We start from the raw sequence: 55,778 nt of genomic DNA, 5'->3' as shown, positions 1-55,778 counted from the left end.
CTGATCACCCGGGGCACGGTGGGGGCCGACACCCTGGTGTGGACTGAGGGCATGGCTGGCTGGCAGAAGGCCGGGGAGATTCCGGGCCTCGTCCCGAGCGCCGGCGCGCCGCCGGCATTTCCGCAGGCCGGCGGACCGCCGCCGGTGGTGGCGTCCGGAAGCTATAGCGGCGGCACGCTGTCCGCCGACTTCCCGATCTGGGGCCTGTTCGGCCGCAGCCTCTTGATGTTCATCGGCCAGATTCTCGTCATCCCGGCGCCGTGGACCGCGACCGGCCTCTACCGCTTTGCGATCCCCTATATCCGCGTGCCGGGCCGGCCGCATTTCGCCTTCACCGGACAGCCGCTCGACATCTGGTGGGTCTTCATCGTGCTCGGCCTTCTGACCTATGCCGGCGCGGCCAACAGCAACATCGTGACGCTGCTCTCGCTGCTGTTGCAGGGCTTCCTGAGCTGGATGATCGTGCGCTGGATCATCGGCCATCTCAGCTCGAGCGGCCAGGACCTGCCGATCTCGTTCAAGGGCAGCCCGGTCGCCTATGTCGGCTGGTACGTGGCGATGGTGGTCTCGGCCATCACCATCATCGGCTGGGCCTGGGTGCTGACCGCCTGGATGCGCTGGATCTGCCGCAACATCGACGGCACGCGCCGCGAGGTCAGCTTCAATGCGTCCGGCATCGAGGTGCTGTGGCGAACCATCGTGTTCACGATCGCCTGCGGCTTCCTGATCCCGATTCCATGGGTGCTGCGCTGGTACGGCAACTGGTTCGTCTCGCAATTCGCGCTGACCGAGCGCGGTGCCTACGCCGGCCAGTAAACGCGATCTCATCGTGCCGCCCGGCTCTGTTCGAGCGTGAGCTCTACGCCTTTCGCTCGCGCACCGATCCTTCTTGTGCGACGGACGCCACCAGCGTGCCGTCGGGCTTGAAGATCAGGCCGCGTGTCAGGCCGCGGCCCGACTGCGCGCTCGGCGAATCCTGCGCGTAGAGCAGCCATTCGTCGGCGCGGAACGGGCGGTGAAACCACATCGCGTGATCGAGGCTCGCAGGCATCATGCGCTTGTCGAACAGCGTGCGGCCGTAGCGCGCCATCACGGCATCGAGCAGCGAGAAATCCGACGCATAGGCGAGCGCGCACAGATGCAGCGCGGGATCGTCGGGCAGCTTGGCCGCGGTGCGGATCCAGACATGGATGCGGCCGTCGTCGATCTTCTGGCCGAAATAACGGCCGAGCTCGACCGGGCGCAGCTCGATCGGCCGGTCGCTCTCGTAATAGCGGCGGATGAACTCCGGCATCTCCTTGAACATCGGCTGCTTCGACACTTCCTCCGCGGTCAGCTTCTCCGGCGGCGGCACGTCGGGCATCTTCTCCTGATGATTGAAGTTGCTCTCTTCCTCGGCATGGAACGAGACCATGATGGAGAAGATTGCGTTGCCGTGCTGGATCGCGGTGACGCGGCGGGTGGTGTAGCTCTTGCCGTCGCGCAGCCGCTCGACCTGGTAGATGATCGGGATCTGAGGATCGCCAGGCAGAATGAAGTAGCAATGGATCGAGTGCGGCAGGCGGCCCTCGACGGTGCGGCAGGCCGCCACCATCGCCTGGCCGATCACCTGGCCGCCGAACACGCGCTGCCAGCTCGTCTTCGGGCTGTTGCCGCGGAACAAATTCACCTCGAGCTGCTCGAGATCGAGGATGGACAGCAGGTCGATCAGGCTCTTGGACATGGATAGGCCCCGGAATGACGATTGGGGCTGTTAGCCGCCCTTGTTTCTAAACTCTGTTTCGCCCAGCTAATATCAGGTAGCAAGTCTCCTTTGATGGCGTAATCGAGTAAGGATCGCATGCCGGCACAGCGAAGTATTGTCATCTGCGGGGGCGCATTTGCAGGGTTGGCGCTGGCGGTGGCGCTGCGCCAGGGGCTTGGGCCCGACATCCCGGTCATCGTGGCCGATCCGGCGCTGAGCCAGCGCCCGAGCCGCGATCCGCGCGCGACCGCGATCGTGGCGGCCTGCCGGCGGCTGTTCGAGACTCTCGGCGTCTGGGGCCAGGTGGCGCCGACGGCGCAGCCGATCACGGATATGGTCGTGACCGACTCCAGGCTGGAGGACGCGACGCGCCCGGTGTTCCTGACCTTCGCCGGCAATGTCGCGCCCGGCGAGCCGTTCGCCCATATGGTCGAGAACCGCTATTTGATCGATGCGCTCGCGAGCCGTGCCGAGGCGGAGGGCGTCGAGCTGCACGCCGCCGCGGTGTCGAGCTTCGCGTCGCGGCCCGACGGCGTCAGCGTTACGCTGGCCGACGGCACCGTGATCGATGCGAGCCTGCTGGTTGCCGCCGACGGCGCCCGCTCGAAGCTGCGCGAGCGCGCCGGGATTGCGACCCATGGCTGGGACTATAACCAGTCCGGCATCGTGGTCACGGTCGGGCACGAGCGCGAACATCACGGCCGCGCCGAGGAGCATTTCCTGCCCGCCGGGCCGTTCGCGATCCTGCCGCTGACCGGCAATCGCTCGTCGCTGGTGTGGACCGAGACTCGCAACGATGCCGCGCGCATTGTCGCCTTGAACGAAGAGCAATTCCACGCCGAGCTAGAGCAGCGCTTCGGCCTGCATCTCGGCGCGATCAAGCCGCTCGACAGGCCGCGCGCCTTCCCGCTCGGCTATTTCGTCGCGCGCTCGTTCATCGCCGAACGGCTGGCGCTGATCGGCGACGCCGCCCATGTGATCCATCCGATCGCGGGGCAGGGACTCAATATGGGCCTGAAGGATGTCGCGGCGCTCGCCGAGGTCGTGGTCGATGCGGCGCGGCTCGGCATGGACCTCGGCCAGGCCGACGTGCTCGAGCGCTACCAGCGCTGGCGCCGCTTCGATACGATGGCGATGGGTGTCGCCACCAACTCGCTGAACTTTCTGTTCTCCAACGAATCGACGCTGCTGCGCACCGTGCGCGACATTGGCCTCGGTCTCGTCGATCGCGCGCCGCCGTTGAAGGAGATGTTCATCCGGCAGGCGGCGGGACTATCAGGCGAGGTGCCGCGGCTGCTGAAGGGCGAGGCGCTTTAGCCCTCGTAGCCCGGATGAAGCGAAGCGAAATCCGGGGCCGGCCTTTCAGCGGTGCGACTTCCCCGGATTTCGCTGCGCTCGATCCGGGCTACGCGCTGACATCAATCGATCTTCCTCGCCTCTTCCGGCAGCATGATCGGAATGCCGTCGCGGATCGGGTAGGCGAGCTTGGCCGAGCGCGAGATCAGCTCCTGCCGCGCGGCGTCGAATTCCAGCGGCCCCTTGGTGATCGGGCACACCAGGATTTCCAGCAGCTTTGGGTCGGCCGTGCTCTCGAGGTGGTCGGTCGTGGAATTCATTGCGGGTCTCCGACTGGAGCGTTTTCGAGCGAAGTGGGCACCGGTTCGCGTGAAGAAAACGCGTCAGAATAAACTGGCCGTGATGTAGCACATCCAAATGTCAGCTGTCAGCGCTTCACCATCCGCAGCAGCTCATCGATCGCGGCCTGCTGACGCGGCTTCGGCAGCGCCTGCTCGGACAGCGCGTAGCCGATGAACGCCCAGTAGAAGATCTGCGCGCGGCCGCGCGCCACGTCGTCCGGGAATCCGGCCTGCCGCAGCAGGGTTTCGATATAGCCGATCCGGCGCTGGTCGACCTCGAGCACGGCGGCGCGCGCCGCGGCATCGGCGGTGGCCCAGCTGCGCACCGCGCGTTCCAGCGCCAGCCGCGCCGAGAAGGCACGGCGCAGCAACAGCGCCAGCGCGTCGCCGCCTTCCGGAATGGTCTCGAGCTCGGCGATCACCTGCTCGGCCGCGACCTCGCGCCAATGGGTGAGGATCGCCGCGCGGTAGGCGCCGATGTCGGCGAAATGCCAGTAGAAGCTGCCGCGCGAGACGCCCATGGCCTTGGCCAGCGGCTCGGCCTTGAGCGCCGTGAAGCCGCGCCGCGCCAGCGTCTTCAGGCCCTGATCGAGCCAGTCCTTGACCGAGAGCTGTTCCGTCATGGTTCCCCGTCCCGCCGCCACCATACACAAGTGTATTGACAGGCGCCAGCGGCCGGTATCATATCCATACAGTAGTGTATGGAGGCATCGCGATGCGTGATCTTCTGCTGCAGGGCGCCGGCGTCATCGCCATTCTGGTCAGCCTGATCCATGGCGTGCTCGGCGAGACCAGGATATTCGCGCGCGCCACCGTCGAGCCGCCGCGGCTGCGGCTCTTGCTTCGCCTGGTCTATCAGGCCGGTACCGTCGCCTGGATCGGCGGCGGCGTGCTGCTGATCGCCGCGCCCGCGATGGCCTCCGATGCCGCGCGGCACTGGATCGTGGCGACGCTCGGCGTCGTGTTCGGCATCGCGGCGCTCGCCAACGCGGTGGCGACCCGCTTCCGCCACTTCGGCTGGATGGCGATGAGCGCCGTGGTGGCGCTCGCCGCCGCCGGCTACTAGCGAGGGCGATCATGACGACTGATCGCATCAGCCTCAGCATCGCCGATGGCGTCGCGGACGTCAGGCTCAACCGCCCGGACAAGCTCAATGCGCTCGATCCGGCGATGTTCGCCGCGATCGCCGAGATCGGTGCGCAGCTTGCGGACAACCGCAAGCTCCGCGCTGTGGTGCTCTCGGGCGAAGGGCAGGCCTTCTGCGCAGGCCTCGACATGGAGCGGCTGGTCGCAACGACGGAGGGCGAGTCCATCCTGCCCTTTGCCGATCTCGGCCGGCGGACCCACGGCATTGCCAACTTTGCGCAGCATCTGGTGTGGCTCTGGCGCGAGCTGCCGGTGCCGGTGATCGCCGCCGTTCATGGCGTTGCGTTCGGCGGCGGCTTTCAGCTGATGCTCGGTGCCGACATCAGATATCTCGCACCCGGCACGCGCCTTGCGATCATCGAGGCCAAATGGGGGTTGGTGCCCGACATGGCCGGCACGCAGCTGATGCGCCATCTCGCGCGCGAGGATGTGGTCCGTGAACTCACCTACACCGCGCGCGTCTTTTCCGCGGACGATGCGTTTGGTCATGGCTTCGCCACCCGGATCGTCGAACAGCCGCGCGAGGCCGCGCTGGAGACGGCGCGCGTGATCGCGGACCGCAGCCCGGATGCGATCCGCGCCGCCAAGCGGCTGCTCAATCGTGCAGCCGATCGCGATGCGGCGACCGGACTCGCGGCCGAAACGGCCGAACAGGCGCTTCTGCTCGGCTCGCCCAATCACATCGAGGCCGTCAGGGCGAATCTCGAACGGCGGCCCCCGCAATGGAGCTTTACATGACGATTGGCCCGGGCTTCGATCTCGAACGTCTCGTTGCGACCAATGCGTCGGCGGCCTTCAATCGGCTTGCCGGCTTTGAGATCGTCTCCACCGGCACCGGCACGGTGGAACTGCGGATGCCCTGGCGCGACGATCTCACCCAATATGCGGGTCACCTCCATGCCGGCGTGATCGCGGCGCTGCTCGACACCGCCTGCGGCTTTGCCGCGGCGTCGATCGCAGGTTCCGTCACCGCATCGCATTTCTCGATGAATTGCCTGAAGCCCGCGCTGGGCCGCTGCTTCATCGCCAGAGGAACCACATTGCGTGCCGGACGCAGGCAGGTCTTCGCGCGCGCGGAACTTTTTGCGGAGAACGAGCAAGGTGAGACCTCGCTGGTTGCAACCGGTGAAACCGTGCTCGTTCCGCTGGCAGGCTGAGCCGCGCGGATCGCGCATCGTTGTGAAATTTATGGAGCCATCAATTTCGGTGCGGAATCGGCTTACGCGCGGATAACCATGCCACTGAAAGTTGCAGAATATTATCGAGAAGACAATTCAATCAGCCTAGCCTATGCGCACGGACAACCATGGACCGACGCATGTTTCGTGTTCTTACATGCCTTTCAGGTGAGCATGACTGGCGGCTCGTTCTGCTCGCCGGACTGGTCTGCTTCGTTGCTAGTATTGTGGCGGTCAATATTTTTCATCGTGCAATTGCATCGCAGGCGAGGACCCGGCTGATCTGGATTGCGATCGCGGGAGCCGCGATCGGCTACGGCATCTGGGCAACGCATTTCATCGCCATGCTGGCCTACGAGCCGGGAATCCCGACCGGTTACGGTATCGTCCTCACCGCGCTGTCGCTCGCCGCGGCGATGATGCTGACATCCGGCGGCCTCGGACTTGCCGCCAGCGACTCCAGCCGCTGGCGCGCGCCGGTCGGCGGCGCCGTGATCGGAGCCGGCATCGCCAGCATGCATTATCTCGGGATGTGGGCGCTGGAGGTGCCGGGCCACGTGGTCTGGTCGCTCGATCTCGTGGCGGCCTCCGTCGTGCTCGGCATGCTGTTCGGCTACGCCGCGCTGGCGATCGCGGTCCGCCGTCAGGACCGCTGGATGTCGCTCGTCGCGGCGCTGCTGCTGACGCTTGCGATCGTGTCGCATCATTTCACCGCGATGGGCGCGGTCGAGATCGTTCCGGATCCGTTGCAGGCTCCGGCGGCCCTGTCGCTCTCGCCTGCCTTCCTCGCCATCGTGATCGCCGGCGTGGCGCTGTCGGTGCTCGGGATGAGTCTGGTCGGGGTGCTCGCGGATCGCCGGCTGGCGCTTCGCACCCGCCGCTTCGAGGAGATCATCAGCCAGCTTTCGTCGGCGCGACAGCAGGTCGAGGCGTCGCAGAAGGAGCTGGAGGAGCAGAGGTTCCGGCTGGATACGGCGATCAACCACATGGGTGAGGGCCTCTGCATGTTCGATGCGGAGAAGCGCCTCGTCGTTTGCAATGATCGCTACGCCAAGATGTACCGGCTGCCGCCGGAATTGCTGCTGCCCGGCACGGCCCATCGCGAGATCATCAGGCATCGCATCGCCAACGGCATTCTCAAGGGCGAGACCAGCGACAGCGCCGCGACGCAGGTGCTCGCGACACTGAACGCGCTCCCGGCCGGCGAGATCAACAGCCGGGTCGACGAGCTCGCCGACGGTCGCCTGATCTGCGTGACGCGGCAGCCGATGCCCGGCGGCGGCTGGGTGGCGACGCATCGCGACGTCACCGAGCAGCGGCGCTCCGAGGCCAAGATCACTTATATGGCGCAGCACGACGCGCTGACCGATCTGCCGAATCGGGTGTTGCTCAAGGAATGGATGGAGCGCGCGCTCTCCGGTGCCCGGTGCGGCGGACCGAGCCTTGCGGTGCTGATGCTCGATCTCGACCGCTTCAAGGACGTCAACGACACGCTCGGGCACCCGGCTGGCGATGCGCTGCTGAAGTCGGTGGCCGCCCGCTTGCGCAGATCCGTCAGCGATACGACGCTGGTCGCGCGGCTCGGCGGCGACGAGTTCGCGGTGATCGACCATGTCAGCGATCCGGTCACGGAAGCGGGCTTGCTCGCCGAGAAGATCAGGAAGGCGCTCAGCGAGCCGATCGATCTCGGTGATCATCGGGTGACCACCACGACCAGCATCGGCATTGCGATCGCGCCGCGCGACGGCACCGATTCGGACGAGGTGCTGCGCAGCGCCGATCTCGCGCTTTATTCGGCCAAGAGCGGCGGGCGCGGCTCATTCCGCTTCTTCGAGCCGGAGCTCGATCGGCTGCTGCAGGCCCGGCGCAGCCTCGAGCGCGACATGCGCAGTGCGCTCGCCAATGGCGAGTTCGAGCTGCACTATCAGCCGTTCATCCACGTCGCGAGCGGGGAGACCTGCGGCTTCGAGGCGCTGCTTCGCTGGCACCATCCGCACCGCGGCATGGTATCTCCGGCGCAGTTCATTCCGCTGGCGGAAGAGACCGGCCTGATCGTGCCGCTGGGGGAATGGGTGCTGCGCACCGCGTGCGCGGAGGCCGCCAAATGGCCCGACGACCTCAAGATCGCGATCAACCTGTCGCCTGTGCAATTCAGGAGTCCGGAGTTGGTCCCGGTGATCGTGCACGCGCTGGCGAGTGCTGGAATTTCGCCGGAGCGCCTCGAGCTCGAGGTCACCGAAACGGCCATCATTCAGGACAGCGAAGCGGTGTTTACCGCGCTTAGCCAACTGCACGATCTCGGGGTGCGGATCGCGCTCGACGACTTCGGCACCGGCTACTCGTCGCTGAGCTTTCTGCAGAAGTTTCCGTTCGACAAGGTCAAGATCGACCGCAGTTTCGTGTCCGAGCTCTCGGGCGCGACCGACGAGTCGCGCCGGATCGCGCGCGCGATCGTGCGCTTTGCCGTCAGCCTCGGCAAGACCACGACGGCCGAAGGCGTCGAAACCAGGGAGCAGCTCGACATCCTCCGCGCCGATGCCTGCGTGGAAGTGCAGGGCTTCCACTTCAGCCCGCCGGTGCAGAGCGAGAAGGTCGCACAGATGATCGGCGGGCGAACCCCGGCAGCGGCCGAACGGCCTGCGGTCCGTCTCGCGATGGCGGGTGCCGCGTCCTGATCGATGGGCTGCGCCGGGCGGCCCCGATTCGCATGAGGCGTAAGGCCGCAGCACGCCTTCAAAACCGAACTGCGCGTAGAGCGCAAAGCGGTTTTGGCGACCGTTAGAATTCCTCTAAAGCCAGCCGTCGCGGCGCTTCCTTGACTTGGCAATCGCCTCAGCATTCTTCACGCATGTGCCCTGCGCGAAGGCGTTGTGGGTATGATTGTCAACGGAGGGGATATGCGCGTGAGAGTGATTTCGAGTGCTGCGCTTGCAGCATGCGTCCTTGGGAGCGTTCTTGGGCTGACCGGATCGGCGGCGTTCGCCGACGGCTACAAGAATTGCACCAAGCTCGACAAGGCGTCGTGGAAGCCGGCAAGCGAAGCCGAAGCCAAGGCCAAGGCGCTCGGCTACGAGGTGCGCCGGTCGAAAATCGAGGGCTCCTGCTACGAGGTGTACGGCGTCAAGGAAGGCAAGCTCTACGAGCTGTTCTACAGCCCGGAAGACCTCAGCCTGAAGCACACGATCGCGAAGTGAAGCAGGCGCGATGACGGAGGCGGCGCCGGGCGCCCGCGGCGCGACCAGCGTGCAGGTCTGGGACCTGCCGCTGCGGCTGTGGCACTGGGCGCTCGCCATCCTCGTCCTGGTCGCCTGGGTGACGCCCAGCACCCATGACCGGCTGCACCGGCTGGCGGGTTATTCGGTGATCGGGCTGCTGGCGTTCCGGCTGATCTGGGGCTTTGCCGGCACGCGCTACGCGCGTTTCGGCAGGCTCGGCGTTCGCCTGCGCGCCGCGCCGCGCTACATCTGGAATCTTCGCCGCGGCATCACCGGGCGCTATATCGGGCTCAACCCCGCGGGCACCGTGATGCTGGTGGCGCTGCTGTTCCTGCTTGCGATCTCGACAATCACGGGCGCGATGGAGGTCACCGTGACCTTCTTCGGTGTCTGGTGGGTCGAGGACACCCACGCCTATGCCTCGGATGCGGTCATCATCCTGGTCGCCCTGCACGTGCTCGGGGTCATCGTGATCGGCTTGCTGCAGCGTCAGAATCTGGTGCGCGCAATGTTCACCGGCCGCAAGCAACTGCGCAATCGCTGATGGGCGAGACGCTTTTTGGTCTGCCGCGCTTTCTTCACGCGAACCGGTAGCCGCTTCGCTCGAAAGCGCCTTACTGCACCGGCGGGTCGCCCGAGGTGCGCTTCTTTGCGAGGTCCATCTCGGTGACTGCGATCAGGATCTCGGCGCGGGTCTTCAGGTCCGGCGCCTCGAGCATCGCCTGCTTCTCGGCCGGACCATAGGGCGACATCATCGCCAGCGCATTGACCAGCGCCTCGTTGGGCGCGGACTCGATACCTTCCCAGTCGACCTTCAGATTGTTGGCTTCCAGGAAATCGGCCAGCACTTCGAGCAGCGCCTTGCGGTCGACGGCCTCCTCGCCCTTGCGCGCGGTGAAGTCGCCGACGAAGGAGAAGAAGTCGACCTTGCACTGCCGGTACGGCGTCTGCACGGTGAGCTCCTCGACCACCTTGAAGCGCGCGACGCCGGTCAGCTCCAGGATGTAGCGGCCGTCGCCGGATTCGGCGAGCTGGGTGATGCGGCCAACGCAGCCGATCCGGAACAGGGCCGGCTTCGCCTCTTTCTGCGAATGCGCCACGTCGGGCTGGATCATGCCGATCAGGCGATGGCCGTCGCGCAACGAGTCGTCGATCATCGCGAGATATCGCGGCTCGAAGATGTTGAGCGGCATCTGGCCGCGCGGCAGCAGCAACGCGCCGGGCAGCGGGAACACCGGGATCACCTCCGGGAGCTCGCCGGGTCCGCGATATTCGGCATTGATCGGCATCTGCGGTCCCGCTGCTGTGACGGGCGTGCTTTACGAGAACAGGATGGTCGACAACCGCTTGCGCCCCTCGACGGTTGCCTCATCGGTGCCGCCCCACGCCTCGAAGAACTGCACCAGCTGCTTGCGCGCGCCGTCGTCGTTCCACTTGCGGTCACGCCTGACGATGGCGAGCAATTGCTCGGTCGCTTCCGTGCGCTTGCCCATCGCATTGAGCGCGGTGGCGAGATCGAATCGGGCCTGATGATCGAGCGGGTTTGCGGCGACTTTCTGTTCCAGCTCCGCGACCGGGCCGACCGCTTCCGCCTGTTCGGCGAGATCGATCGCCGCCTGCACCGCCTTCACCGCGGCGTCGTTGCGCTTGGATTCCGGAACCATCGCCAGCGTCTGCTTGGCCTGCTCCATCGCACCCGACGTGACATAGCACTTGGCGAGGCCGGCGAGCGCCGCGATGTTGGTGGCGTCGTGCGCCAGCACCTCGGCATAGATCTGCGCGGCCTGGGCGGCGTCGCCCTCGGCAAGCACGGCGTCGGCCTCGGCCAGGATCTCGGTGAGGTTGGGCTCGCCGGCGGCCGGCACGCCCTTGGTGATCTTCTCGATGAAGGCGTTGACCTGGCTCTCCGGCACCGCGCCCATGAAGCCGTCGGCGGGCTGGCCGCCCACGAAGGCGATCACGGCCGGGATCGACTGGATGCCCATCTGGCCGGGGATCTGCGGATGCTCGTCGATGTTCATCTTGACCAGCTTGACCCGGCCCTTGGCGTTGCGAACCGCCTTTTCCAGGATCGGCGTGAGCTGGCGGCAGGGACCGCACCACGGCGCCCAGAAGTCGATCATGACCGGCTGACGGCGCGATTCCTCGATGACGTCCTTGACGAAGGTCTGGGTCGTCGTCTCCTTGATCAGATCGGGCGCTGCCTCGGGCGTGGGGCCGCCCTGCTCCATTATCGTCACGTTGTCCTCGCCTGCTTCTGAGGTCGGAAATCCGGTGGGCGTTCTAGCACGCCCGGAACGGCACGTTCAGCCGTTCTGTCAGCTAGAGCATGATCCCGGAAAAGTGGGAACCGGTTTCCGGGATCATGCTCCGTAAATGGCAGTCAGCCAGCAAAATTCAATCGCTTGGCCGCCTGTCCCGTTCCATCGGAGATCGGGTGGGTTGGTGCCGCGGAACGGCCGATGATGGCGATCCTTCATGACAGCAGGGGAGCGCCCGTGGCAAAGGCCTATTACAGCACGGTGTTCGAGCAGCCGGCCGGCGAGGTCTGGAAAATCATCCGCGATTTCAACAATTACCCGGTCTGGGTCCAGGGCGCGGGGGCGAGCGAGATCGAGGACGGCAAATCCGGCGATACCGTCGGGGCCGTGCGCAATGTGCTGTACCGGGAGCGGCGGATCCGGCAGCGGCTGCTCGCGCAGTCCGACGTCGAACGCTTCCAGACCTACGAATTCGTCGACACCCCGACCCTGCCGGTGGCGGATTTTAGCGCGACCCTGCGGGTAACCCCGGTGATCGACGGCGACCGGGCCTTTATCGAATGGTGGGCCGTGTTCGATTGCGACCCGACCCGCCGCGTCGAGCTGACGCAGACGCTGACCGGCTGGTTCGAGACCTGGCTCGAATCGCTCCGGGACGAGATGGCCCTGAGGCCGGTTCCGGCGGAAATCTAAAAAGAAATCGGCGGCACAGCCGGTTTCGGCCGATTCGGGGTCAATTTTTAGAGAAACCGTGCGATTTCGTGAGGTTCGGACCGCGCTCTTGTGTTGCATTCACAGACAGCTTTTGGCATAGGTCTGCCGTTGCCGGCGAGCGATCGCCGCCATTTCGGATGCGGGTGTAGCTCAGTGGTAGAGCACGACCTTGCCAAGGTCGGGGTCGAGGGTTCGAGCCCCTTCGCCCGCTCCAAAACTTCTCGCTGACCGAGCTGACAGTCTGATGAAGGCCCGCTGATGAGGCCAGCCCACTGGCGCGGGCTTTTTGCTGTCCGGCCCAAGGTCGCATCTCCAGGCCGCGATTGCGAGGTCAAGATGCCGCGGCCCCGCCGTGGCGGTTTCCGGCTTTTGTTAACCGGCAAACGTTGCATTCTCAAAACTGATAGAAATCTGTGGTTGTGTTGCCGTTGGAATGGCCGCCGCCGGTTTTGCCGGCGCGGCAAGCGCGTGAACGATGTCGATCAGTTGGAAGCCGGCTCCCGGATTAAATCGCCGCTCGGCTCGCGTAAACATTGCTGCGCTGGTCGTGCTCGTCGGCGTCTGGACATGTTCGGGCGCATCGGCGCAGCAATTGCCGAGCGACTCGGCGTATGCCCCGGCGCCCAGCTTCTCTCCCATGCCTGGCTTTGGGCCGGCGCCTGACTTCGAGCCGGCCGAACGGCCGCGAGCGCGCGTCTACATCACGGCGCGGTCGCTCCGGGGCGGCCAGCAAAATTTCTGCGTCAGGACCTGCGACGGCCGCTTCTTTCCGTTGCCGCGCGTCAGCGAGACGGCGGACGTCAAGGCATGCGAGGCGGCCTGTCCCGCCGCCGAGGTGAAGCTGTACTCCGGCTCCGATATCGACAGCGCCAGAACCGAAGCGGGCGAGACCTACAAGGCGCTCGCCAATGCATTCCGCTTCCAGCGCGAGATGGTGCCGCAATGCTCGTGCAGCGCCGGCGCGTCCACCGGCCTTTCGCCGATTGCGATCGAGGACGACATGACGCTTCGGACCGGCGACATCATCGCCGCCGATGACGGCTTCAAGATCGCGGCGATCACGAGCGGGCAGCGGCGCAGCGTGTTGTTCAGGCCGCTGTCGAAGGCCAAGGCGCAGGCGCTCGGTCTGGCGCGCCTGTCGTCGCGATAGAGGCGATCACGAGCGTTAGCTTCATTCGAATATCACGCTGCGGTGCAGAATGCCTTGTTATCAGGCAGGCTGCTCAGGAAAACTTCGTCTGAAATATCGTCTCAACTAGTTTTGACGCAGCGCACACCGGCGGACGCGCTTTTCAGCCTCGATGGATGTGCTACCATTTTGCCGTCTGACCTACCTCACAGACCGCCACCAGCATCTCTCAGGGCGTTCAAAATCAATAACAGGCAGGCTGCAACGGCTTGCGTAGGGGAGTGACGCGATGAAATCCGCTTTCAATCGATCAATACTTGCGTTCGCGGCGATCGCGCTGCTGGCGGGGACGACCTTCGCCAGTGCGCAGCAACAGACAGACAAGAATCGTGCGCTGAAGAAGTACGAATCGGGCACCAAGGAATTCTGGACCCATCCGCCGGATGACTGGTTCCTCGGCGACGAGACCGAAGCGCAGAAGGGCCTTGCCCCGCCGTCCGGTCCGCCGACCGGCGCGTCGGATTCCGAGCTCGCGACGATGATGAAGAAGATCAAGCTGCCGCCGGGCTTCAAGATCGAGGTCTATGCCTCGAACGTGCTCGCGGCGCGGCAGATGGCCTGGGGCGACAAGGGCACGCTGTTCGTCGGCTCGTTCGGGCTCGGCAACGTCTATGCGATCAAGGACAACAACGGCAAGAAAGAGGTCAAGACCATCCTCAAGGGCCTCAACATGCCGACCGGCCTCGCCTTCCGCGACGGCGCGCTCTACGTCATCGCGGTCGACAAGCTGATCAAGTACGACAATGCCGAAGCCAATCTCGACAATCTCGGCAGCGGCAAGGTGGTGTATGACGACATGCCGTCCTACGCGGCGCATGGCTGGAAATACATCGCCGTCGACAAGGAAGGCTGGTTCTACATTCCGTTCGGACCGCCCTTCAACATCGGCATTCCGCCGACCTCGGTGTCGCAGATCCGCCGCGTCGATCCGAAGACCGGCAACGCGGAAATCTGGGCGCTCGGCGTGCGCAACTCGGTCGGCGGCGACGTCGATCCGCGCACCGGCAAGTACTGGTTCACCGAGAATGCCCGCGACTGGATCAGCGACGATCTGCCGAGCGACAAGCTCAACATGATCTCGAAGATCGGCGAGCACTTCGGCTATCCCTACTGCCACCAGGGCAACCTGCCGGACACCAAGTTCGCGATGGGTCACAAGTGCTCGGAGTTCACCCCGCCGGTCTACAATCTCGGTGCGCACGTCGCGCCGCTCGGCATGAAGTTCTATACCGGCAGCCAATTCCCGGCCGAGTACAAGAACAGCATCCTGATCGCCGAGCACGGCTCCTGGAACCGGCATAAGTACCAGGGCGGCCGCATCGTGAAGATCACCGCGAGCCCTGACGGCAAGAACGCAAAGCAGGAGATCTTCGCCGACGGCTGGATCCAGGGTGACCAGGGGTATCTCGGCCGTCCCGCCGACATCCTGCTCGACAAGGATGGCTCGATCCTCGTCGCCGACGACTGGGCCGGTGCGATCTATCGCATCAGCTACAGCAAGAAGTAACGGTTGAAACAATGCGGGGCTGCGGTGGCCGATCAGGCACCCGCAGCCCCGTTTACGTGGTTCGGCAAGCCCAACGACGGAACAGATTCGTCATGCCCGGACTTGATCCGGGCATCCATCCAAACAAAAACCCTTCTGCAAGCCAGATGGATTGCCGGGCCAGGCCCGGCAATGACCCGTGGAGAAAACTGGCAATGCGTGTTGCGTTCTTTGCAATCCTGTTCGCGGCGGTGATCGCAGTTGCGTCGTCCGCCAACGCCGCCGATGTCGCCGCCGGCAAGGCGAAGGCCGAACTCTGCGCCGCTTGTCACGGCGACAACGGCATCTCGCAGACCGAGAACATTCCCTCGCTCGCCGGCCAGCTCGACCAGTACGTTCAATGGCAGCTGGTGTTCTTCCGCGCCGGCGCGCGCAAGAACGAGCAGATGCAGCCGATCGTCGAGCAGCTCAACAACGACGACATCCGAAATCTCGGTGCCTATTTCGCGTCGCTGACGCCGTTCAAGGGCGGCAAGGACGACAATCCGGACTTGTCCGAAAAGGGCAAGCAGGCCGCCGCCGGCCGCCGCTGCGCCTCATGCCATGGCGATACGTTTGCCGGTACCAAGGCGGTGGCCCGCATCGCCGGCCAGCGCGAGGAATATCTCGTCAAGGCGCTGCACGATTACAAGTCGGGCCAGCGCTCCGGCGGCGCCCAGGCCGCGATGGCCGATGTTGCCTATCCGCTGAGCGACGAAGAGATCACCGCGCTCGCGCATTATCTGGCGCATTTGTAGGTACGAAAAATGTGCGTAGCCCGGATGGAGCGCAGCGCAATCCGGGGCGCTCTATCTGCCGCGAGATGATTCCCGGATTTCGCTCCGCTCCATCCGGGCTACAAGATCACCCAGCCCGCTGCTTCTCATACGCCTTGAGATGCGTGTAGGCTGCGCGCAGCTTCGGCACCGGGATCTTGGCGGCGTCGGCGCGCACGATCAGGTCGCCGATCACGTGATCGGCCTCGACCGGCAGCCCCGCCTTGATGTCGCGGAACATCGATGCGGTCATCGGCGAGCCCTCGGTGGTCAGGAGCCCGCGGGTGCGCTGGAAGAACGGGCCGCCCGGGCCATGGCCGGCGTCGGCGGCGATCGCGCTGCATTCGTCGAGGATGCCGAGCAGGAAATCCTTGCCGCCGGGCGCGGCCAGGATGTTGCCGACCGAGGTCCGCATCAGGCTGGTGGAGGCGGCAAGCGAGGCCAGGAACACCCACTTCTCCCACATATCCTGCATCACATGCTCGCTGGCGTTGGCGCCGTTGATCGCCGAGAAAGTTTCAGCGATCGCGCGCACCCGGTCCGACAGGCCGCCGGCGCGCTCGCCGAAGCCGAGCGACTGCATCGGCTGCAGCTGCACCACCTCGCGCTTCTCGTTCAGCGTCGCCGCGATCGCGCACAGACCGCCGAGCACCTGCTGAGCGCCGAACGTCTTGTCGAGCGCATCGAGATGCAGCATGCCGTTGAGCAGCGGGATGATCGCGGTCTTGTTGCCGACGGCGGGCGCAAACGACTTGATCGCATCCTCGAGATCGAACGCCTTGCAGCTCAACAGCACGACGTCGAACTTGTCCGACAGCTTGTCGGCCTGCACGGTCGGCGGGTTGTTCAGCGTGACATCGCCGTTCGGGCTCTTGATCACGAGCCCGGCGGAGGCGAGCTCGGAAGCGCGGCGAGGGCGCACCAGGAAGGTGACGTCGCGGCCGGCCTGAAGCATCCGGCCACCGAAATAACCGCCGATCGCACCGGCGCCGACCACGAGAACGCGCATGGGAATTTGTCCTTCTTTGTTGTTCGCTGCCCGCGGGCGAATAGCGAATAGGGAGTGGCGAATAGATAAGGATGCTGTTCGACTATTCGCTACTCGCTATTGGCCATTCGCTCATCTCACTTTCCCGATACCATTTCCTCGACTTCGCGCAGCTGCTCCTTGCCGAAGAAGATCTCGTTGCCGACGAAAAAGGTCGGCGAGCCGAACGCGCCGCGCTCGACGGCGGATGAGGTATATTCGATCAGCTTGGCCTTCACGTCCGCGTCCTGTGCGCGGGCGAACAGTTTCGCGGCGTCAAGGCCGGAGGAGGCGATGGCTTTGCCGGCGACCTCAGGATCGTCCATCTTCTTGGGCTCGACCCACATGTGGTGGAAGGCGGCCTCGATATACTTCTCGAACACGCCCTCAAACTGGGCGGCGACCGCGGCGCGCATCAGGTTCAGCGTATTGACCGGGAAAAACGGGTTCCAGGTGTAAGGCTTGACGTTGAAGCGCTTGAGAAAGCGTTCGGTCTCGATCTTCTGAAACTCCGGCTTGTTCCTGACGCCCGCCAGTGTCTCGGCCGGCGACTTGTTGTTGGTAGCCTTGAAGATGCCGCCGAGCAGGATCGGGACGTATTCGAACTTGACGCCGGTGCGTTTTTCGATCGCCGGGATCGCCTCATGGCTGAGGAAAGCGTTGGGGCTGCCGAAATCGAACAGGAATTGCGGATTTTGGCTCACGGCGGTCTCTCCCTCGGCCTGTCTCGTTTGGGCTTGTTTAGCATGGACCTGCTGTCACAGGCGCCATCAGTAGAATATGATAGTCATCATGTGAGCCGCGGCGCGCGATGTCAAATCAGCCGCTTGATGGTCTGCTTGCGCCATACCAGGGCGTAATAGGCCATCTGCAGCACGAACATGGTTGCGAAGGTGACGGGATAGGCGATCCAGATGCCGCTGACGCCGATGGAGCGGCTGAGCAGGATCGCGGCCGGCACCTCGACCACCGCGATCGCCAGCGTCGAGAGCAACAGCGGCATCCACACCGTGCCGCCGGCGCGCATCGCGCCCGAAAACACCGTCGCCATGCCGAACAGCACCATGCTCCACAGCACGATGTACAGAAGCTGCTGCGCCAGCCCGAGCACGGCATTGTCGACGATGAAGAAGCCCATCAGCGGCCGCGCGAAGAGATAGCCGAGCACGACCAGCCCGCCGGTCAGCGCGAGATTCATCTCGATCCCGGTCCGGACGATGGCGCCGACCCGGGCGGAATCGCCGCGGCCGATCGCCTGCGCGCCGAAGATCGACACCGATATCGCGATCGAGATCGCCGGAAACTGCACATAGCCGATCACCTGGTTGACCGCGCCATAGGCCGCGGTGGCGTCCGAGCCGAAACCGTTGACGAGGCCGAGCAGCACCAGCTCGGCGAGCGAGACCACCACCATGCCGATCGCGGTCGGAATGCCGAGCCGCAGCACGATGCGCAGCAGCGCACCGTTCGGCCGCATCGCGCGCAGAAACGCGGTGTCGAAGGCCAGCGCATGGCGGTGCCGCAGCATATGGACATGCAGCCACAGCAGCGTGACCACGCCCGAGACTGCGGAGGCGATGGCAGCGCTGGCGACGCCGAGCATCGGCAGGCCGAGCCAGCCGCGGATCAGCGCCGGCGTCACCACCAGGCCGATGGCGGTCGAGACGGTCAGCGCGACCAGCGGCGTCACGGTGTCGCCGACGCCGCGCATCATCGCGGTCAGCAGCAGGAATGCGAAGGTGATGGGCATCGTGATCATCATGATTCGCGCATAAGCCACCGCGGCGTCGAGGACGTCGGATGGCGTCGCGAGCGCGATCAAGAGCGGGCGGGCGAACAGGCCGCCGAAAACCGCGATCGCCAGCGCGAGCAGCAGCGTCACGGTCATGGTGGTGCCGGCGACGGCTTTCACCCGGTCGGGCTCGCCGGCGCCCCAGGCCTGGCCGATCATGACCGAGGCGCCGGCGCTGAGGCCGATCACGAAGGAAATGAAGAAGAACATCACCGGAAAGAACACCGAGACGGCGGCGAGCGCGTCGACGCCGATCATCTGGCCGAGATAGACGCCGTTGATGGTGCCGAACAGCGACTGCAGCACGTTGCTGAGCAGCATCGGCGCGAGGAAGGCGAGGAAGGCTTTGCGCAGGGAGGGAGGGTTGGACACGTTCAACTTCCAAAAATTGACCAGGCACCTGGCTGGTACGTCCTAGATCAGGCGGCACACTCGCTGCACCTCTCCCGCTTGCGGGGGAGGTCGGATCGCATCGACAGATGCGATCCGGGTGGGGGCTCTCTCCACCGGAAAGAATCTCTGCGTGGCAAAACCCCCACCCCAGCCCTCCCCCGCAAGCGGGAGAGGGGGCGCAGCTCGCTCGCGGTTGCCCGTCGACATTAGTTCATCGGGCGTCAATCCGCTTGATCGCTATAGGCGAGCCGGATCGCGTGATCGCGGATATCGGCCGGCCAGTCCGCGATCAGCGTCGCAAAGCGACGCCGGTCGTGGGCGAACAGCGCGCGGATCGCATCTTCATAGTTCGACCGGTTGCCGGCCATCACAGTCATGAAGCGATAGGCGGCATCCTGCGCGCTGCGCGTGCGATCCTTGTCGCCGCTTGAGCGCCGCGCCTCGTCGACCAGCCTGCGGATCGCAACCGACGCGCCGCCCTTCTGCTGCGCGAGCCAGTCCCAATGCCGTGGCAACAGCGTGATCTCGCGCGCGACGACGCCAAGCTTCGGACGTCCCGGGCCGCGCGGCGCGGTCGGCGCCGGCTCCTCGTCGCGCGCAGGCGCGGGCTGCGGCAGCCGCGCCAGCACGTCGTCGACCGAGCCGCGGAAATCGATATCGACCAGCGCCGAGGTGCGGCCGTTGAACACCAGGATCGCGGCGTCCTTGCGTTGGTCGAGGTGTTGCTTGGCAGCGCGCGCAACCTCCGGGAGGTCGCCGGCCCCGATGCGGTGCTCGCCTTCGAAGGCGACATAGGCAGGATTCATGGTAGACCTCTCAGATTGCGCGACATACTGCCCGGATAATTCTTGGCAATCGCGGCGCGTGGATCTCGACTTTCTCGGTTCCCGCTGGCACCAAACGCCGCCCGATTGCGCTGATCTTTCAGAGGACGCCCATGCTGACGGTTCATCACCTCAACAATTCCCGCTCGCAGCGCGTGCTGTGGCTGCTCGAGGAATTGGGTGTGCCCTACAAGATCGTGCGCTACCAGCGGCAGCCCGACATGCGGGCGCCGAAGGAACTGCGCGCGATCCATCCGCTCGGCAAGTCGCCCGTCGTCACCGACAACGGTCACACGATCGCGGAATCCGGCGCGATCCTCGAATACATCATCGCGACCTACGGCAATGGCCGCCTGATCCCGCAGGCCGATACGCCGGAGCGGCTGCGCTACACCTATTGGCTGCACTACGCCGAGGGTTCGGCGATGACGCCGCTGCTGCTGAAGCTGCTGTTCACGCTGATGCCGAAGCGCGCGCCGGCGCTGCTGCGGCCCTTGGTGCGCAAGGTGTCCAACACGGCGCTGTCCACGCTGGTCAATCCGCAGCTCAAGCAGCACATGGCCTATTGGGAAGGCGAGCTCGGCAAGAGCGAATGGTTCGCCGGCAGCGAGTTTTCCGGCGCCGACATCCAGATGAGCTTTCCGCTCGAGGCCGCCGCGGCGCGTGGCGGGCTCGAGGACGGCCATCCCAAGTGCGTCGCGTTCCTCGAGCGCATCCACGCCCGCCCGGCCTATGCGCGGGCGCTGGAGAAGGGCGGGCCGTACCAGGTCGGCCGGTAAATTCGCGCTCATCGCGGCAGCTCGACCAGCGGCAGCAGCCGCGAATCCGCCAGCGCCGCGGTGCGATGTCCGATGCCTGCGAGGTAGGCCTCCGCCACCGCGAAGGCGAGAAACGCGCCACGGCTCTTCTGCCGGATCAGCATCGCGCGGTCCCAGCGCTCGCCCTCCGGCCCGATCAGGAACGGGCCCCCTTCACCCATGAACAGGATGTCGCCGCCGCTCTTCCGCAGATGCGGCAGCGTGTGCGCGACGTAGCGGTCGTAGGCCTCCGCCCCCGCGATCGGCTGTGGCGGGGCGAGCTCCGGGCTTTGCGAATAGTCGGCGATCGCGCGGAAGCGCAGCAAATTGAGCATCACCAGCTCGCCCGCGATCTCGCGCTGGGCAAAGTCGCGGCCGGCGTTCCAAGTCGGCTCGAGATAGCAGGCGGCGGTGTCCATGTCGGTGTCCCATCGAAGGTTGATAGCACTTTTTACCCGGGCATAATTGCTTTGTCAATAATACCCGGATATAAATAACCCGACGGAACGACAGGAGTCACCATGAAGACCGAGGACCGGAAGCAAGCCATCGCCGACTACAAGAAACGCGCTGCTGTCGCCGGCGTGTTCGCGATCCGCTGCCGCGCGACCGGCGAGGTCTGGGTCGGGCAGGCGCTCGACCTCGACAAGATCGAGAACCGCATCTGGTTCACGCTGCGGATGGGCAGCCATCGCAACGCGGAGCTGCAGCGCGCCTGGACGGCCCACGGCGCGGACAATCTCTCACTCGAAACGCTGGAGCGGATCGAGGACGAGGAGCTCGCCTATGTGCGCGATACGCTGCTGAAGGAGCGCGTGCAGCATTGGCGCGCGGCGCTGAATGCGTTCGCGGTGTAGCCTAGTGTGACGGCAGCGGCTGCACGGTGACGCCGGGCGGCGGCACGTCGTCGTCGGGCACGAAGAAGTCCGACATCAGCGGCACCGAGGGATCGACGCGGTAGCGCTCGAAGTCGCGGACGCCATTGGCATAGAGCACCTTGTCGTCGATGCAGAAATGCCCGGTGAATTCGCGCGACGGCCGGGTGATGATCGCGTAGGCCGCATCGCCCATGATCTCGGGCGTGCGGCTCGCGCGCATCATGTCGTCGCCGCCGAGCAGGTTGCCGACCGCGGCGGTCGCGATCGTGGTGCGCGGCCACAGCGCGTTGACGGCAATGCCGGCCGATTTCAATTCGCCCGCGAGCCCGAGCACGCACATGCTCATGCCGAATTTCGCCATCGTATAGGCGGTCGAGTGCTCGAACCATTTCGTCTTCATGTCGAGCGGCGGCGACAGCATCAGGATGTGCGGGTTCTCCGCCTTCTTCAGGTGCGGGATGCAGTATTTCGACACCATGAAGGTGCCGCGGGTGTTAATTCCCATCATCAGGTCGAACCGCTTCATGTCGGTCGCCTGCGAATTGGTCAGGCTGATGGCGCTGGCATTGTTGACGCAGACGTCGATGCCGCCGAATTCGGCGACGGTCTGCTCGATCGCCGCCAGCACCTGGGCCTCGTCCCTGATGTCGCAGAGCACCGGCAGCGCCTTGCCGCCGGCGGCGCGGACCTCGTCGGCGGCGGTGTAGATCGTGCCCTTCAGCTTCGGGTGCGGCTCGGCGGTCTTCGCCGCGATCGCGACATTGGCGCCGTCACGCGCGGCGCGCAGCGCGATCGCCAGCCCGATGCCGCGGCTCGCGCCCGAGATGAACAGCGTCTTGGCTTTGAGCGACGTCATGGCAGGGACCTCCAGTTAGGGACGCACCATGTCAGGCTCCCTCTCCCCCTGTGGGAGAGGGTTGGGGGTGAGGGGTATCTCTCCGCACGGCATACTGCATGGAAAGACCGCAACCCCCCACCCGGATCGCATCTTCGATGCAATCCGGCCTCTCCCACAAGGGGAGAATACGTAGGTGTGCATGGACCCGCATGGCGTCCAGCAGACCGTCTAACCGATTGTATTTGCTAATAAACATGCCACTCAACTAAACTGCTCTTCATGAGTCTCTACTCCCATATTCGGGACACTTCGTGGGACACTGAGGAGAGCCATGGCCCGCCGTACACGTTCTGTCCCGCTCGAAAACCGCACCAACCGTCTGAAGCTCGCCCCGCGCAAGAAGCCGTACACTGCGTTGATCGCGCCGGGCATCTTCCTTGCGTATCGCCGCAATGCTGGCGCTGGCACATGGTCAGTGAAGTGCAGCGGCTGGCTCAAACGGTTCTCGCTTGCCGATGATCACGAGGATGCCAACGGCACCAGCGTGATGACGTATTGGCAGGCGCTGGAACACGCGAAGAAGCTGGCGCGTGCCGGTGAAGGCAATACCGAACAGCCGGTCAGCGTCGCGGAGGCGCTGGACGCCTATGAGACCGATCTGGAGACCCGCGACGGCAGCAAGTACAACGCGACCGGCGTCCGCCGTCACTTGGGCGCGCTGGCGAATAAGGCTGTTGCTTTGCTCACGGATCGCGAGCTGCGCGACTGGCGCGCTGGCCTCATCAAGCATGGCCTGAAGCGTTCCAGCGCCGACCGCATCGCTCGCTCACTGAAGGCGGCACTGACACTGGCAGCAAGCAACGACAAACGCATCACTAATGCAGCCGCATGGAAGATCGGCTTGAAGAAGCTGCCCGACAGCGAGACCGCCCGCAATGTCATCTTGCAGGATCAAACCGTTGCCGCTCTGGTGCGCGGCTCCTACGACGTAGATCATAGCTTCGGTGTTCTGATCGACACTCTCGCCGAGACAGGCGCGCGTGAAAGCCAAGTGCTGCGGTTGCTCGTCGATGATCTGCAAGACAGCAATGCCGTCGCAGCTAGGCTCATGATGCCAAGCAGCCGCAAGGGCAAGAGCCGCAAGATTGAACAACGTCCGCTGCCGATCTCGTCGCGCTTGGCAAAGTTGCTGCGGCAGCAGGCCATAGGCAAGGTCCCGCATGATCGGCTGATTGACCGCATCCCGAAGTTGGCAGGCCGTTTTCATCCTCTTGCCAAGAAGCTCGGTCTGGGCCCAGAGGTGACGCCATACGCGCTTCGGCATTCGTCGATTGCCCGGCAATTGCTGAAAGGTGTACCGACGCGCGTCGTCGCCGCGCACCATGATACGTCCGTCGCGATGATCGAGAAAAACTATTCGCGGTACATCATTGGCGATCTGAGCGAGCATATCACGCGCGAGGCGATGATCGACCTTGGAGACGCGCGTCAGCTGATCGACGCGATCTCATCTCAACGGTTGGCGTCATGACGAACATCAACCATTGCGGGGCATTTTCGGTCGCGATGTTGGTAACTTGGTGTTTGTAATTCAAATAGGTGTTGGTAACCATCTTCACAAACCTGTCCACAATGATGCCAGCTAGCTCCGATGTACCGACATGGACACGGAGAAAAGAGAATGGCACCGCCCGACGATCCCAACCGTAAGCCGACCCAACCCAAAGCGCAGATCGATGCCGACGCCTACAGCGTTGACGAGTTCTGCGCACGCCATCGTATCAGCCCGCAGCTCTTCTATAAGCTGAAACCGCAGGGCTTGATGCCCGTGACGTTCAATGTGGGCGCTCGCGTGTTGATCTCGCGCGAGGCAGCGGCTGCGTGGCGTCGTGCGCGTGAGCAGGCGTCGCTGGCGGACATCGCCCCGTAACCGCCACGCATCACTCATTGGGAATAGCAAGATGTACGGTTCTTCTTTGGCCGTGAAGGTGGGCGTGCCTGCCGCGGACCCGGAGATCGCGCCCGACGAGGGCACGATCTCCGACCACCTGTACGCATTGTTTGCGCCTGACTTTGCTCATCGGTTTCCTGACGCCTGGATCGAGATTGCCTACGGCCGTCCGGAGGACGGCTTGAACAAGGCGCGCACGTTCTCGGCATTCGACTTGAAAAATGCCGCCAAATTTGCGGCCGAGACGAACCGGGGCGGTCATAACGTCTACGTCGGCGCAGCGTTGCGCCATGGCGAGAAGCCGAAGTCAGGACGTGCAAGCGATGAGCATTTCAAGGCAACGCGCTACTCGTGGTGTGAATATGACAACGCAGGCGACCAGGAGCGCATCGCAGCGATCCTGAAGGCTGAGGAACTGCAACCGGCGCTAATGGTGGTGACCGGCACCGCGCCGCACCAGCGCGCCCATCTCTACTTCATGAACGCCGAGCCGATCATCAGCGGTGACGAGCTTAAGGCGACCAATTCTGCGCTGAAAGATCTGTTGGGCAGCGACGACGTGACAAATCCGTCGCGCGTGCTGCGCCTTGCTGGAACGATCAATTACCCCAAAGCCAGCAAACGCGCGAAAGGATACATTGCGGAGACGACGACGTTGCATGTGAAGCGCGATGCGCCTTCCTATTCGGTGGCGACGTTGTGCACGCTGCATCCCGCCGGTGGCCGTGCGAAGGAACCGGTGACCGACATTGACCCTTTCGCGGACCACGCGGGTGATTTTGAGCTTGAAGCTGACCCGGAGCTAATCGCAGCCGCGCTGGAGTTCATCCCGAACAACGATGAGGATTGGGGCGATTGGAACCGCGTCGGCATGGCCGCATGGCGCGCCACCAATGGTCACGCTATCGCGTTTGCAGCCTTCGACAAGTGGTCGCGCAAGTCCGGCAAGTACGATGCGCGAGATACGTGGCGCAAGTGGAAGGTTCTCTCCAAGAGCCCGCCGAAGCGCATCGGCGCGGGCACGATCTTCAAGATGGCGGCCCAGCATGGCTGGGTCCGACCGCGCACCCGCTCGCCCGACGAGGCCACTGTTGAAGCTGCCGTCACCGAGCCGAAATCGGAAGTGAAGCGCAACACCGCGGCGCTCCCCCTCTCCTATTTCGGTGATCGCGGCAGCAAGACCAAGAAGCGTCCGATCTTGAAGGGTTTCATCAATAAGGGGGAAATTTCGGCCCTGATCGCCCCGCCCAAGCGCGCCAAATCGGCACTGATGACCGAGATCGCGATCCACTGCGCGGCTGGCCAGGATTGGCGTGGGCATGCCGCTAACGAAGCCTGTGGCGTTGTGATCTTTGCGCTTGAGCGCGCCGATCTCTATGGCCGGCGACTGAACGCGTACGAGCGTCGCGACGGCTACAAGGACCTGCCCATTGCTTTCGCGGGCAAGGTGATCGATCTCCTCAATCCGCAGTGCGTTGATATCATGGTCGCCACGGTGCGTGATGCCGAGCAGCGCCTTGCGCGCTCCGTCGGCCTTATTGTGATCGATACCCACTCGAAAGGCGTCGCGGCCGGTGGCGGCGACGAAAATCTAGCCAAGGACCAGAACCGTGTCGCCGCCAACCTGCGTCGCGTGCAGGAACGGATTGACGTGCATATCACCTGTGTCGGCCACACTGGCAAGGATCCCACGAAGGGCGCGCGCGGTAGCAATGCCCACTTGGGCGATGTTGATCTCATGATCCAGATCACCGGCGATGACGCGACCAAGACGGCCAAGGTAACCGATGCCAACGATCAGCCCGAGCGCGTGATCGCCCAGTTCCTTCTGGAAGCGGCCGAAACCGGTAACGTTGACGATGATGGCGAAGTCGAGACTGTGGCGATCATCGCGAAACAGGAGGTATCCGGCCCCGAAACGGGCGAGACCAAACTGTCGGACAAGCACCGTGCTGCGCTGAATGAGCTGTTCAACTGTATCAACGATGGTGAGACCGCGCCGCGCCCTAACAACGTGCATGTCCCGGCGGTGAATGGTGTCACTCGCGCAACCTGGCGTAAGCGGCTCGCGGCTCGCGGGATCATCAACTCGGAAGGCAATCCGCACCAAGAGTTTCAGCGCATCTGCGTAAAGCTGCAAGGACTCAGCAAAATCTCGATCTGGGAAGATTTTGTGTGGCCGGTGTTCTAGTTGGTGGCGCCACTTCCCCGATCTCACAATCTCACAGACCCTCACAACGTCTCACATCGGGGAGCTGTGAGATCGCCTGATCTGGTCTCACAATCTCACTCACATCCGCCTCTCTATAGAGAGGCGGTGGAGTGTGAGACCAAGGGGAATTGCAGAAACAATGTGATCCGCGCACCCGGTCATTTCGGATCAGGCTAGGTCCTCGAACAATGTAGCGTGGTCCCCACAAATCAATCATTGGAGAATGAAAATGGCAATCGCAAGTATCATCGCGTTAAAGCAGGTCGTCTCGCGGCATGAGTGCGCGCCGCTCGATGACGTCGTGAAGGCGATCAACATCAAGCTGCGTCTGGCGGACCAGAACCAGAATGAAGCGAAGATCCATCGCGCTGAAGCTGGTGACATGCTGACTGCGCTGCGCCTGCGCGTCGAGAACGACGGGCGGGAATGGTGGAGGTTCGCGAAAGATCACTTCGACCGCACGCGTAAGGAGCTGGAACAGCTCATGCGTCACGTGCCGAAGAGTGCTGTCGCCAAGGCAGCAATTGAAATCAATCCTGCGATGTCCGACCGCGCGATTGCGGAAACGGTCGGCGTTAGCAAGGACACGATCCGCCGTGCGCGTGACCAACTGGCGCAAGATGAGCCAGTTGAAAAACGCGTCGGCAAGGATGGCAAGGCGCGAAAGATGCCCGAGCAGCTGGCGATAGCTTCGCGGTCTATGGCCGAGCCGTCGAAGATCGATCCGAAGGAGATTGAGCAAGCTGGTGCCTTCCATATCGAGCTGATGCAGTACACCGAGAATTATTGCACGCGAGTGATGTCGTGGCGCGCGACAAACGAGATCGACGATGAGGATCACGACTGCGTTGTGCGCGCGCTAGAAATGGCGGCAATGCGGCTTCAGCGAGCGGCCCAAGACCTCGGCGGTCACTGATCAAATCACGAAAAGAGAAGAGACATCGTTAATGACGGCACAAATCGCTAAGAGCCTTGCGGCAATTGGTCGGGTCCTTGGGAAGGGCCCCGCCAATGCGGGTTGCGCTCGCGCGCTCTATCCAGCTAGCGATGACTATTTTCCTAGGGTTGTTATTAGGCCGCACAGTCTGTGCGCAGAAAGACAGGGAGTGGCTGAGTGTTTGACCGCAATCGCATAATCGAAATGCACCTGCAAATTCTTGCAGAATTGGGCTGGCAGCTGCCGACCGGTGACGTGATCGATGAGATCGCCAACGGCGGCGTGTTGCTAGTGCGTCAAGCGGCGTACATTTGTGACGTGTCTGATGAGACCATCTATCGTTGGAACAAGGATGCGACCGACAAAGGGCAGCCCCTCGGCTGCAAAGGCGCGACTTGGCTGATCGGGACGGCTCGACTGCTGAACTATCTGGAGCGCCATCAGGGTGGAAGGCCAGAGCGCGTGAAAGCTGAGAACCGGCTGAAGCAACACTGGCCGATTTGGTCACAGGCTCGGGAACTGAGCCGGGCGGTCCACTGAATGCGCGCAGTACAGGTGGGTACGCTTCGCGATAACTTCGCCTACAGGCAGATCCCCGCAGCAGGTTTCCGCATGGCCGCCAGCCATCGCATCACCTCGTTACGGTTCGCAACCGTTACGGGGTAAGCTCGGGCCTCAATAACTTTGGCGGCTCCGGGGCTGATATCGTTCGTGGTAACTATTAGACCGGCGTCTGCCCTCTCATCGTGCACGTCGGCCCACAGCGCTTTTACGACGACTTTGCCGACCTTGCGCTTCTCCCGCTTGCATTGCACGATTAGGACAGGAGGCGTGCCAGGCTCGACATCGTTTTTCCAGGCGCGCACGTCAACGCTGCCATCGTCGCGACCGGGTCCGAGTTCTACTTTGTAGCCACTTCTCGCCAACCACTCTGCGGTGAGCCCTTCGAACTGACGCCAGTGTATCTCTTGCAAGAGTTCTGGCTTTCCCGATAAGTAATTGGCAAAGCGTTGATCGAAGAAGCCGGATCCCGCGATCGGGAGCTGTTCGCTTTCAAACAGGGCGGTTAGGGCAATCGAACTAGTCGTATGACGCGTGAAGTATGGTGACTGCGCCAACTCGACTTCCATGGCGGCTAGGAGGTCATCCATGATAACATTGCGGCGACCTCCGATAGCGTTTTCGAGGTCGGAGTTGAGGGCTGCGCGATCAAGTTTGCCCGTCTCGTTCCTCTGTCTGAGGTGATGAAGCGCGACCGCTTCGGTTTCGAGCATCTCGTCGATGCTGAACCTCGACCTCCATTCGGGCCCCAGCCTCTTCATAAGCCGCTGCCCAAGCGTAGGCATTCCCGGCTCGGCGGCTGCTCCCACCGCGAACAATAGATCGCCCACCGCGTCTGCGTACTCGTCGCTCGCGACGCGCATTAAATGGTCATCGCCAGCGAAAGCGGTCTGAAAGAAATGACCGTCGGTGAGGTGCTCGACAAGCTGCTGCCTGTCCAGCGCGAGACCAGAGCGCTCGCCTGCATCCTCACTCAGTTGCACGGCAAATGACGATGCCAGCATGAATATGTGTCCCATAGCTCACCGATACAGCGGGCGGCGCCGCAACGCCAGAACCATTGGTCGAGACGCCAGTCGCTTACGCTTAGGCGAGTTCAGCGAGTACGCGCCATATCTCGTCGTGCGCGGTCGAAAAAACGAACAAAATGTGGGACCCGCCACGGGAACAAGCTCCGGCTGTGGCGGGTCCCACGCCCCGCTTCTACGCAAATCAGGTGCAAACCAGTAGACTGGCCGTATGAAAAATCTATTTCGCAAAACTCAGACTCCGCAACTCGAAACCACCATCGCTTCGCTGTCCAAGCGCGGCGAGCAGCTGTCCGCCAAGCGCGTGGCGGCGCAGACGACGTTGAATATGGCTGTTAAGGCTCGCCAGCACGCGCTTCTGTCAGCCGACCTTGACGACCAGCACGCGCTCAACAACGTGCAGGCTGCCGCCGCTACGGCGGCTTCGGACTTGGCCGGCATCGACGATGCGCTCGCCGTCCTGGCGCAACAGAAGACAGAGGCTGAGCGCCAGCTTGCCGCCGAGCGCGAAGGCATTAAGCGCACGGCGGCAGCGGACAAGCTGGCTAAGCAGATCGCCTCCGTCGAAGCGGCGCTGCCGGGCTATCTTCAGCATTCGCGCGCGCTTGCAGAGGCCTTGGCCGAGATCGGCCACCACCATTTCGAGAGCGGCCAGATAGCGCGCTATGTCCAGAACGCCATGAGCGAGATCGAAGTCGCCGCGAATTTCGCGCTGCCGGACCTGAAAGGCATCTCTAAAGCGATCCGCGAGGGTCATCACGCTATACCGGGCGAACCCGTCACTACGTCCGAAGCTGTGGCCGACCCGAAACCGGAGACGCAGACCGTCTTCATGCTGCGCAGCGCGCACTATCTCGACTGCGAAGGCCACAAGAAGTTCGCAGGCCAATATGAGGACGCGATCCTGCCGCTGGCGACCGCTCAGCGCGCCCTTCGCGAACGTCTTGCCGCGCCCGTGACCGATCCGCGCCGCGCTCAGCTTCGTGGCGTGCGTGGTGGCGATTTCAGCCCTAATGCGCCTGATGTCGTTGACCTTGATGCTGCCAACAAGACGGTGCCGCAGATCGAACCCGATCCGGTGCTGCGCGAAGCTAACTTCACCGTCATCGACCGTAGCGCTGAAGCGTACACCGTTGAGATTGCGGTGCCGCGCACATGAAGCCCGCACCGCCTGGCTGGAAGCCTCATGAGATTGTCACGCGGATCGACGGCTGGGTCGTCGATCCCGAAAACGACAGCCGCATCCCGCCCGCTGTCGCCGCGATGATCGCCCGCGCAATGCCGCCGATTGGCAACAGCGCTGTTGCGGTCATTCGCGCGCGCATGCTGGCGCGACACAAGAAGGTTCTTGGTTATGTCTGACGAAGTGCCGGCTGAGAAAGGATCAGAAGCTTTTCTCGGCAAGGTGGCGGCCGCTGTCGAGGCTGGGCTTGAACCTGGCCACGGCAGCGGTCCCGACGCTGAACTGGATGATTACGACCGTTTGCTCGCGTCGTTTGGTCGTACATTCGACGAAGATGTTCGGATCGCCATTCACGAAGCGGGACACGCGGTCTGCGCGCGTGTGCTGGGCCACGCGGTCGGCGGTGTGACCGTTAACCCGGACCCGGTTCGCGGCTTCGAAGGCTTGTGCTGGGGCGTCGGACACGAAGAGGCGTTCGCGCAGGGCGGCGGCGATGCGTCTCACGTTCGGGATGCGCTCTGTTCGGTCATGCCGCAAGCGGGCGAGGATCGTCGTCCGGTTGCAGATGTGTTCGGCAATGTTTACTCGAAGTGCATCGAGTTCATGGCCGGTCGTGCGGCGGAACGCATGCTGCTCGATGAAGAGCCTGTCGTGCCTACGGATGATCTCCGCCAGGCGCGCGAGTTGGCTATGTTGATTTGCTCCAGCGAAGAGGCGATTGATGCCTTCATCGCGCATTGCGATTTGGCGGCGCGGGATTTGCTGATGCCTTACGGCTATGTCTTGATGTCGTTGTCCGTTATTCTGCGCATCAAGCGAACGTTGGATGGCGCAGAGATCGACCAGATCATTCGCGATATGGAGGCACAGAAGGCGCTGGCGGTTGAGCGTCGCCGTCGGGCTGAGTGGCGTGAGCGCGAGTTGGCGGCGAGCCGGTTTCGCGCAGAATGTGAACGCACTAGTGCCCTGTCGCTGTCCCGGCCGGCTTATGATCGGGTGGTTTAGTCAGCGATAGGCTTGATCGAAAGGCGTGGCGGACGTACCTGCGCCTGATGGTCTCGAAAGGCCCCGTGCGTAAAGTGCGGGGCCTTTTATATCTCATTAGCCCTCAGGAACACCGGCCAGCCGCATACCTTTGAGTAATCGTTCCCGCCCCGCGATGTATGCGGGATCATCGCTCGATGAGCCCGCGAGCATGCGCCGGATGGTAAAGCTCGGATCGATTGCAAGGCCGGCCTTTGCGGCGTTCAGCGCCTCAGCTTTAACGTCCATCAACGCGAAAGCGGCGGCCAACACAAAATGGGCGAGGGAAAAGTTCCGATTGCTTTCGATGCTTCGTCGAAGCCAGATTGCGGCTTCAGCATCTGCGCTGAGTTGAACTTTGGCTCTACCTACGCAATAGGTCCACCAATACACGCTCAGGTCACGCGGCGACAGCCGAAGCGCTTCCAGTATATGGCCTTCTGTGTCGCCAGCTTGCCCGGAAAACAGCTTGCCCAGACCTATAGCCGTATGAGCATCAGCCAGATTACGGTTGAGCAACAGCGCTTGCTGACATTCGGCAATGCCAGGGAGTGCGCGATTTGTGAGAACATAAGCCAAACCTAATGCTAAATGCGATTCCGCATATTCGGGCGCCAGTGCAAGCGCCTTAATTGCAGATGCTTCGGCTGCCAGTAGGCGCGTGGCTCTGTCGTCAGTTAGTAGGGCGGCTCCAGCAGCTAGATCAACGCTTGCCAAGCCAAGCAGTGCTCCCACACTTCGCTGGTTAATCGCTAGCGCACGCTCGAAAAGGTCGCGCGCCTGTGCCATACGCTTGGGCGTCGGCCCCTTGTAAAAGCAAGCGCGGCCCTGAAAGATTAGATCCGTTGCATCCGGATGCGGCGAGCGCTCCGCCCGCCGTGCCTCCGCCACAACGAGTTGTGCGCTTATTGCGTTCGCGAGCCTTGATACGATCTCGTCCTGCATGTCGAACAAATCGGCTACAGACTTGTCGAAGCGGTCAGCCCACAGATGATTGCTCGTTTCAGCGTCAACTAGCTTTACGTTTACGCGAACGCGGCTACCGCTACGTTGCACGGAGCCTTCGAGGACGTACCGGACTTTCAACTCGCGGCCAATCTTCCTGAGGTCGAGTGCTTTATTCTTGTAGGTGAATGCTGTGTGTCGGCCGATAACGAACGATCCGCCAATGCGCGATAGATCGGTGGTTAGGTTCTCGGTTACGCCGTCCGCGAAATAGTCCTGCTCCGGATCGCCGCTAAGATTGGCGAAAGGCAGTACAATGATTGAAAGGCGCGGTGGCGATAAAACACGCGATCTGATCGCGTCACGCGGCGCCTTCGGACTGTGCGCATCCAGAACGGCTGCGTACGCTCGGACCGGTCGGGCAATGTTTTTGAGGTTTTGCTCACCGAGGTCGATGAATTCAACGCGGACTTTTCCTTGGACCTGATCATAGGCGGAAGACGAGATGCAAATGCCGCCCGGCTCTGAGATGCTTTCAAGACGCGCAGCAATGTTGACGCCGTCGCCGAAGATGTCGTGAGGCTCGACGATTACGTCGCCGATGTTAATGCCCACGCGGAAGGCAATCCGCCTATCTTCCGCATCCCCCGCTGTAAGTTCGTGGATACGGGATTGAAACAGCAATGCAGCTCGCACCGCTTCAACGGCGCTTGGAAACTCTGCCAAGAACCCGTCTCCGGTGTTCTTCACGATACGGCCACCGTGCTCTGAGATCGCAGGCGCGACGCCGTCGGCAAGAAGACTCGCCAATTTTTCATGCGTCGCCTCTTCGTCGCTGTGCATGAGGCGCGAATAGCCAGCTACGTCGGCGGCCAATATCGCCGATAGCCTGCGCTCCATCCGACCTGGCTTCTCCTGCACCATGGCCCGCGATCCCAAGGACGCTCGATTGTACGACGGACGAGCCGCCCCGCCAACGGCCCTGACGACGATGCCTGCGAGGCTGCCGATCAGCTATCGGCCCGAGCTGGCCGTGCAACTCTAGGAACAGTCGGTATTTACCGGGCGTTAGCGCTCAAGCAAGAAGCCCGTTTGGTGTGTGACCTACGCAAGGAGACTTACCAGATGACCGACGAAAGCTCTGGTACGCCTACCGCTACACCCGAGCAGCGAATAGACCGGGCGTCAGAAGCAATCCGGCGGATGGCCGAAGACGACGCGTTGCAACATTTGCCGCAGCATGATCGGTGGCTGCATTATTTGACTGAAGCGACCCGGGCAGCTCCACTTCAATCGCTTGCTGTCGCGTTCTTGCTTGGTGCGTTCCTAGCTCGTCGATAGCTTCAAATCATTAAACGAGTTTTGCCGAGCGGCATTTATTCCGGCCGGTCAATGACCTTGCTCACATCAGGCTCATCAATCCCATCCGCGCGATTGCATTCGCAAGGCATGCCCGCGCCGCACTGACAGCCACCTGCCTCTGCCGTCCAAGGCAAGTGCGGATGGTTCTCGCAGACCCAGCCAAGGCCGAAGCAGATTGGACAGTTGGGTTTTGTCATTCTTGAGCTTTGTCAGGAAGGCCCAATTCCTTGCGGACCGCCGCAGCGGAGTTGCCGACTTTATCGACGGCCTTATGAAGCTCATCCTTCGAAACACCAAGTGCTTGGGTCCAATGCTTCACCTCGTACGGCTCGTGCATGTTGATCTTCGAGCGGTCAGGCTGCACGCGATTGGTTAGATTGTCCGGCATAGCCTCGTCCTTAAAATAGATGCGACCGAAATGATCAGGGTTCAAATGCGACCGTCATGGCAGTAACGTCGCCGCTATGATGCTAGTTCCTACTGGCGCCTTGACAGACCTTTGAACGAACTAGCCCGCAGAAGCCCTTCCGACGTGATGTCCCGGTACTCAACGTCCGCGTAGAACTTCGGCTCAACCCATGTTGCCTTCGGCTTCCTGATCGGCTTGGTCAGCTTGGACTTCGGACTGACAACCGTGTCGAGCTGCTTACGGATTTGGCTGGAGATCGTGCGGGACCAGCCGGTGCCGACTTTGCCCATGTAGACCAGCTCGCGACCTTCCTGCTTGCCGAGATACAGCGCGGCCACACCTGTCGGGTCCTTTACGAAGCCGATCACCGGGAATTTCTCGCGTTGAACGGCTTTTACCTTCAGCCAGCCGTCATTGCGATCCGAGCGGTAAGGCGCGTCGGATTTCTTCGATACAATGCCTTCGTACTTCAGCTTGGCCGCGTGCTCGAACAACTCGTGTCCGTCGCCTTCAAGATGCTCGCTGTACAACAGCGGAGGTTGGAGCGCGTACGCGTCGAATAAGCCGCGCAATATTGATTTGCGTTCGATCTGCGGTAGCCTCCGCAGGTCTTGTCCATCCAGCCACAGAAGATCGAAGGCGTAGTACAGCAACCGATCCTGTCTCCCTCTTGCAAGGTCGGCTTGCAGTTCGCTGAAGTTGGTTCGGCCTTCATGTAAGACGACGACTTCGCCGTCGATGATAGCCTGGCCGGGAATGTCGAAAGCCCTGGCGATGACTGCAAACCGCTTGGTCCAATCGAGCCCGTTGCGCGTGTATGCTTTGGCTCTCCCTTGGCTCAGGTGAAGCTGAACCCGATAGCCATCGTATTTAATCTCGTGGAGGTAGCCGGTCTTGGGCGCTTTGCTCCGGAGCATGGCGAGTTGCGGCTTGATAAAGCCGGGCATTTCGACCGCTTTAATACGCTTAACCATACTCAAACTCAAAACTAACATGAGACAATGACGCGCCAGTATAATGCAGCTTTACTGGTGATCCATGTTGGACAATGAATTTAATAAGCAGCGGGCCATTTTGATCCGCGATCTTGCTGAACGCGCAGATGATCCGTTTATTAAGCGGCGGCTGCTTGCTCTTGCCGCGCGGTACGAGGGGCCGGTTACTGCCAACGCTGTGACGCCTATGTCAATCGGCGGACAGCGAGCTTCTGGCAACGAGCGCGGCTGAGCAGGACCTTCTGTCAAAGCAAGCGCGGGTTGGTCCGGGGTTGTCCTCAAAGGCGGACATCGAAGATGCACAAGCGAACGTACGCTTTGGGCCCACAAGCGGACGCCGTCTCGTGTTGGGGATCGTGTACGTTAGCCCTCCCATTTCCGGAAATACAGATATGCTCGGCTAACCGATGATCCTATACGTCCGAGACGCCTAGTAATCGCGAACGATGTTTGTAAAGACTGAAAGTCGTGTAGCTGATGCTCAAAATGCAGATCGCGGCAAACAGAGCAGCTCCGACAAATGATCCTTGCATGAAAATGAAAAGTGCAATGCAGGCGAGTCCAGCTGAACCGCACAACAATGATGCAGCAAATTTCCTTACTGTGCGCCTTGGGACCGATGGCTTCCAGACCAAATCGTAGAGCGCTGCTGAAGCATAAAGACTGTCTTGCAATGATCCAGGCAGACGAGGACGAATTTCACCGACAACGTTGTGATGGAGACCCACTGCGAGCGCGATCAGGATAATTGCCAAGAACAACAACATTGTTCGCTCACTTGCGAGGCGCGCGGTCGAAATCGAAATTGTCCCCGCAGCGTCTGAGCCTTAGCACAGACGAGGCAATGATGCACGCTCTGCGAGTATTTGCTACTAATCCTTTATTGCGAACGCCGGTCAGTTTTGTGTGCAATCAACCGGACAAGAACATAGGCGTAGCAACGGCAGTCCACGCGCTCTAAAGGCGCCGTCCCAATGCTGAGCGCACGATTTGGTCAGCTTCGGGTCACAAGGCGACGACCGTGGCGCGGGATCACGCGACGGCTTTGCCTTCGGAAGCGGACATGCGCGCGCCCACTCGGCAGGACCTCTCCATTTTGCTGTCTTGACTCATCGTTCTTGTTTTGTTCTTATAGAGGCTCATCGTCAGTTCCAGAAGCAAAATATGCCCACACTCGAATTCGTCCGTTCGGAGATCGAGCGCATGCGCGTGCAAGTCAGCCGCCAGCGCAAGGAAATCCTTCAGCTCCAGAGAGCCGGCATCCCGACCGGCTCGGCTGAAGCGCTGTTGCAACGGATGCTCGACAAGATCGACGCCCTCTGTGCTGACCGAGACCGGATGAAGGCTGCGCTGCCGAAGCCGAAGGGCAAAGTTCTGGGAGGTCGGTCATGGTGAGCGAGCGTCCGCAGTGGTTCGATGATTGGGAAAATCCGCCGCCGTTTGTCAGAGCGCTAAACGAAGTTCGCCAGCTCTCAACCCGCGAAGGTTGGTGCTATCACCACGTTCAGGCGATCCAGGTTGCCATCGATCAATACGCCGAAGCCGCTCTGGGCAATCGCGAGCTTGTTTTAATCGGCCTTACAGCATCCGGGTCCGACCAGGAAGGAATGTGCTTCCTAATTTGGTGGCGCTCTGCTCCTAGATGTTGGCGTCTCTTGTCAGCCCAACTTCGTGGAAATTTCTCTTGATAGCGTGCGAGCGACGCCCCTCGAACAGTGTCCCGTTCAGTACCTGCGCGCTCACGCCGATCTCATACAAGAGCAGATAGTGATACAGCGTCGCCAGAGCCTCGCTGAGCTGTTGCAGTCTACCTACGAAGTCGCTGTATGAGCCATCATCTTTGTTGGCTCCGAAGTGTGAGACGGCATTTCGCTTGTCGGCACATTCGTTCGCGAAACGCTTAACTGAGGCCGTGTCAAATCCTATTGGCAAGTTACCAATGATGCTCGCGATCCGGTCGCCAAGAGAGGGCTCATGCGCATAGCGTAGCCTGCGACGGAGCCACTTGTTGTCCGCAGGGTCGTCGATCCTTGCGAGTATCCTGGCGATCTTTTTCGCTAGAGCTTCCGAAGGAACGTCAGCATTGCGCTTTCGGTGAAACGCCTCGATACCCCATATCAAATTGACGAACTGATGTTCGGAGTACAGCTTCTTGCCGCGCCGTGTACCTAGATATAGATACGCACCAGCGCCAACTTCCTCTTGAAGGGCGGTCCACTTGCGCCAGATCGAACCGAAATCCTGCTGAAGTTCAGGAAACCTCGTCCAGCATTCGTCTCGCTTGATGGGCTTAGTGGCATGGTTCTCGCGCCAAAAATACCATGAATATTCATTGCTCAACCCATCGAGCGATACCTTCGGCCAATCAAGGATTAGCTCCGATCCCGTAAGGAGGATGAAGAGGTCGCCAATACGGCAGTAGATTTCTTGCTGCTCTTCGAGTTGCTTTGGCAGCAGCGATTTGAATTTGAGTGATGCACGCTCGCGCAGCGAGAGTTCGTGGCGCTTGAAGTGTTCGAAGGGCCCAAAAGGGCCGACCAGGTCAAAGACTACGCTTAGCGTTTCGTCTCCAAGTTCGTAAGTCGCGCTCTTCGGCCGTTCGTAGCGCGCGAAAACATTCTGCCCGTCGCGCTCAAATGATATCGAGCCAAGTTCCAGCCAACCAGCAAGTATCTCAAGATCGATCTTCAGCGAATGAATGACCGGTGACAGGGCAGTTGCGAATGCTTCTGATCCAACAAGAGCATCAAACGCGATGAAATTTTGCCTCCACGGTCCGTGCGAATGAAATCCACCGCCGTTGTGTATGATATCGGCTAGCAATACATGCTGCCCGGTCGATGTAAGCACTCCTTGAATATATTTGCCGGGAACTGATGTGCCATGACCGATGAACACTTTGTCAAACGGGCTTCCCTGTCCAGGCAGTTGACCATCGAGTTCGAGGTCCGTTCGTCCGTTGGGGTCGATTGTGATGAGCCCAGTCACGGAGGCTTCGGGGGCAAATTGGCCAGCGGGCACGGCTTGCTCGTGCCACCAAAAGCGACCGCGTTCTTGTAAAATAGTCATCTGAAGCACCAGCCCTAGAGCTTTCGCATATCCCGACCGTGTCAAGCCTTCTCGGAAGCACGCCAAAACAACACGTCGAGATGTATGCGGTGGATCAGCTCTCGCTCAGCAACGCGCGCCGCGACTTCTTGATAGCGTGCGCTGTCTTCGCGCGTAAGATGAATGACGCCTTTCCACCGCGGTAGCTCGCGACCTTCACGGCGCTTTCGAAGTTGTTTGGCGGCAAAGCTATCCATCGGTATTTCGAGAAGGCGCTCGATGCGATGGAGGCCATAAGCGCGCCTGAGGTAATAGTTGTAGGTTACGTTTCGGAGATAGATGTTTAGAAACTTGCGTGCAGCGCCCCAACGATCTTGCGGAAGGAGCCTTGCAAGTGAGGCGGTCGCGCGATTAAGAACCCGATGGAAAGTCGCCGGGTTACTGAAGCGTCCGAGGCTGAGCCGGTCAAGGAAGGTCCTGATGCGCTCGATGTCGCCCTTTCGTATCATGTTGCGAGCGACCGACGGCCCGACCGCGCTGATCGCATAGTGATGGCGTATTGATTTGACAAGTTTGTCGTTATTCATTGGTCTCACCAATCATAGAAGCTAAGAATGACTCCTGGCGGACTTGGGCGTCCGGCACGGTTTGTGGATTGGTGTGTGGACGGTTCTCCTACACTCGCGTACACGCACGCTATCAGGCGGACGGGGGTCGGCGAGGCACCTTTCCGGGTATGCCAACGCGAGGATCGGTAAGTTTCGTGCCTCGCGCCAGCGCTCGCCTCCACGCTTCAATGCGCTCTTCGGTTTTGTCGCACTCGATAAGTTGAGCATCGAGCATTCGAAAATAGTGTGCGCCTTTTGCAACTGCCGATGGATTGTTTTGATCGATCAGCGGCGCGATCTTTGTTTTCAATTCCCTGATCCAGCTTCGAATGTTGTTCAAGGAGCCGATCTGCTTGTCCGCATCGAATTGATCGTTGATCAGAAATCTCTGGTTTAACCGCTTGAATGGGAAGATCGCTGTCAAGTTCCCGTCGGACGCCACCATTCTCTCAAACATCTTCTTGACACAAGCGTCACCGTGCTCGGCAACATAACGCACCACCGCGCCATCGACTTCAATAAATGGCGTGGACGCTTCCTTCGTATCGATCTTGAAGATCGACACACCTTTCTCGCGTTCAATGGCGGTTTGGTAACCCGACCCAACAAACTGGTTGCCGCTGTGAAAAATGGGGCCACGTCCGATTGATCCACGGCACAGGATGCCTTTCGCGAGTAACGAGAAGCATGCCTGCCAGCAATGTTCGACCAGACTTATTACGCCGGCCGGTGAAATCTCTGTAGAGACGAGAACGCTGTCCGATAGCTGCGTGATCTGAAAATCTACGTCTGGCGCAATCTTGGCGGACTGTGGACAGATCGAGGGTCCGCGCCGTCGATATCGGTCTCGAATTTCATCTGATCCAAGGTCGTTGGTGGCACTCAGGATTACTTCGAGCGGAAGGCCGTGACCTTTCTCCGCTTCCAGCACCATATTTTTGAAGCCTAGAATGTCCACGAAGCCGATGAACTTCTCGACAAAGGAAGGCTTCATAGCCATGTCATCAGCGCTCATTTTCCCGTACATCCCGAAGTTCTAAGCCCCGAGCAATCGCCTAAATCACCATTCTCGCGGCGTGCCCGATCAGCCGTTACACCCTACGAATAAGACTCTTGATCCAGATCATGGAGTTCTCGATTGCCCAATTGGTCTGGTGATCGGTTAGCCTCGGCATGGGTGCGGACCCGGGACCGTGTCCAAACGGATTGCGGACCTTCGTAAAGAAATGCTTCAGCGCCTCCATCTCCCAGACCTCAATGAGTTTTGCGCTCATCAGGTTGTCGATGTAGTGGTGAGCACCTTTCTCCCTGCCAGTGGTCAGCTGTTTTTCGCTCGAGATAATCTTGATAGTGCTTTCCAAGGATCGGGCAGCATAGAAGGCCGGGTCGCGCCCGTCGGTGTCGCGCAGATCAATAGCCTCCTTGATATCGGTATCGACGTTCTTCCATTTGGAGGCAGATACAAGTTCCCAGAATGGCGTATCAATCTCCGCTTGCATCCGATCATCGCCTGCACGTTGAACGAAGCCGTTGTGGTAGTGGAGATTGCATTCGGCTTGCCGCAACCGAGCATTCAATTCCATCACGGCTTGATGGAAGTCTTTATTCGTTTTCTCGTTCTTCACTCGAATACTGTCGGCATAATTTCCGGGGAAGCGAGGCTTTCCACTGCGAGTGGCTCTGGTGCCAAAGAAGTCTTCCGCTTGCTTTATCGCTGCGGGTAGATTGGCATTGTTGGTGGCAATACGCTCTTCCACGAGTCGAAAAGCAAGCTCAATAAAGCTCACGCGTTCTTTCACAAATCTGTCGGCGGAGACATTCCCCCCAAAGTCGCTCAAGAACCACGTTTCGCAAACGTGGTTCATCTCCCATGATCCATGATAGTGGTGTGGTTGGCCGTTCCACGTTCCCATGAAGTTGTAGGTCAGTGGCGAAAGCGAGGCTTGCCCTAACTCCATTGATAGTCTGCTCTGAAGGTCGAACCACAACGTCTTATTGTCTTCGCTAAATGGGCAGGCTTGCTCGGAGAACAATCGGTACGTCTGAACCAAAAGCCGTCGCTCAGTCTCGGTGAACTTGGTCCACAAAGGCGTCAGCTTGTAACGCTCGGCAAAAATGTCGGTCAGCACCGCGCAGAACCCCAAATTTTCTAGCCAACGGAATGGTCTACACGCGGAAGGCCACGAGCATCCTTCACCGCAGGTTTTTGGTACCTACGTCAGATCGGCCGCCATCGCGCAAACATCAGCAAAGGGTTTCACTCTTTCGGCTTTTCGTAGAGATCAATATCGTTGATTGCGTCCTGGATGAGATCGCGCAAGGCGATCAACGTATCGCGTGCGCGGAGAGCTGAACGGCCAGCCATGTACGGACCAGCGGGTGGCAAATCGTCTGTCGCTGCCGGTGCGACGCTACTTCCTGTCTGGCTGGTGCTGATTTCGGCAATGCGGCCACCGTTCACGCCGAAATAGGCGGCGATGTCGTGCTGTCGATCTCCACGAAGCAGCATTCCTTTTACAGTAGCGATCTCTCCTTCACTCAGTGCCATGTGGCGCACTCCTTTCTTGCGAATCGGGAGTACTCACGGTGACACAATGCAGGGTGGTAAATCGCGGGATGGTGGCTTCTCTCCCGGCTATTCACAGCCTGCCGCAACGCCCAGATTGCATCCCGGGCGTGGGGCCTTACTCCGAGGCTTCGGTAGTTGGCAGCCATGCTGACACAGACGGAACCGCCGAAGCTGTTCGAGACACTCTAGGGACACCGCATTTGGAAATTTGACACAAGTAATTGATTTCATACTATAAAACTGGCTTGCGAACGGCGCGCACCTCTCCCACAAGGGGAGAGGCGAAGCGGCGCAAGTCCGACGATCGTTACTCAATCTCAGCCATCCGCATGCAGCACACGCCCGCGGGTTTCCGGCAGCGCGTAGGCGGCAATGAAGAACACGCCGTAGGCCGCCACCGCGAAGATCGCGATCGCGTTGGCGAGCGTGGTCGTGGTCGACAGCGCGCCGACCAGGAACGGGAACAGCGCGCCGATGCCGCGGCCGAAATTGTAGCAGAAGCCCTGGCCGGAGCCACGCAGCCGGGTCGGATACAGTTCGGTCAGGAATGCGCCCATGCCGGAGAAATAGCCCGAGGCAAAGAAGCCGAGCGGGAAGCCCAGCACCCACAGCACCTCGTTGGACAGCGGCAGCTGGGTGTAGAGCAGCACCACTGCGATCGCGCCGATCGAGAAGATCAGGAACAGATTGCGCCGGCCGATCCGGTCGGCGAGCCAGGCGCCAACGAGATAACCGATGAAGGAGCCGATGATCAGCGTCGCGAGATAACCGGTCGAGCCGACCACCGAGAGCTTGCGCTCGGTGGTGAGGAAGCGCGGTACCCAGAAGGTGATGGCGTAATAGCCGCCCTGCATGCCGGTGCCGACCAGGGAGGCCAGCAGCGTGGTCTTCAGGATCGGTCCGTGGAAGATCTCCCACAACGCGGCAGGGCCGCTGCCCGAGGCCTGCGCCTGCGCCATGGTCGCGGCGGAGATTTCCGGCTCGGTGACGTAGCGGCGCAGATAGAACACGAGCAGCGCCGGCAGCGCGCCGATCACGAACATCCAGCGCCAGGCGTTCTCCGCCGGCAGCACCGAGAACAGGATCGCCTGCGCCAGCACCGCAAGGCCCCAGCCGACCGCCCAGCCCGACTGCACCGAGCCGACCGCGCGTCCGCGGTATTGCGGGCGGATCGCTTCGCCGATCAGCACGGCGCCGGCCGCCCATTCGCCGCCGAAGCCGAGCCCGAGCAGCGCGCGGGCGATCAGGAGCTGATCGAAATTCTGCACCAATGCGCAGACCAGCGAGAAGAACGAGAACCAGATGATGGTGAGCTGCAGCGTCTTCACCCGCCCGATCCGGTCGGACAGATAGCCGCCGAGCCAGCCGCCGACGGCCGAGGCCAGCAGCGTCACCGTGCCCGCGAGGCCTGCCGTGCCGGGGTCGACCTTCCACAGCGTGATGATGGTGCCGATCACGAGCGGATAGATCATGAAATCCATGCCGTCGAGCGTCCAGCCCGACGCGCAGGCCCAGAACGTGCGCCGCTCCTGCAGGTTCATGTCGCGATAGAAGGCGAGGAGGCTGGTGTCCTCGATCTCTGCGACTTCCATCGACTTGGATTCGGCCGTGCTCATGCGCGTTCCCCGGAGAAATCTTTCACCGGCTGTTTGCGATCCGCGGCCGGAGGTGCGCGGACCGCCAATCTATCGCGATGTCGCAGGCTGGGCAAAGCCGCGTTTGCCACTTCTAGGTCTTTAGTTTGAGCATGATCTTTTAGGAAAACCGCTACGCACTTTTCCGGATCAAGCTCTAGTACCCCGCGGCCTCCGAGCCGCGCGTGCGCGGATCCGGCGCGCCGAGCAGACCGTTGGTCGTGACGAGGATCGAGTTCGCGGAGGAGTAGCCGAGCGGCTCGACCAGCTTGTGGCCCTTGGCCTTCAGCTCGGTCAGCACCGCGTCGGGAAAACCGCGCTCGATCCGGACCTCGTCGGGCAGCCATTGGTGGTGCATGCGGGGCGCGGCGACCGCGGCCGCGATGTCCATCTTGTAGTCGATCACGTCGACGATGATCTGCGTGACCGCGGAGATGATGCGGCTGCCGCCGGGCGAGCCCGTCACCAGCACCGGCTTGCCGTCCTTCAGCACGATGGTCGGCGACATCGACGACAGCGGTCGCTTGCCGGGTCCCGGCAGATTGGCCTCGAAGCCGACCAGGCCGAAAGCGTTGGAGGCGCCGGGCGCGGCGGTGAAATCGTCGAGCTCGTTGTTGAGCAGCACGCCGGTGCCATCGGCGACGAGGCCGACGCCGTAGGGGAAGTTCAGCGTATAGGTGTTGCTGACCGCGTTGCCGCCGGCATCGACGACCGAATAATGCGTGGTGTTGTCGCCCTCGTGCGGTTGCTTGGCGTTGCGCACATCGGTCCAGGGCGTGGCGCGGGGAAGATCGATGGTCGCGCGCTGTTTGGCGGCATAGTCCTTGTTGATCAGCAATTGCGTCGGCGCGTCGACGAAGGCGGGATCGCCGAGATAGCGCGCGCGATCGGCATAAGCCCGCTTCATCGCCTCGATCATCACATGCAGCGAGGCGGCCGAGCCCTGCTTCATGTCGGACATCGGAAAGCCTTCGAGGATGTTGAGGATCTCCAGCAGCACGACGCCGCCGGAGGACGGTTGCGGCATCGAGACGATGTCGTAGCCGCGATAGCTGCCGCGGATCGGCGTGCGGATCACCGGCTGGTAGGATTTCAGATCCTCGAGCGTGAAGATGCCGCCGGCATTCTTGATGCCGTTGACGAGCTTCTCGGCGACGGCGCCTTGGTAGAAGCCGCGCGGGCCCTGTTCGGCAATATCAGTCAATACGCCGGCGAGGTCGCCCTGGATCAGCCGGTCGCCCTCGCGCAGCGGCGTGCCGTCGGCGTGCGAGAATGTTTTGGCCGAATTCGGCCAGCGCGACATGCGGCGATACATGTCGTTCAGCGTGTCCGATGTGTCGTCGGTGACGATGAAGCCGTCACGCGCGAGATCGATCGCGGGCTTGAGGATCTGCGCCAGCGTGAATTTGCCGGAGCCGTATTTCTCGAGCGCCAGCGCAAGGCCCGCGACCGTGCCGGGCACGCCGATCGCGAGCGCGGAGTTGCGCGACTTGTCGGGATCGGGCTTGCCGTCGGCGTTCAGGAACATGTCGCGGGTAGCGGCCTGCGGCGCAGTCTCGCGATAGTCGATCGCGACATCCTCATTACGTCCGGCAAGATGGATCACCATGAAACCGCCGCCGCCGATATTGCCGGCGCGCGGATAGGTCACTGCCATCGCAAAGCCGGTGGCGACCGCGGCGTCGACCGCATTGCCGCCCTGTCGCAGGATGTCGGCGCCAATTTGCGCGGCCAGCCTCTCCTGCGCCACCACCATGCCGTTTTCGGCGCGAATGCTGCGAATCGTGTCCGCGGCTGAAGGTTCATAGAAGCGGCGTTGGACCTGGCCGAGGGCCGGCGTCGCGATACCGATCACCAGGAGAGCGGCAAACAGCCGTCGCGACATCGTTGCCGTCAGCGCCATCGAAATGTCCTGCCCTGTTCATCGCCGTATCGGTCAAACCGGCCCATGCTATATGGGAGCGGATCGGAGCGGCAAAAGCCTGCCTTTGGTTCGAGTTGGGGAATATCTTTCGCGATGACGGCAACAATGCAGACGGACGCCGGTGACGCGAAGGCCACCACCAAGGTCTATCCTGGCCGCGCCGCCGTCATCAGCTGGATCTTCTTCGATTGGGCCGCGCAGCCTTATTTCACGCTGATCACGACCTTCGTGTTCGCGCCTTATTTCGCGAGCTTCGTCGCGCCTGATGCCGCGAGCGGCCAGGCGCTGTGGGGTTTTGCCACTGCGGCCGCGGGGCTTGCGATCGCGCTGCTGTCGCCGGTGCTAGGTGCAATCGCCGATGCCAGCGGTCGGCGCAAGCCGTGGATCGCGGGCTTCGGCGCGCTGCTCGTGATCGGCGCCAGCGCAATGTGGATCGGCAAGCCCGGCAATCCCGGCATCATCCCGGCGCTGCTGCTCGCCTATGCGATTGCGAGCGTCGGCGTCGAGTTCGCGACCGTGTTCAACAATGCGATGATGCCGACCCTGGTGCCGCCCGACAGGATCGGGCGGCTGTCAGGCACCGGCTGGGCCACCGGGTATGTCGGGGGCATCCTGAGTCTTGTTCTCGTGCTCGGCTTCCTCGCTGCCAATGCCGAGACCGGCCGCACGCTGTTCGGCTTCACGCCGCTGTTCGGTCTCGATCCCGCCATGCATGAAGGCGACCGCATCACCGGTCCGCTGACCGGGCTCTGGTTCATCATCTTCGTGACGCCGATGTTCCTGTTCACGCCGGACTATCCGGCGAAGCGCCCGATGCGCGCGGCGCTCGGCGAAGGCCTGCGCGAGCTCAAGGAATCGTTGTCGAGCCTGCCGAAGCAGAAGTCACTGGCGCGCTTCCTGCTGGCGAACATGATCTACACCGACGGGCTGGTCTCGCTGTTTGCGTTCGGCGGCATCTATGCCGCCGGCACGTTCGGCTGGGACACGATCCGGATCGGCACCTTCGGCATCATCCTCGCGGTGGCCGGCACGTTCGGCGGCTGGATCGGCGGCAAGCTCGATGATGCATTCGGACCGAAGCGCGTGATCACCGGCAGCCTCGTGATCCTGCTGTTTGCGATCGTCGTGATCCTCACCGTAAACAAGGATTCCATCCTGTTCATCCAGGTCGCGCCGCCGGTGCCTGGCGGTCCGTTGTTCGCGGGCGCCGCCGAGCGCGCCTACATCGTGCTGGGCTGCCTGATCGGCGCCACCGGTGCGCCGCTGCAGGCCGCCTCGCGCTCGCTCCTGATCCGCCTCGCGCCGAAGGACCGCATCGCGCAGTATTTTGGCTTGTTCGCGCTCACCGGCAAGGTGACGTCGTTCATCGGCCCGCTCCTGATCGGCGCGATCACCGCGGCGACCGCGAGCCAGAAGGCCGGCATGGCGGTGCTGGTGGCGTTCTTCGTGGCGGGACTGGCGCTGCTGGCGAAGGTGCGGGAATAACAACCGCCGTCGTCCCGGCCAAGCGAAGCGCGAGCCGGGACCCATAACCACCGCTGCTCATGTTGTGCGGCGCTGGAGCCCCAACTCGTTCCAACAATACACGCCTGTGGTTATGGGTCCCTGCTTTCGCACTAGCGTATATACATATCCTCCGCAGTCTTTCCGGAGTCTTCTCAAAGAGTTGGCCGAAAACCGCAGAGAACTTACTCATCTGCACTAGGGTTGCGCCCGCCGATTTCGGCTCTCGCCTAGTAGCTAACCCCTTGATGATGAGTCGGTTTTCTAGCCTCGAAGAGATGTGTAAATGCCCTAGTGCTTTCGCAGGGACGACAGGTTGCTCTAGTGCCGGAAGTAAATCGCACCTGTCGTCCCGGCCAAACTCGTAGCCCGGATGGAGCGGAGCGCAATCCGGGGTCTTTGGTCCGCGGAGAAACCGCCCCGGATTTCGCTACGCTCCATCCGGGCTACAGGTCGTACTCAATGCCGGAAATGCCGCACGCCGGTGAACACCATGGCGATGCCGTGCTCGTCGGCGGCCTTGATCACCTCGTCGTCGCGCATCGAGCCGCCGGGCTGGATCACCGCGGTGGCGCCGGCCTCGATGCAGGCCAGCATGCCGTCGGCGAACGGGAAGAAGGCGTCGGAGGCGACCACCGAACCCTTGGTCAGGGGCTCGGCGAGCTTCAGCTCGGCGGCCGCATCCAGCGCCTTGCGCGCGGCGATGCGCGCGGAATCGACTCGGCTCATCTGGCCGGCGCCGATGCCGACGGTGGCGAGGTCCTTGGCGTAGATGATGGTGTTCGACTTGACGTGCTTGGCGACGCGGAAGGCGAATTTGAGATCGCGCAGCTCGGCGTCGGTCGGCGCGCGCTTGGTCGCGACCTTCAGGTTCATGTCCTCGACCACGGCATTGTCGCGGCTCTGCACCAAGAGGCCGCCGGCGACGGTCTTGGCGGTGAGGCCGACCGCGCGCGCGTTCGGCAGGCCGCCGGCGAGCAGCAGGCGCAGATTGCGCCGGCCGGCGATGATCGAGATCGCCTCCTCGGTCGCGTCGGGCGCGATGATCACCTCGGTGAAGATGCCGATGATGGCGCGCGCGGCGTCCGCATCGAGCGGGCGATTGACCGCGATGATGCCGCCATAGGCCGAGGTGGAGTCGCAGGCCAGCGCGCGGGCATAGGCGGTGGCGAGATCGGGTCCCTCGGCAACGCCGCACGGATTGGCGTGCTTGACGATCACACACGCCGCGGTGCGCTGCGGATCGAACTCGCCGACGCATTCATAGGCCGCGTCGGTGTCGTTGATGTTGTTGTAGGACAGTTCCTTGCCCTGCAGCTGGCGTGCCGTCGCAACGCCCGGCCGCTTCTCCGGCGTGGCATAGAACGCCGCGGTCTGGTGCGGGTTCTCGCCATAGCGCAGCGACTGGATCAGCTTGCCGCCGAAGGCGCGGAAATCCGGCGCCTTGGTATCGAGCTGCACGGCAAACCAGTTCGAGATCGCGGCGTCATAGGCCGCCGTGCGCGCATAGGCCTTGGCGGCGAGCCGCCGGCGCAACTGAAGCGAGGTCGCGCCCTTGTGCGCGGCGAGCTCGTCGAGCACAGCCTGATAATCGTTCGCCTCGACCACCACGGCGACGTCGTCATGGTTCTTGGCCGCGGCGCGGATCATCGCGGGACCGCCGATGTCGATATTCTCGATGCACTCTTCGAAGCCGGCGCCTTTGTCGACGGTGGCCTCGAACGGATAGAGGTTGACGACCAGAAGATCGATCGGCGCGATGCCGTGCGAGGCCATCGCCGCGGCGTGTTCCTTGTTGTCGCGGATCGCGAGCAGGCCGCCATGCACCTTCGGGTGCAGCGTCTTGACCCGGCCATCCATCATCTCCGGGAAGCCAGTGAGCTCGGAGACGTCCTTGACCTTCAGCCCCGCCGCCGCGATCGCCTTGGCGGTGCCGCCGGTCGAGACCAGCTCGACGCCATGGTCGGCCAGCGCCTTGGCGAAATCGATCAGTCCGGTCTTGTCGGAAACGGACAACAGAGCGCGGGTCACGCGGCGAAGCTGCTCGGTCATATCGGAAAATCCCTGGCTGTTAAGGCAGCCGGGTAGCATGGTTTTGTGCCGTACGAAACCGGTCTCCGAGGTCGATTCCCCTGAAATTCCGGATGGATTGGGTTGAAATCCTGTCTCCCCGTCATCCTGAGGTGCGAGCGGAGCGAGCCTCGAAGGATGCACGGCCCGGCTGGTGGCCGTCGATCCTTCGAGGCTCGCCGAAGAGGCTCGCACCTCAGGATGACGGGTCTGGCACGGCCTGCATGCGGAACGCACGTTCCGCCGCCTACAGCGGCAGTTCCGGCTCGCGGCGGGCGTTGCGGCGCGCGTTGGTGGCGGAGGCCGAGGTCGAGGAGCGCACGAAGCTCCAGCGGATGGTGCCGGCCTGCCTCGCGTCCTGCCGGATCACGATCTGGGAGGTGCGGCGCGGGCCGTCATTGCCGGCCAGGAACACGCTGTCCTCGAGATCGACCTTGTCGTCCATCGCCTCGAAGGTCCAGACGTCGCGGTTGGGCAGCACCAGCATCACGCCGCGGGCATCCGACAGCCGGCTCGCCTTCACCGAGGGATGCAAATGGAAGCGCAGCGCGAAATCGGCGTCGCTGCCCTTGATGCGGCCGCCCGGCGTCGGCGACAGCGAATCTTCGCCCTCAAGCCGCGTGCCGTCCTGCGAGACCATCAGCACACGGCGGTGGATCACGCCGAAGCGCGAGAGATAGCCGTCATGCGAGGCGGTCAGCACGTCGCCGTCGGGAACGGCTTCGCGGTAACTCTCGACATTGCTGGGCCCGCTGGTGATGGGCGCGCCGCGGAGCAGTCGCTTCATCGCCGACAGCTCGACGAACTGGCATGACGACGTATCGCGATAGGTCAGCGTCGAATGCGCCGCGGTGGAGCGCGCGAACGGCCGCCAATTGTCGCGGCCGGTGCTCGGCATGCCGCAATTGACGACAATGCGGCTCACCCCGGAGGAGAGCTCGAACGACAGGCAGCCGGCATGCGCGTCCTGGCTGACGCTGGCCGGCGGCGGCGGGCCGGTATCGATGATCAAGGCGGTGTTGCCGGCATCGAGCCGCTGAAAGCCGGTATGCGGCATGCTCGCCATCGGCACGCCGCGGGTGTCGTCATAGGCGAGCAGCGTCGCGACGAGATCGGACGGCGCGGTGCTCATGCCGTTGAACAGCGCGAAGCTGCCGTCGCCGTGCCGGAAAAAGCGCAGCATCGGCATCATGCGGTCGATGGCGTTGAGCAGCGCCGGCGGCGGCGCGATATTCCGTGCGGCAAAGGTCTGCCGCAGCGGCAGGAGATCGCTGAGCAGCTCGACCAGCGCGCCGGGATTGCGCGAGATGTGGCCGCCATCGGGCAGGATCTGGCGCTGCAATTCGTCGGACAGCTTGCGCGTCGCCGCTTTGATGTTGCGCGCCTGGTTGGCGAGACAGAGCGAGGCGTAGCACAGCGCGATCAAGACCTGCAGGCGCGGAACGCCGTCATTGTCGAGCGTCGCGTGGCGCAGATAGCGGATCTCGCGCGCCAGCCCGCGCAGATATTTGCGGTAGAATTTTCCGTCGGTGTCGCCGAGCACCAGTGGTGCCTGCGACAGCAGCGAGATCACCCGCCGCGCGCGCACATCGGCGCGGCGCTCCAGCGGTCGCTTGCGGGCCTGGTTGGAGATCCAGTCGTCGACCAGCGAACGGGCGTTGGCGCGGGTCAGCGCGGTGTCGGCGGCGCGCAGATGGCGCAGCCAGCCGAAGCCGAGCAGGGCGGCTTCCCAATCCTCCGACGGCGGCTCGAGATCGAAGATCGAGCGGCCGTGGCAGGTGACGATCTTGCCGGCGAAGACGAATCGTCCGGCATAGATCTCGGCCGCGCGGGTGGCGTCGGCGGTCCGCAGATCGTGCGGGGCGATGACCAGCCGGTCGGTGCGGCCGGGCCAGAGCCGCGACAGCGCAATCGTGCTCCCGCTGGCGCGTGCGAGCATGCTGCGGGCAAAGCGGCCAGCAATCAGCGTCGAGATGCGTCTGCTTTGAGCGACCGACACGCCTAACCTTGCGGGGAGGGAATTTTCAACGAATCCTTATTTAATCCGGAAACGCGGCCAAGACACCTGCCAAGAAACCTGCCCAGACACCCTCTTGATACCGCACGAATCACTTCGAGCTTAGAGGACTGAAGTTTAAAATCAGGATTTAACCAGCCGGGCGGCGTAAAAGCCATCCAGCCCGCCCAGCCGCGGGTCGGCGTTGGGCAAATGGCTCGGCAAAGTGCGCAGATCGCCGTCGGCGGTGATGATGTCGTCGAGGCCGGCGACCTCGCTCTTCTCGACCGGCGCACGGCGCAGGCCTGATTCGCTCGCCAGCAGCGCGGCAATCGCGTGCTCGCCTTCCTCCGGCTCCAGCGAGCAGGTGCAGTAGACCAGCGTGCCGCCGGGCTTCAGCAGATTGGCGGCTTTTTGCAACAGCCGCTTCTGCAGCGCCGACAGCGCGGCGATGTCGCCTTCCTGCCGCAGCCAGGCGACGTCGGGATGACGGCGGATGGTTCCCGTCGAGCTGCAGGGCGCATCGACCAGGATACCGTCGAAGCTTGCGGCCTCGGCGGGCCATTCGGCGGCGTCGGCGACAACGGTCTCGGCCTGCAAGGCCAGACGCGTGAGATTGTCGCGCAGCCGCGCCACGCGCGCCGGCGAGCGGTCGACCGCGGTGACCTGCGCGCCGGCCAGCGCGAGCTGGGCGGTCTTGCCGCCGGGCGCGGCGCAGAGATCCGCGACCGCCTTGTCCTTGATGTCGCCGAACAGCCGCACCGGCAGCGCGGCGGCGGCGTCCTGCACCCACCACTGGCCTTCGGCAAAGCCGGGGAGCATCGTGACGGAACCCTGCAGCAGCGTGCGCACGGTTCCCGTCGGCAGCGTCTCGCCGTGCAGGCGGGCCGCCCATTGCGCCGCGTCCGACTTCACCGTCAGATCGAGCGACGGCTCGTGGCCGAGCGCAAGCGCCATGTCGCGCGCGGTAGCTTCGCCGTAGTGCGCGTTCCAGCGCGCCAGCATCCATGGCGGCAGGTCCAGGGTCTGCATGCTGATCTCGTCGATCAGGCCCTGGCCCTCGCGCGCGCAGCGGCGCAGCACGGCGTTGACGAGCCCGGCATATTTCGCGGCGCGCCGGTCGGACTGCACCAGCCGCACCGAGAGATCGACCGCGGCATGGTCGGGCACGTCCATCCAGAGAATCTGTGCCGCGCCGATCAGGAGCGCGCTCTGCGCGCGCGGCGCATCGGTCGGGATGCCGCGATCGAGCAGGCGCGACAGCAGATGGCCGAGCGTGCCGAGCTTGCGCAAGATGGTCGACACCAGCCGGCGCATCAGCGCACGGTCGCGATCGGCGAGCGATTTCAGGCCGGGATGCGCGCCGGCGCCGTCGAGCTGGTCGTCGAGCGTGCGGTGCTTGTGCAGCACGCCATCGAGGATGTCGGCCGCGATGCGGCGAGCCGCGAGACCGGGGACTTCGGCAGGTACTGCAAATCTTGAAGGAGGCATGAAGCGGAGATATCTCGAAGGTGCTGAGTTACATTCGGCTCATGCCCATCAACTCCATACCACCTCTGGCATGCGAATATGCCAAATGTAAGAATCGCCTTGCGGGATTTCGTGATCGTGATGTCGTCACTGAGCCAGCACAGAGATACGGAATCCGCAGGCAGAAAGTTTTGCCATGTCTGATAAATCGCCGTTGTCATCGCCGCTGGAGGCCGCGCCGCGCAAGCCGCTGACGCCGGCCGCGCAACGCGCGCTCGCCGAGGCCGCGGCGCGGCGCAAGGCTGCCGAGGAGGCGTCCGCGCAGAACGCGGCGGCGCGGCCGAAGGAGTTCCAGGGTCCGAAGGGGCCGGAACCGACGCGTTACGGCGATTGGGAGACCAAGGGCATCGCCTCGGACTTCTGAGAGCCTTGCCTGACGGCTCGACTCGCGCCAGTCTGGGAAAATGTCCCCATACGAAAGAATAAATGCTTATCGGGGGACGGGACGTCCGCCCTTCCGAAGATCACCTTGGGGCCGCCGCGTCTCGGCGGCGCTGCCATGGGTGTTCGTGCTCGGCATTGCCGTCGGCAGCACATTGCCGATCCGGCAATGGGTGCATTTGCCGCCGACCTGGTCGCTCGGCAGGTCGCGCGACACCGATATCATCTGGCAGCGGGCCGGCGCGCCCGACATCAGGCACAACGTTGATGTGATCAGGACGATCGACGGCGATACGTTCGAGGCGCGGGTGCATTTCTCGCCGGGCCCGGATCTGTACACGCGAGTCCGGCTGCGCGGCATCGATGCGCCGGAGCTGAAGGCGTCCTGTGCGCGCGAACTGCAAATGGCGCAAGCGGCAACGGTGGCGCTGCGCGACCTGCTCGGCCAGGGCGACGTCGCGATCTACAATGTCGGTCCCGACAAGTATCAGGGCCGTGTCGTCGCCGACGTCGCGACCAGGAAGACCGACAACGTCTCGGCCGCGCTGCTCGCCGCAGGCCATGCCCGCGCCTACGCCGGCGGCCACCGGTTCGGCTGGTGCGGGTATTTCGCACGCTAGACGACAGCGTCAAACCGGACCGGGCAAACCAAAGCCGCGCAGTTGCGCGGCTTTTCTATCGGCGAAGCGTCCTGCCTGATCAGCGGGTGACGACGACCGTCGTGCCGATCTCGACGCGCGAATAGAGATCGGTGATGTCGGTGTTGAGCATGCGGATGCAGCCGTAGGAGACGAAGCCGCCAACCGAGCCCGGCACGTTGGTGCCGTGGATCGCATATTCACCGCCGGCCAGCGTCATCGCAGCGACGCCCATCGGGTTATGCGGCGAGCCGCCGGCGATCACGTTCGGGATGCTCGGCTTGTCGCGCTTGACCTCGGCGGGCGGCGACCAGGCGGGGTTGCGATATTTGCCGTCGATCTTCGTGGTGCCGGCCCACTGCTTGCCGGACTTGCCGACACCGACCGGGTAACGCATCGCGTGGCCGGAATCGAGAATGAGGTAGAGCCGCCGTTCGTTGGTCTTCACCACGATGGTGCCTGGCTCATAGTTGTCGGCGTGTATTCCCACCATTTCCGGCCGGGCTTCGGCCGCCTGCGACGTCAAGACAACAGCACCAAGGGTAACAGCAGCTGTGGCAGCCAGCGCCACCGCAAACTTCATCGACATCAACCTCTCCACTTCCCAACAGCTCCCGCAAGGAAGCCAAAAACGAAAATGCAGAGCCCTTGAAAAACCGGGCCTGCCGGTCTCACGCACGCAACATTAACTGCGTGTGTTAACCGGGTGGTTTCACACCGGCCGCAAGACACGTCCTGATGGCGGGAGAGAATGAAAAGTTCGGATTAAAGTAAATGACCTGGAAACAACACTTGGCCACAAACGCGCCTCAATCGCGCCATGCCTCTGACAATCCCGTGAAGCGCCCGTTGCAGCAGGAAACGGGAAGGGCCGCGGCGGTGATCGCGCGCGGCCCTTCTTTGGTCTTCTGATCCTTGCTGCTGCTGGCCTTACGCCGGCGCGCCCTTCTTGTTCTGACGGTTCTGCACGAGGTCGTCGACCACCGCCGGATCGGCCAAGGTCGAGGTGTCGCCGAGGCTCGACGACTCGTCCTCGGCGATCTTGCGCAGGATGCGGCGCATGATCTTGCCGGAGCGGGTCTTGGGCAGGCCGGGCGCGAACTGGATCAGGTCCGGCGAGGCGATCGGGCCGATGTCCTTGCGGACCCAGGCAACCAGCTCCTTGCGCAGCGCCTCGGTCGGCTCGGTGCCCTTCATCAGCGTGACATAGGCGTAGATGCCCTGGCCCTTGATGTCGTGCGGGTAGCCGACGACGGCGGCTTCCGACACCGCCTCATGCGCGACCAGCGAGCTCTCGACCTCGGCGGTGCCCATGCGGTGGCCGGAGACGTTGATGACGTCGTCGACGCGGCCGGTGATCCAGTAATAGCCGTCGGCATCGCGCCGGCAGCCGTCGCCGGTGAAATACTTGTTCTTGTAGGTCGAGAAATAGGTCTGCTCGAACCGCGCATGGTCGCCATAGACCGTGCGCATCTGGCCCGGCCATGACCTGGTCAGGCAGAGATTGCCCGAGGTCTCGCCGTCCAGCGTCTTGCCGTCGGCATCGACGATCTCCGGCACCACGCCGAAGAACGGCCGTGTCGCCGAACCGGGTTTCAGCTTCGTCGCGCCGGGCAGCGGCGTGATCAGGATGCCGCCGGTCTCGGTCTGCCACCAGGTGTCGACGATCGGGCAGCGGTCGTCGCCGACCACGCGGTAATACCACTCCCAGGCTTCCGGATTGATCGGCTCGCCGACCGAGCCGAGCAGGCGCAGCGATTTGCGCGAGGTCTTCTTCACCGGCTCGTCGCCGCCCTGCATCAGCGCGCGGATCGCGGTCGGCGCGGTGTAGAAGATGTTGACCTTGTGCTTGTCGACCACGTTCCAGAAGCGCGAATTGTCCGGATAGTTCGGCACGCCCTCGAACATCAGCGTGGTCGCGCCGTTACAGAGCGGCCCGTAGAGAATGTAGCTGTGGCCGGTGACCCAGCCGACGTCGGCGGTGCACCAGTAGATGTCGCCGTCGTGATAATCGAACACGTATTGATGCGTCATCGACGCAAACACGAGATAGCCGGCCGAGGTGTGCAGCACGCCCTTCGGCGTTCCGGTCGAGCCCGAGGTGTAGAGGATGAACAGCGGGTCCTCGGCGCGCATATGCTCGGCCGGGCATTCCGTCGTCACCATGGCAGCGGCCTCGTGATACCAGAGGTCGCGGGTCGGGTTCATGTCGATCTTGCCGCCGGTGCGCTTCACCACCACGACCCAATCGACGCCGCCGGTCTTGGCAATGGCGGCATCGACATTGGCCTTCAGCGGCACCTTCCTGCCGCCGCGCAGGCCCTCGTCGGCGGTAATCACCACCTTCGAGTCGCAGTCCTTGATGCGCTGCGCGAGGCTGTCCGGCGAGAAACCGCCGAACACCACCGAATGGATGGCGCCGATCCGCGCGCAGGCCAGCATGGCGTAGGCCGCTTCCGGAATCATCGGCAGATAGATCGTGACGCGATCGCCCTTCTTGACGTTCCGCGTGCGCAGGATGTTGGCCATCTTGCAGACTTCGTCGTGCAGCTGGCGGTAGGTGATGTGCTTGGATTCGGAGGGATCGTCGCCCTCCCAGATGATCGCGGTCTGGTCGCCGCGCTTGTCGAGATGGCGGTCGATGCAGTTCCAGGCGACGTTGAGCACGCCATCCTCGAACCATTTGATCGAGATGTTGCCCGGTGCGAAGGAGACGTTCTCGACCTTGGTGAAGGGCTTGATCCAGTCGATCCGCTTGCCGTGCTCGGCCCAGAAGCCGTTCGGGTCCTTGACCGAGTGCGCGTACATCTCGCGATATTTGGCGTCATCGATATAGGCGCGCTTGGCCCAGTCGGCCGACACGTCATAGATCTTCTCGGACATCATTTTCCTCCACTCATTGCCGATCGCGAACGACGCGACGGCAAGCCGTCTTGATCATTGCCGCGATTATGCGTTGTCGCATTCCGGCCCGGCAAGGAAAAAGGACTGTCACTTTCGTCGCGTTGAAGCCGCCGGATAGTCCGCCGGCTTCCGCTTGTGATAGGACGGCTTACCGCAACGCATCGACGAGAGAAACCTATGCGCCATCGCTTGCTCGGGGTCACTGGTCTCTTGGTCGTAGTGGTATCGTTCTCTGCGCGTTCGCCGTCACTGCAGTGGTGCCGCGTGCGACGACGATGCGCTGACGCCGATTTTGATGGACGGCTTCAGGCACAATTGAACGAATTGTCGGACGCCGCGGTGATGAGCTGCGTCAACACGTCCGTGACCGCATAATCCTTGATTGCGGCCAGCGGTTGGACCGGCCCGTGGCTGCCGAGCTCGAGCCGCGCCC

The 55,778-nt window shown here is 62.7% G+C and carries 56 protein-coding genes and 1 tRNA gene (1 of these 57 running past the window's edge); 29 read left to right on the top strand and 28 right to left on the bottom strand.

Annotation, left to right across the window (positions count from 1 at the left end):
* On the top strand, positions 1-816 hold the 3' portion of the coding sequence (locus J6525_RS04575) for a DUF4339 domain-containing protein (protein WP_225161893.1). The gene continues 75 nt to the left of window position 1, outside the view; only the last 816 of its 891 coding nucleotides appear in the window; the start codon falls outside the window, past its left edge; the stop codon is at positions 814-816.
* A 43-nt stretch (positions 817-859) separates the two neighbouring features.
* Here the strand turns inward: J6525_RS04575 and tesB are convergent, their stop codons facing one another.
* Complete coding sequence (gene tesB, locus J6525_RS04570; RefSeq protein WP_016841424.1) at positions 860-1,723, bottom strand: acyl-CoA thioesterase II; 864 nt, start codon at positions 1,721-1,723, stop codon at positions 860-862.
* A 117-nt stretch (positions 1,724-1,840) separates the two neighbouring features.
* Here tesB and J6525_RS04565 point away from each other — a divergent pair, with 117 nt between their 5' ends.
* Positions 1,841-3,061 carry a ubiquinone biosynthesis hydroxylase gene (locus tag J6525_RS04565; protein ID WP_225642386.1) on the top strand — a complete coding sequence of 407 codons (1,221 nt, stop codon included), beginning with the start codon at positions 1,841-1,843 and terminating at the stop codon, positions 3,059-3,061.
* A gap of 101 nt (positions 3,062-3,162) precedes the next feature.
* Here J6525_RS04565 and J6525_RS04560 read toward each other — a convergent pair whose 3' ends face one another.
* Together J6525_RS04560 and J6525_RS04555 are read right to left on the bottom strand one after the other, a co-directional pair.
* Positions 3,163-3,360 carry a Trm112 family protein gene (locus J6525_RS04560; protein WP_018269337.1) on the bottom strand — a complete coding sequence of 66 codons (198 nt, stop codon included), beginning with the start codon at positions 3,358-3,360 and terminating at the stop codon, positions 3,163-3,165.
* A gap of 107 nt (positions 3,361-3,467) precedes the next feature.
* On the bottom strand, positions 3,468-4,004 hold the full coding sequence (locus J6525_RS04555) for a TetR/AcrR family transcriptional regulator (protein ID WP_225642385.1): 537 nt from the start codon (positions 4,002-4,004) through the stop codon (positions 3,468-3,470).
* 92 nt (positions 4,005-4,096) lie between these two features.
* On the opposite strand from J6525_RS04555, the gene J6525_RS04550 reads away from it, so the two are divergent.
* From J6525_RS04550 to J6525_RS04525, 6 genes are all read left to right on the top strand, one after another.
* The gene (locus J6525_RS04550) at positions 4,097-4,447 is read left to right on the top strand and encodes a hypothetical protein (RefSeq protein ID WP_092081260.1); all 351 of its coding nucleotides are present in this window, start codon (positions 4,097-4,099) and stop codon (positions 4,445-4,447) included.
* A gap of 11 nt (positions 4,448-4,458) precedes the next feature.
* Positions 4,459-5,265 carry a crotonase/enoyl-CoA hydratase family protein gene (locus J6525_RS04545; protein ID WP_225642382.1) on the top strand — a complete coding sequence of 269 codons (807 nt, stop codon included), beginning with the start codon at positions 4,459-4,461 and terminating at the stop codon, positions 5,263-5,265.
* Positions 5,262-5,684 carry a PaaI family thioesterase gene (locus J6525_RS04540; protein WP_092081264.1) on the top strand — a complete coding sequence of 141 codons (423 nt, stop codon included), beginning with the start codon at positions 5,262-5,264 and terminating at the stop codon, positions 5,682-5,684. Before J6525_RS04545 ends, J6525_RS04540 begins: the two co-directional genes overlap by 4 nt.
* Positions 5,685-5,845: 161 nt before the next feature.
* On the top strand, positions 5,846-8,380 hold the full coding sequence (locus J6525_RS04535) for a bifunctional diguanylate cyclase/phosphodiesterase (RefSeq protein ID WP_225642380.1): 2,535 nt from the start codon (positions 5,846-5,848) through the stop codon (positions 8,378-8,380).
* A 222-nt stretch (positions 8,381-8,602) separates the two neighbouring features.
* The gene (locus J6525_RS04530) at positions 8,603-8,899 is read left to right on the top strand and encodes a PepSY domain-containing protein (RefSeq protein WP_092081268.1); all 297 of its coding nucleotides are present in this window, start codon (positions 8,603-8,605) and stop codon (positions 8,897-8,899) included.
* Between the two features lie 10 nt (positions 8,900-8,909).
* Positions 8,910-9,464, top strand: a complete 555-nt coding sequence (locus tag J6525_RS04525) for a cytochrome b/b6 domain-containing protein (RefSeq protein ID WP_225642378.1) — start codon at positions 8,910-8,912, stop codon at positions 9,462-9,464.
* Positions 9,465-9,534: 70 nt separating this feature from the next.
* Here J6525_RS04525 and J6525_RS04520 read toward each other — a convergent pair whose 3' ends face one another.
* Both J6525_RS04520 and trxA read right to left on the bottom strand, forming a co-directional pair.
* Positions 9,535-10,209 carry an LON peptidase substrate-binding domain-containing protein gene (locus J6525_RS04520; protein WP_225642377.1) on the bottom strand — a complete coding sequence of 225 codons (675 nt, stop codon included), beginning with the start codon at positions 10,207-10,209 and terminating at the stop codon, positions 9,535-9,537.
* 30 nt (positions 10,210-10,239) lie between these two features.
* Positions 10,240-11,160, bottom strand: a complete 921-nt coding sequence (gene trxA / locus J6525_RS04515; protein WP_026192069.1) for a thioredoxin — start codon at positions 11,158-11,160, stop codon at positions 10,240-10,242.
* A gap of 258 nt (positions 11,161-11,418) precedes the next feature.
* On the opposite strand from trxA, the gene J6525_RS04510 reads away from it, so the two are divergent.
* Together J6525_RS04510 and J6525_RS04505 are read left to right on the top strand one after the other, a co-directional pair.
* Positions 11,419-11,874, top strand: a complete 456-nt coding sequence (locus J6525_RS04510; protein WP_225642375.1) for an SRPBCC family protein — start codon at positions 11,419-11,421, stop codon at positions 11,872-11,874.
* A gap of 160 nt (positions 11,875-12,034) precedes the next feature.
* Positions 12,035-12,109 (top strand) — tRNA-Gly (locus J6525_RS04505).
* A 158-nt stretch (positions 12,110-12,267) separates the two neighbouring features.
* On the opposite strand, the gene J6525_RS04500 is transcribed toward J6525_RS04505, so the two are convergent.
* Positions 12,268-12,534 carry a hypothetical protein gene (locus J6525_RS04500; protein ID WP_225642373.1) on the bottom strand — a complete coding sequence of 89 codons (267 nt, stop codon included), beginning with the start codon at positions 12,532-12,534 and terminating at the stop codon, positions 12,268-12,270.
* On the opposite strand from J6525_RS04500, the gene J6525_RS04495 reads away from it, so the two are divergent.
* From J6525_RS04495 to J6525_RS04485, 3 genes are all read left to right on the top strand, one after another.
* A complete protein-coding gene (locus J6525_RS04495; protein WP_225642371.1) occupies positions 12,533-13,045 on the top strand; it encodes a DUF2865 domain-containing protein in 513 nt (170 codons plus the stop codon). The two genes, J6525_RS04500 and J6525_RS04495, sit on opposite strands and share 2 nt — an antisense overlap.
* Before the next feature lie 268 nt (positions 13,046-13,313).
* Positions 13,314-14,591: a PQQ-dependent sugar dehydrogenase gene (locus tag J6525_RS04490; protein WP_225642370.1), complete on the top strand. Its 1,278-nt coding sequence runs from the start codon at positions 13,314-13,316 to the stop codon at positions 14,589-14,591.
* Positions 14,592-14,785: 194 nt separating this feature from the next.
* A complete protein-coding gene (locus J6525_RS04485; RefSeq protein ID WP_092081280.1) occupies positions 14,786-15,367 on the top strand; it encodes a c-type cytochrome in 582 nt (193 codons plus the stop codon).
* A 106-nt stretch (positions 15,368-15,473) separates the two neighbouring features.
* Here J6525_RS04485 and panE read toward each other — a convergent pair whose 3' ends face one another.
* The 4 genes from panE to J6525_RS04465 all read right to left on the bottom strand — a co-directional run bounded on the left by panE (position 15,474) and on the right by J6525_RS04465 (position 19,403).
* Positions 15,474-16,394, bottom strand: a complete 921-nt coding sequence (gene panE, locus J6525_RS04480; RefSeq protein WP_225642368.1) for a 2-dehydropantoate 2-reductase — start codon at positions 16,392-16,394, stop codon at positions 15,474-15,476.
* Between the two features lie 116 nt (positions 16,395-16,510).
* Positions 16,511-17,116 (bottom strand): 2-hydroxychromene-2-carboxylate isomerase, encoded by a 606-nt coding sequence (locus J6525_RS04475; protein WP_057021342.1) that lies wholly within the window; start codon positions 17,114-17,116, stop codon positions 16,511-16,513.
* Positions 17,117-17,226: 110 nt separating this feature from the next.
* Positions 17,227-18,576, bottom strand: coding sequence for an MATE family efflux transporter (locus J6525_RS04470; protein WP_376708428.1), 1,350 nt, complete (start codon positions 18,574-18,576; stop codon positions 17,227-17,229).
* Between the two features lie 242 nt (positions 18,577-18,818).
* Entirely contained in the window at positions 18,819-19,403 is a 585-nt protein-coding gene (locus tag J6525_RS04465; RefSeq protein WP_225642366.1) for a DUF2239 family protein, read from the bottom strand.
* Positions 19,404-19,534: 131 nt separating this feature from the next.
* Between J6525_RS04465 and J6525_RS04460 the strand changes: the two genes are divergently transcribed.
* Positions 19,535-20,200 carry a glutathione S-transferase family protein gene (locus J6525_RS04460; protein ID WP_225642364.1) on the top strand — a complete coding sequence of 222 codons (666 nt, stop codon included), beginning with the start codon at positions 19,535-19,537 and terminating at the stop codon, positions 20,198-20,200.
* An 8-nt stretch (positions 20,201-20,208) separates the two neighbouring features.
* Here J6525_RS04460 and J6525_RS04455 read toward each other — a convergent pair whose 3' ends face one another.
* Entirely contained in the window at positions 20,209-20,637 is a 429-nt protein-coding gene (locus tag J6525_RS04455; RefSeq protein WP_092081289.1) for a DUF1330 domain-containing protein, read from the bottom strand.
* 102 nt (positions 20,638-20,739) lie between these two features.
* Here J6525_RS04455 and J6525_RS04450 point away from each other — a divergent pair, with 102 nt between their 5' ends.
* The gene (locus J6525_RS04450) at positions 20,740-21,075 is read left to right on the top strand and encodes a GIY-YIG nuclease family protein (RefSeq protein WP_225642363.1); all 336 of its coding nucleotides are present in this window, start codon (positions 20,740-20,742) and stop codon (positions 21,073-21,075) included.
* Position 21,076: 1 nt separating this feature from the next.
* On the opposite strand, the gene J6525_RS04445 is transcribed toward J6525_RS04450, so the two are convergent.
* Positions 21,077-21,952 carry an SDR family oxidoreductase gene (locus J6525_RS04445; protein ID WP_225642361.1) on the bottom strand — a complete coding sequence of 292 codons (876 nt, stop codon included), beginning with the start codon at positions 21,950-21,952 and terminating at the stop codon, positions 21,077-21,079.
* Positions 21,953-22,265: 313 nt separating this feature from the next.
* Between J6525_RS04445 and J6525_RS04440 the strand changes: the two genes are divergently transcribed.
* From J6525_RS04440 to J6525_RS04420, 5 genes are all read left to right on the top strand, one after another.
* Entirely contained in the window at positions 22,266-23,465 is a 1,200-nt protein-coding gene (locus J6525_RS04440) for a tyrosine-type recombinase/integrase (protein WP_225642359.1), read from the top strand.
* 150 nt (positions 23,466-23,615) lie between these two features.
* Entirely contained in the window at positions 23,616-23,864 is a 249-nt protein-coding gene (locus tag J6525_RS04435) for a hypothetical protein (RefSeq protein ID WP_225642357.1), read from the top strand.
* A gap of 31 nt (positions 23,865-23,895) precedes the next feature.
* Positions 23,896-26,076 carry an AAA family ATPase gene (locus J6525_RS04430; protein ID WP_225642355.1) on the top strand — a complete coding sequence of 727 codons (2,181 nt, stop codon included), beginning with the start codon at positions 23,896-23,898 and terminating at the stop codon, positions 26,074-26,076.
* A 250-nt stretch (positions 26,077-26,326) separates the two neighbouring features.
* The gene (locus tag J6525_RS04425) at positions 26,327-27,013 is read left to right on the top strand and encodes a helix-turn-helix domain-containing protein (RefSeq protein WP_225642353.1); all 687 of its coding nucleotides are present in this window, start codon (positions 26,327-26,329) and stop codon (positions 27,011-27,013) included.
* A gap of 198 nt (positions 27,014-27,211) precedes the next feature.
* Positions 27,212-27,574 (top strand): hypothetical protein, encoded by a 363-nt coding sequence (locus J6525_RS04420; RefSeq protein ID WP_225642351.1) that lies wholly within the window; start codon positions 27,212-27,214, stop codon positions 27,572-27,574.
* Between the two features lie 41 nt (positions 27,575-27,615).
* On the opposite strand, the gene J6525_RS04415 is transcribed toward J6525_RS04420, so the two are convergent.
* On the bottom strand, positions 27,616-28,599 hold the full coding sequence (locus J6525_RS04415; RefSeq protein WP_225642349.1) for a restriction endonuclease: 984 nt from the start codon (positions 28,597-28,599) through the stop codon (positions 27,616-27,618).
* Positions 28,600-28,834: 235 nt separating this feature from the next.
* Here J6525_RS04415 and J6525_RS04410 point away from each other — a divergent pair, with 235 nt between their 5' ends.
* Genes J6525_RS04410 through J6525_RS04400 form a run of 3 tightly spaced genes read left to right on the top strand, consistent with a single transcriptional unit; the run spans position 28,835 to position 30,811 of the window.
* Positions 28,835-29,782: a hypothetical protein gene (locus tag J6525_RS04410; RefSeq protein WP_225642347.1), complete on the top strand. Its 948-nt coding sequence runs from the start codon at positions 28,835-28,837 to the stop codon at positions 29,780-29,782.
* Positions 29,779-29,985 (top strand): hypothetical protein, encoded by a 207-nt coding sequence (locus J6525_RS04405; protein WP_225642345.1) that lies wholly within the window; start codon positions 29,779-29,781, stop codon positions 29,983-29,985. Before J6525_RS04410 ends, J6525_RS04405 begins: the two co-directional genes overlap by 4 nt.
* Positions 29,978-30,811 (top strand): ATP-dependent metallopeptidase FtsH/Yme1/Tma family protein, encoded by an 834-nt coding sequence (locus J6525_RS04400; protein WP_225642343.1) that lies wholly within the window; start codon positions 29,978-29,980, stop codon positions 30,809-30,811. The genes J6525_RS04405 and J6525_RS04400 overlap by 8 nt, the downstream gene beginning before the upstream one ends.
* A 96-nt stretch (positions 30,812-30,907) precedes the next feature.
* Here J6525_RS04400 and J6525_RS04395 read toward each other — a convergent pair whose 3' ends face one another.
* Positions 30,908-32,698, bottom strand: coding sequence for an adenylate/guanylate cyclase domain-containing protein (locus J6525_RS04395; protein ID WP_225642341.1), 1,791 nt, complete (start codon positions 32,696-32,698; stop codon positions 30,908-30,910).
* A gap of 201 nt (positions 32,699-32,899) precedes the next feature.
* On the opposite strand from J6525_RS04395, the gene J6525_RS04390 reads away from it, so the two are divergent.
* Positions 32,900-33,115 carry a hypothetical protein gene (locus J6525_RS04390; protein WP_225642339.1) on the top strand — a complete coding sequence of 72 codons (216 nt, stop codon included), beginning with the start codon at positions 32,900-32,902 and terminating at the stop codon, positions 33,113-33,115.
* 214 nt (positions 33,116-33,329) lie between these two features.
* Here J6525_RS04390 and J6525_RS04385 read toward each other — a convergent pair whose 3' ends face one another.
* Both J6525_RS04385 and ligD read right to left on the bottom strand, forming a co-directional pair.
* On the bottom strand, positions 33,330-33,524 hold the full coding sequence (locus tag J6525_RS04385) for a DUF3606 domain-containing protein (protein WP_225642337.1): 195 nt from the start codon (positions 33,522-33,524) through the stop codon (positions 33,330-33,332).
* An 89-nt stretch (positions 33,525-33,613) separates the two neighbouring features.
* Positions 33,614-34,519, bottom strand: coding sequence for a non-homologous end-joining DNA ligase (ligD, locus tag J6525_RS04380; RefSeq protein ID WP_225642335.1), 906 nt, complete (start codon positions 34,517-34,519; stop codon positions 33,614-33,616).
* Positions 34,520-34,586: 67 nt separating this feature from the next.
* Here ligD and J6525_RS04375 point away from each other — a divergent pair, with 67 nt between their 5' ends.
* Positions 34,587-34,772 (top strand): hypothetical protein, encoded by a 186-nt coding sequence (locus J6525_RS04375; RefSeq protein ID WP_225642333.1) that lies wholly within the window; start codon positions 34,587-34,589, stop codon positions 34,770-34,772.
* 971 nt (positions 34,773-35,743) lie between these two features.
* Positions 35,744-35,935 carry a hypothetical protein gene (locus J6525_RS04370; protein ID WP_225642331.1) on the top strand — a complete coding sequence of 64 codons (192 nt, stop codon included), beginning with the start codon at positions 35,744-35,746 and terminating at the stop codon, positions 35,933-35,935.
* Positions 35,936-36,178: 243 nt separating this feature from the next.
* Here the strand turns inward: J6525_RS04370 and J6525_RS04360 are convergent, their stop codons facing one another.
* From J6525_RS04360 to ggt, 7 genes are all read right to left on the bottom strand, one after another.
* Entirely contained in the window at positions 36,179-37,609 is a 1,431-nt protein-coding gene (locus J6525_RS04360; RefSeq protein ID WP_225642329.1) for a HEPN domain-containing protein, read from the bottom strand.
* A gap of 41 nt (positions 37,610-37,650) precedes the next feature.
* Positions 37,651-38,175, bottom strand: a complete 525-nt coding sequence (locus J6525_RS04355; RefSeq protein WP_225642327.1) for a hypothetical protein — start codon at positions 38,173-38,175, stop codon at positions 37,651-37,653.
* A gap of 112 nt (positions 38,176-38,287) precedes the next feature.
* A complete protein-coding gene (locus J6525_RS04350; RefSeq protein ID WP_225642325.1) occupies positions 38,288-39,211 on the bottom strand; it encodes a hypothetical protein in 924 nt (307 codons plus the stop codon).
* A 76-nt stretch (positions 39,212-39,287) separates the two neighbouring features.
* Positions 39,288-40,325, bottom strand: coding sequence for an AbiJ-NTD4 domain-containing protein (locus J6525_RS04345; protein ID WP_225642323.1), 1,038 nt, complete (start codon positions 40,323-40,325; stop codon positions 39,288-39,290).
* Between the two features lie 128 nt (positions 40,326-40,453).
* The gene (locus J6525_RS04340; RefSeq protein WP_225642321.1) at positions 40,454-40,744 is read right to left on the bottom strand and encodes a hypothetical protein; all 291 of its coding nucleotides are present in this window, start codon (positions 40,742-40,744) and stop codon (positions 40,454-40,456) included.
* A gap of 338 nt (positions 40,745-41,082) precedes the next feature.
* Positions 41,083-42,381, bottom strand: coding sequence for an MFS transporter (locus J6525_RS04335; protein WP_057021337.1), 1,299 nt, complete (start codon positions 42,379-42,381; stop codon positions 41,083-41,085).
* Positions 42,382-42,556: 175 nt separating this feature from the next.
* Positions 42,557-44,302 carry a gamma-glutamyltransferase gene (gene ggt / locus J6525_RS04330; RefSeq protein WP_225642320.1) on the bottom strand — a complete coding sequence of 582 codons (1,746 nt, stop codon included), beginning with the start codon at positions 44,300-44,302 and terminating at the stop codon, positions 42,557-42,559.
* Positions 44,303-44,428: 126 nt separating this feature from the next.
* Here ggt and J6525_RS04325 point away from each other — a divergent pair, with 126 nt between their 5' ends.
* On the top strand, positions 44,429-45,808 hold the full coding sequence (locus tag J6525_RS04325) for an MFS transporter (protein WP_225642318.1): 1,380 nt from the start codon (positions 44,429-44,431) through the stop codon (positions 45,806-45,808).
* Positions 45,809-46,285: 477 nt separating this feature from the next.
* On the opposite strand, the gene purH is transcribed toward J6525_RS04325, so the two are convergent.
* The 3 genes from purH to J6525_RS04310 all read right to left on the bottom strand — a co-directional run bounded on the left by purH (position 46,286) and on the right by J6525_RS04310 (position 51,383).
* Positions 46,286-47,878 carry a bifunctional phosphoribosylaminoimidazolecarboxamide formyltransferase/IMP cyclohydrolase gene (gene purH / locus J6525_RS04320; protein ID WP_225642315.1) on the bottom strand — a complete coding sequence of 531 codons (1,593 nt, stop codon included), beginning with the start codon at positions 47,876-47,878 and terminating at the stop codon, positions 46,286-46,288.
* 265 nt (positions 47,879-48,143) lie between these two features.
* A complete protein-coding gene (locus J6525_RS04315) occupies positions 48,144-49,895 on the bottom strand; it encodes a heparinase II/III family protein (protein WP_225642313.1) in 1,752 nt (583 codons plus the stop codon).
* Between the two features lie 141 nt (positions 49,896-50,036).
* Complete coding sequence (locus J6525_RS04310) at positions 50,037-51,383, bottom strand: RsmB/NOP family class I SAM-dependent RNA methyltransferase (protein ID WP_225642311.1); 1,347 nt, start codon at positions 51,381-51,383, stop codon at positions 50,037-50,039.
* 175 nt (positions 51,384-51,558) lie between these two features.
* Here J6525_RS04310 and J6525_RS04305 point away from each other — a divergent pair, with 175 nt between their 5' ends.
* Together J6525_RS04305 and J6525_RS04300 are read left to right on the top strand one after the other, a co-directional pair.
* The gene (locus J6525_RS04305) at positions 51,559-51,786 is read left to right on the top strand and encodes a DUF1674 domain-containing protein (protein WP_225642309.1); all 228 of its coding nucleotides are present in this window, start codon (positions 51,559-51,561) and stop codon (positions 51,784-51,786) included.
* Between the two features lie 40 nt (positions 51,787-51,826).
* Positions 51,827-52,423, top strand: coding sequence for a thermonuclease family protein (locus J6525_RS04300; protein WP_225642307.1), 597 nt, complete (start codon positions 51,827-51,829; stop codon positions 52,421-52,423).
* 79 nt (positions 52,424-52,502) lie between these two features.
* Here J6525_RS04300 and J6525_RS04295 read toward each other — a convergent pair whose 3' ends face one another.
* Positions 52,503-53,030, bottom strand: coding sequence for a L,D-transpeptidase (locus tag J6525_RS04295; RefSeq protein WP_028342054.1), 528 nt, complete (start codon positions 53,028-53,030; stop codon positions 52,503-52,505).
* Between the two features lie 341 nt (positions 53,031-53,371).
* On the bottom strand, positions 53,372-55,324 hold the full coding sequence (gene acs, locus J6525_RS04290) for an acetate--CoA ligase (protein ID WP_092087871.1): 1,953 nt from the start codon (positions 55,322-55,324) through the stop codon (positions 53,372-53,374).
* Positions 55,325-55,778: the final 454 nt, after the last annotated feature.

The sequence above is a fragment of the Bradyrhizobium australafricanum genome (genome assembly GCF_020329495.1).
GTDB classification, from domain to species: domain Bacteria; phylum Pseudomonadota; class Alphaproteobacteria; order Rhizobiales; family Xanthobacteraceae; genus Bradyrhizobium; species Bradyrhizobium australafricanum.
Note: the sequence above shows the minus strand (reverse complement) of the source record. Positions and strands in the feature narration are given on the sequence as shown.

Bases quoted from the DNA above. Each gene is read 5' to 3' on its own strand.
- tesB (WP_016841424.1), bottom strand. From the start codon at position 1,723: ATGTCCAAGAGCCTGATCGACCTGCTGTCCATCCTCGATCTCGAGCAG.
- J6525_RS04485 (WP_092081280.1), top strand. From the start codon at position 14,786: ATGCGTGTTGCGTTCTTTGCAATCCTGTTCGCGGCGGTGATCGCAGTT.
- purH (WP_225642315.1), bottom strand. From the start codon at position 47,878: ATGACCGAGCAGCTTCGCCGCGTGACCCGCGCTCTGTTGTCCGTTTCC.
- J6525_RS04370 (WP_225642331.1), top strand. From the start codon at position 35,744: ATGCGCGTGCAAGTCAGCCGCCAGCGCAAGGAAATCCTTCAGCTCCAG.
- J6525_RS04465 (WP_225642366.1), bottom strand. From the start codon at position 19,403: ATGAATCCTGCCTATGTCGCCTTCGAAGGCGAGCACCGCATCGGGGCC.
- J6525_RS04460 (WP_225642364.1), top strand. From the start codon at position 19,535: ATGCTGACGGTTCATCACCTCAACAATTCCCGCTCGCAGCGCGTGCTG.
- J6525_RS04440 (WP_225642359.1), top strand. From the start codon at position 22,266: ATGGCCCGCCGTACACGTTCTGTCCCGCTCGAAAACCGCACCAACCGT.
- J6525_RS04500 (WP_225642373.1), bottom strand. From the start codon at position 12,534: ATGGGAGAGAAGCTGGGCGCCGGGGCATACGCCGAGTCGCTCGGCAAT.
- J6525_RS04565 (WP_225642386.1), top strand. From the start codon at position 1,841: ATGCCGGCACAGCGAAGTATTGTCATCTGCGGGGGCGCATTTGCAGGG.
- J6525_RS04540 (WP_092081264.1), top strand. From the start codon at position 5,262: ATGACGATTGGCCCGGGCTTCGATCTCGAACGTCTCGTTGCGACCAAT.
- J6525_RS04295 (WP_028342054.1), bottom strand. From the start codon at position 53,030: ATGTCGATGAAGTTTGCGGTGGCGCTGGCTGCCACAGCTGCTGTTACC.
- J6525_RS04360 (WP_225642329.1), bottom strand. From the start codon at position 37,609: ATGACTATTTTACAAGAACGCGGTCGCTTTTGGTGGCACGAGCAAGCC.
- acs (WP_092087871.1), bottom strand. From the start codon at position 55,324: ATGTCCGAGAAGATCTATGACGTGTCGGCCGACTGGGCCAAGCGCGCC.
- ligD (WP_225642335.1), bottom strand. From the start codon at position 34,519: ATGGTTAAGCGTATTAAAGCGGTCGAAATGCCCGGCTTTATCAAGCCG.
- J6525_RS04395 (WP_225642341.1), bottom strand. From the start codon at position 32,698: ATGGTGCAGGAGAAGCCAGGTCGGATGGAGCGCAGGCTATCGGCGATA.
- J6525_RS04430 (WP_225642355.1), top strand. From the start codon at position 23,896: ATGTACGGTTCTTCTTTGGCCGTGAAGGTGGGCGTGCCTGCCGCGGAC.
- J6525_RS04555 (WP_225642385.1), bottom strand. From the start codon at position 4,004: ATGACGGAACAGCTCTCGGTCAAGGACTGGCTCGATCAGGGCCTGAAG.
- J6525_RS04340 (WP_225642321.1), bottom strand. From the start codon at position 40,744: ATGGCACTGAGTGAAGGAGAGATCGCTACTGTAAAAGGAATGCTGCTT.
- J6525_RS04300 (WP_225642307.1), top strand. From the start codon at position 51,827: ATGTCCCCATACGAAAGAATAAATGCTTATCGGGGGACGGGACGTCCG.
- J6525_RS04410 (WP_225642347.1), top strand. From the start codon at position 28,835: ATGAAAAATCTATTTCGCAAAACTCAGACTCCGCAACTCGAAACCACC.
- J6525_RS04495 (WP_225642371.1), top strand. From the start codon at position 12,533: ATGCCTGGCTTTGGGCCGGCGCCTGACTTCGAGCCGGCCGAACGGCCG.
- J6525_RS04415 (WP_225642349.1), bottom strand. From the start codon at position 28,599: ATGCTGGCATCGTCATTTGCCGTGCAACTGAGTGAGGATGCAGGCGAG.
- J6525_RS04350 (WP_225642325.1), bottom strand. From the start codon at position 39,211: ATGAGCGCTGATGACATGGCTATGAAGCCTTCCTTTGTCGAGAAGTTC.
- J6525_RS04400 (WP_225642343.1), top strand. From the start codon at position 29,978: ATGTCTGACGAAGTGCCGGCTGAGAAAGGATCAGAAGCTTTTCTCGGC.
- J6525_RS04305 (WP_225642309.1), top strand. From the start codon at position 51,559: ATGTCTGATAAATCGCCGTTGTCATCGCCGCTGGAGGCCGCGCCGCGC.
- J6525_RS04385 (WP_225642337.1), bottom strand. From the start codon at position 33,524: ATGCCGGACAATCTAACCAATCGCGTGCAGCCTGACCGCTCGAAGATC.
- J6525_RS04525 (WP_225642378.1), top strand. From the start codon at position 8,910: ATGACGGAGGCGGCGCCGGGCGCCCGCGGCGCGACCAGCGTGCAGGTC.
- J6525_RS04450 (WP_225642363.1), top strand. From the start codon at position 20,740: ATGAAGACCGAGGACCGGAAGCAAGCCATCGCCGACTACAAGAAACGC.
- J6525_RS04355 (WP_225642327.1), bottom strand. From the start codon at position 38,175: ATGAATAACGACAAACTTGTCAAATCAATACGCCATCACTATGCGATC.
- J6525_RS04310 (WP_225642311.1), bottom strand. From the start codon at position 51,383: ATGCCTCCTTCAAGATTTGCAGTACCTGCCGAAGTCCCCGGTCTCGCG.
- panE (WP_225642368.1), bottom strand. From the start codon at position 16,394: ATGCGCGTTCTCGTGGTCGGCGCCGGTGCGATCGGCGGTTATTTCGGT.
- J6525_RS04520 (WP_225642377.1), bottom strand. From the start codon at position 10,209: ATGCCGATCAATGCCGAATATCGCGGACCCGGCGAGCTCCCGGAGGTG.
- J6525_RS04390 (WP_225642339.1), top strand. From the start codon at position 32,900: ATGACCGACGAAAGCTCTGGTACGCCTACCGCTACACCCGAGCAGCGA.
- J6525_RS04455 (WP_092081289.1), bottom strand. From the start codon at position 20,637: ATGGACACCGCCGCCTGCTATCTCGAGCCGACTTGGAACGCCGGCCGC.
- ggt (WP_225642320.1), bottom strand. From the start codon at position 44,302: ATGGCGCTGACGGCAACGATGTCGCGACGGCTGTTTGCCGCTCTCCTG.
- J6525_RS04560 (WP_018269337.1), bottom strand. From the start codon at position 3,360: ATGAATTCCACGACCGACCACCTCGAGAGCACGGCCGACCCAAAGCTG.
- J6525_RS04435 (WP_225642357.1), top strand. From the start codon at position 23,616: ATGGCACCGCCCGACGATCCCAACCGTAAGCCGACCCAACCCAAAGCG.
- J6525_RS04325 (WP_225642318.1), top strand. From the start codon at position 44,429: ATGCAGACGGACGCCGGTGACGCGAAGGCCACCACCAAGGTCTATCCT.
- J6525_RS04335 (WP_057021337.1), bottom strand. From the start codon at position 42,381: ATGAGCACGGCCGAATCCAAGTCGATGGAAGTCGCAGAGATCGAGGAC.
- J6525_RS04550 (WP_092081260.1), top strand. From the start codon at position 4,097: ATGCGTGATCTTCTGCTGCAGGGCGCCGGCGTCATCGCCATTCTGGTC.
- J6525_RS04445 (WP_225642361.1), bottom strand. From the start codon at position 21,952: ATGACGTCGCTCAAAGCCAAGACGCTGTTCATCTCGGGCGCGAGCCGC.
- J6525_RS04425 (WP_225642353.1), top strand. From the start codon at position 26,327: ATGGCAATCGCAAGTATCATCGCGTTAAAGCAGGTCGTCTCGCGGCAT.
- J6525_RS04490 (WP_225642370.1), top strand. From the start codon at position 13,314: ATGAAATCCGCTTTCAATCGATCAATACTTGCGTTCGCGGCGATCGCG.
- J6525_RS04405 (WP_225642345.1), top strand. From the start codon at position 29,779: ATGAAGCCCGCACCGCCTGGCTGGAAGCCTCATGAGATTGTCACGCGG.
- J6525_RS04535 (WP_225642380.1), top strand. From the start codon at position 5,846: ATGTTTCGTGTTCTTACATGCCTTTCAGGTGAGCATGACTGGCGGCTC.
- J6525_RS04530 (WP_092081268.1), top strand. From the start codon at position 8,603: ATGCGCGTGAGAGTGATTTCGAGTGCTGCGCTTGCAGCATGCGTCCTT.
- J6525_RS04545 (WP_225642382.1), top strand. From the start codon at position 4,459: ATGACGACTGATCGCATCAGCCTCAGCATCGCCGATGGCGTCGCGGAC.